Annotated in this window: 42 protein-coding genes, 1 pseudogene and 1 riboswitch; of the genes and pseudogenes, 24 read left to right on the top strand and 19 right to left on the bottom strand. The window is 69.1% G+C overall.

Annotated features, from left to right (window positions below):
- From ACXJKR_RS00870 to ACXJKR_RS00855, 4 genes are all read left to right on the top strand, one after another.
- Positions 1–325 (top strand): KdsC family phosphatase (locus ACXJKR_RS00870; RefSeq protein WP_457319948.1); only part of this gene is annotated, 325 nt, incomplete at its 5' end.
- 50 nt (positions 326–375) lie between these two features.
- The gene (gene lptC / locus ACXJKR_RS00865) at positions 376–981 is read left to right on the top strand and encodes an LPS export ABC transporter periplasmic protein LptC (protein ID WP_056192618.1); all 606 of its coding nucleotides are present in this window, start codon (positions 376–378) and stop codon (positions 979–981) included.
- Positions 978–1,751 (top strand): SDR family oxidoreductase, encoded by a 774-nt coding sequence (locus ACXJKR_RS00860; RefSeq protein WP_457319946.1) that lies wholly within the window; start codon positions 978–980, stop codon positions 1,749–1,751. The genes lptC and ACXJKR_RS00860 overlap by 4 nt, the downstream gene beginning before the upstream one ends.
- 223 nt (positions 1,752–1,974) lie before the next feature.
- Complete coding sequence (locus tag ACXJKR_RS00855) at positions 1,975–4,284, top strand: DUF5916 domain-containing protein (RefSeq protein ID WP_457319944.1); 2,310 nt, start codon at positions 1,975–1,977, stop codon at positions 4,282–4,284.
- 202 nt (positions 4,285–4,486) lie between these two features.
- Here the strand turns inward: ACXJKR_RS00855 and ACXJKR_RS00850 are convergent, their stop codons facing one another.
- The gene (locus ACXJKR_RS00850; RefSeq protein WP_457319942.1) at positions 4,487–5,029 is read right to left on the bottom strand and encodes an RNA recognition motif domain-containing protein; all 543 of its coding nucleotides are present in this window, start codon (positions 5,027–5,029) and stop codon (positions 4,487–4,489) included.
- A gap of 234 nt (positions 5,030–5,263) precedes the next feature.
- On the opposite strand from ACXJKR_RS00850, the gene ACXJKR_RS00845 reads away from it, so the two are divergent.
- From ACXJKR_RS00845 to ACXJKR_RS00810, 8 genes are all read left to right on the top strand, one after another.
- Positions 5,264–6,163 (top strand): hypothetical protein, encoded by a 900-nt coding sequence (locus tag ACXJKR_RS00845; protein ID WP_457319941.1) that lies wholly within the window; start codon positions 5,264–5,266, stop codon positions 6,161–6,163.
- Positions 6,160–6,939, top strand: coding sequence for a helical backbone metal receptor (locus ACXJKR_RS00840; RefSeq protein ID WP_457319940.1), 780 nt, complete (start codon positions 6,160–6,162; stop codon positions 6,937–6,939). Before ACXJKR_RS00845 ends, ACXJKR_RS00840 begins: the two co-directional genes overlap by 4 nt.
- 45 nt (positions 6,940–6,984) lie before the next feature.
- The gene (locus ACXJKR_RS00835; RefSeq protein WP_056191866.1) at positions 6,985–7,626 is read left to right on the top strand and encodes a MarC family protein; all 642 of its coding nucleotides are present in this window, start codon (positions 6,985–6,987) and stop codon (positions 7,624–7,626) included.
- Between the two features lie 4 nt (positions 7,627–7,630).
- Positions 7,631–8,656, top strand: coding sequence for a nitronate monooxygenase (locus ACXJKR_RS00830; RefSeq protein ID WP_457319938.1), 1,026 nt, complete (start codon positions 7,631–7,633; stop codon positions 8,654–8,656).
- Positions 8,644–9,312, top strand: a complete 669-nt coding sequence (gene creB, locus ACXJKR_RS00825; protein ID WP_056191863.1) for a two-component system response regulator CreB — start codon at positions 8,644–8,646, stop codon at positions 9,310–9,312. Before ACXJKR_RS00830 ends, creB begins: the two co-directional genes overlap by 13 nt.
- A 108-nt stretch (positions 9,313–9,420) precedes the next feature.
- Positions 9,421–10,842: a two-component system sensor histidine kinase CreC gene (gene creC / locus ACXJKR_RS00820; protein ID WP_457319936.1), complete on the top strand. Its 1,422-nt coding sequence runs from the start codon at positions 9,421–9,423 to the stop codon at positions 10,840–10,842.
- Between the two features lie 59 nt (positions 10,843–10,901).
- Positions 10,902–12,194: a cell envelope integrity protein CreD gene (gene creD / locus ACXJKR_RS00815; RefSeq protein WP_457319934.1), complete on the top strand. Its 1,293-nt coding sequence runs from the start codon at positions 10,902–10,904 to the stop codon at positions 12,192–12,194.
- A 45-nt stretch (positions 12,195–12,239) separates the two neighbouring features.
- Positions 12,240–13,889, top strand: coding sequence for a GMC family oxidoreductase (locus ACXJKR_RS00810; protein ID WP_457319932.1), 1,650 nt, complete (start codon positions 12,240–12,242; stop codon positions 13,887–13,889).
- 37 nt (positions 13,890–13,926) lie between these two features.
- Here the strand turns inward: ACXJKR_RS00810 and ACXJKR_RS00805 are convergent, their stop codons facing one another.
- Genes ACXJKR_RS00805 through ACXJKR_RS00795 form a run of 3 tightly spaced genes read right to left on the bottom strand, consistent with a single transcriptional unit; the run spans position 13,927 to position 19,144 of the window.
- Positions 13,927–15,339, bottom strand: a complete 1,413-nt coding sequence (locus ACXJKR_RS00805) for an ATP-binding protein (protein WP_457319930.1) — start codon at positions 15,337–15,339, stop codon at positions 13,927–13,929.
- Complete coding sequence (locus tag ACXJKR_RS00800) at positions 15,336–16,925, bottom strand: sensor histidine kinase (protein WP_457319928.1); 1,590 nt, start codon at positions 16,923–16,925, stop codon at positions 15,336–15,338. Before ACXJKR_RS00800 ends, ACXJKR_RS00805 begins: the two co-directional genes overlap by 4 nt.
- A gap of 59 nt (positions 16,926–16,984) precedes the next feature.
- On the bottom strand, positions 16,985–19,144 hold the full coding sequence (locus ACXJKR_RS00795) for a S8 family serine peptidase (protein ID WP_457319927.1): 2,160 nt from the start codon (positions 19,142–19,144) through the stop codon (positions 16,985–16,987).
- A 112-nt stretch (positions 19,145–19,256) separates the two neighbouring features.
- Positions 19,257–19,347: riboswitch (cyclic di-GMP riboswitch) on the bottom strand.
- A gap of 285 nt (positions 19,348–19,632) precedes the next feature.
- Here ACXJKR_RS00795 and ACXJKR_RS00790 point away from each other — a divergent pair.
- From ACXJKR_RS00790 to ACXJKR_RS00775, 4 genes are read left to right on the top strand one after another with little or no spacing between them, the layout of a single operon-like run.
- On the top strand, positions 19,633–21,543 hold the full coding sequence (locus ACXJKR_RS00790; RefSeq protein ID WP_457319926.1) for a B12-binding domain-containing radical SAM protein: 1,911 nt from the start codon (positions 19,633–19,635) through the stop codon (positions 21,541–21,543).
- The gene (locus tag ACXJKR_RS00785; protein ID WP_056191846.1) at positions 21,543–21,875 is read left to right on the top strand and encodes an antibiotic biosynthesis monooxygenase family protein; all 333 of its coding nucleotides are present in this window, start codon (positions 21,543–21,545) and stop codon (positions 21,873–21,875) included. Before ACXJKR_RS00790 ends, ACXJKR_RS00785 begins: the two co-directional genes overlap by 1 nt.
- Positions 21,876–21,920: 45 nt before the next feature.
- The gene (locus ACXJKR_RS00780) at positions 21,921–22,685 is read left to right on the top strand and encodes a ParA family protein (RefSeq protein ID WP_457319924.1); all 765 of its coding nucleotides are present in this window, start codon (positions 21,921–21,923) and stop codon (positions 22,683–22,685) included.
- 53 nt (positions 22,686–22,738) lie between these two features.
- On the top strand, positions 22,739–23,329 hold the full coding sequence (locus ACXJKR_RS00775) for a hypothetical protein (RefSeq protein WP_457319922.1): 591 nt from the start codon (positions 22,739–22,741) through the stop codon (positions 23,327–23,329).
- Here the strand turns inward: ACXJKR_RS00775 and ACXJKR_RS00770 are convergent.
- From ACXJKR_RS00770 to ACXJKR_RS00755, 4 genes are all read right to left on the bottom strand, one after another.
- Entirely contained in the window at positions 23,286–24,680 is a 1,395-nt protein-coding gene (locus ACXJKR_RS00770; RefSeq protein WP_457319920.1) for a sensor histidine kinase, read from the bottom strand. The genes ACXJKR_RS00775 and ACXJKR_RS00770 overlap by 44 nt on opposite strands.
- A gap of 2 nt (positions 24,681–24,682) precedes the next feature.
- Entirely contained in the window at positions 24,683–25,351 is a 669-nt protein-coding gene (locus ACXJKR_RS00765) for a response regulator (RefSeq protein WP_056191837.1), read from the bottom strand.
- A gap of 96 nt (positions 25,352–25,447) precedes the next feature.
- The gene (locus tag ACXJKR_RS00760) at positions 25,448–26,377 is read right to left on the bottom strand and encodes a hypothetical protein (protein ID WP_457319918.1); all 930 of its coding nucleotides are present in this window, start codon (positions 26,375–26,377) and stop codon (positions 25,448–25,450) included.
- Positions 26,361–26,585 (bottom strand): DUF1731 domain-containing protein, encoded by a 225-nt coding sequence (locus tag ACXJKR_RS00755; RefSeq protein WP_457319917.1) that lies wholly within the window; start codon positions 26,583–26,585, stop codon positions 26,361–26,363. Before ACXJKR_RS00755 ends, ACXJKR_RS00760 begins: the two co-directional genes overlap by 17 nt.
- Before the next feature lie 123 nt (positions 26,586–26,708).
- Between ACXJKR_RS00755 and ACXJKR_RS00750 the strand changes: the two genes are divergently transcribed.
- A complete protein-coding gene (locus ACXJKR_RS00750) occupies positions 26,709–27,581 on the top strand; it encodes a c-type heme family protein (RefSeq protein ID WP_057297935.1) in 873 nt (290 codons plus the stop codon).
- A 13-nt stretch (positions 27,582–27,594) separates the two neighbouring features.
- Positions 27,595–29,085: a serine/threonine-protein kinase gene (locus ACXJKR_RS00745; protein ID WP_457319915.1), complete on the top strand. Its 1,491-nt coding sequence runs from the start codon at positions 27,595–27,597 to the stop codon at positions 29,083–29,085.
- A gap of 12 nt (positions 29,086–29,097) precedes the next feature.
- Here the strand turns inward: ACXJKR_RS00745 and ACXJKR_RS00740 are convergent, their stop codons facing one another.
- Positions 29,098–30,006 carry a class I SAM-dependent methyltransferase gene (locus ACXJKR_RS00740; RefSeq protein ID WP_457319913.1) on the bottom strand — a complete coding sequence of 303 codons (909 nt, stop codon included), beginning with the start codon at positions 30,004–30,006 and terminating at the stop codon, positions 29,098–29,100.
- A gap of 25 nt (positions 30,007–30,031) precedes the next feature.
- On the opposite strand from ACXJKR_RS00740, the gene ACXJKR_RS00735 reads away from it, so the two are divergent.
- Positions 30,032–30,955: a glutaminase gene (locus tag ACXJKR_RS00735; RefSeq protein WP_457319949.1), complete on the top strand. Its 924-nt coding sequence runs from the start codon at positions 30,032–30,034 to the stop codon at positions 30,953–30,955.
- A 6-nt stretch (positions 30,956–30,961) separates the two neighbouring features.
- On the opposite strand, the gene ACXJKR_RS00730 is transcribed toward ACXJKR_RS00735, so the two are convergent.
- From ACXJKR_RS00730 to ACXJKR_RS00710, 5 genes are all read right to left on the bottom strand, one after another.
- Entirely contained in the window at positions 30,962–31,567 is a 606-nt protein-coding gene (locus ACXJKR_RS00730; protein ID WP_457319911.1) for a redoxin domain-containing protein, read from the bottom strand.
- Positions 31,564–33,669, bottom strand: coding sequence for a protein-disulfide reductase DsbD family protein (locus tag ACXJKR_RS00725; RefSeq protein WP_457319909.1), 2,106 nt, complete (start codon positions 33,667–33,669; stop codon positions 31,564–31,566). The genes ACXJKR_RS00730 and ACXJKR_RS00725 overlap by 4 nt, the downstream gene beginning before the upstream one ends.
- 9 nt (positions 33,670–33,678) lie before the next feature.
- Positions 33,679–34,233, bottom strand: coding sequence for a tRNA-uridine aminocarboxypropyltransferase (locus ACXJKR_RS00720; RefSeq protein ID WP_457319907.1), 555 nt, complete (start codon positions 34,231–34,233; stop codon positions 33,679–33,681).
- A gap of 10 nt (positions 34,234–34,243) precedes the next feature.
- A complete protein-coding gene (locus ACXJKR_RS00715) occupies positions 34,244–34,822 on the bottom strand; it encodes a hypothetical protein (RefSeq protein WP_457319905.1) in 579 nt (192 codons plus the stop codon).
- Between the two features lie 118 nt (positions 34,823–34,940).
- Positions 34,941–35,117, bottom strand: a complete 177-nt coding sequence (locus ACXJKR_RS00710) for a hypothetical protein (RefSeq protein WP_457319903.1) — start codon at positions 35,115–35,117, stop codon at positions 34,941–34,943.
- 169 nt (positions 35,118–35,286) lie between these two features.
- Between ACXJKR_RS00710 and ACXJKR_RS00705 the strand changes: the two genes are divergently transcribed.
- The gene (locus tag ACXJKR_RS00705; RefSeq protein ID WP_457319901.1) at positions 35,287–36,669 is read left to right on the top strand and encodes a leucyl aminopeptidase family protein; all 1,383 of its coding nucleotides are present in this window, start codon (positions 35,287–35,289) and stop codon (positions 36,667–36,669) included.
- Here ACXJKR_RS00705 and ACXJKR_RS00700 read toward each other — a convergent pair.
- The gene (locus tag ACXJKR_RS00700; RefSeq protein WP_457319899.1) at positions 36,654–37,562 is read right to left on the bottom strand and encodes a ProQ/FINO family protein; all 909 of its coding nucleotides are present in this window, start codon (positions 37,560–37,562) and stop codon (positions 36,654–36,656) included. The two genes, ACXJKR_RS00705 and ACXJKR_RS00700, sit on opposite strands and share 16 nt — an antisense overlap.
- Before the next feature lie 92 nt (positions 37,563–37,654).
- Between ACXJKR_RS00700 and ACXJKR_RS00695 the strand changes: the two genes are divergently transcribed.
- Complete coding sequence (locus ACXJKR_RS00695; RefSeq protein WP_457319897.1) at positions 37,655–38,140, top strand: GFA family protein; 486 nt, start codon at positions 37,655–37,657, stop codon at positions 38,138–38,140.
- Here ACXJKR_RS00695 and ACXJKR_RS00690 read toward each other — a convergent pair.
- The 4 genes from ACXJKR_RS00690 to ACXJKR_RS00675 form a co-directional block, all read right to left on the bottom strand.
- Positions 38,137–38,814, bottom strand: coding sequence for a DUF4197 domain-containing protein (locus ACXJKR_RS00690; protein WP_056191809.1), 678 nt, complete (start codon positions 38,812–38,814; stop codon positions 38,137–38,139). The genes ACXJKR_RS00695 and ACXJKR_RS00690 overlap by 4 nt on opposite strands.
- Positions 38,815–38,854: 40 nt before the next feature.
- Complete coding sequence (locus ACXJKR_RS00685; protein ID WP_056191807.1) at positions 38,855–39,859, bottom strand: sensor domain-containing diguanylate cyclase; 1,005 nt, start codon at positions 39,857–39,859, stop codon at positions 38,855–38,857.
- A gap of 203 nt (positions 39,860–40,062) precedes the next feature.
- On the bottom strand, positions 40,063–41,001 hold the full coding sequence (locus ACXJKR_RS00680; RefSeq protein ID WP_457319894.1) for a nucleoside hydrolase: 939 nt from the start codon (positions 40,999–41,001) through the stop codon (positions 40,063–40,065).
- The gene (locus tag ACXJKR_RS00675) at positions 40,998–41,780 is read right to left on the bottom strand and encodes a fumarylacetoacetate hydrolase family protein (protein WP_457319892.1); all 783 of its coding nucleotides are present in this window, start codon (positions 41,778–41,780) and stop codon (positions 40,998–41,000) included. Before ACXJKR_RS00675 ends, ACXJKR_RS00680 begins: the two co-directional genes overlap by 4 nt.
- Before the next feature lie 34 nt (positions 41,781–41,814).
- On the opposite strand from ACXJKR_RS00675, the gene ACXJKR_RS00670 reads away from it, so the two are divergent.
- From ACXJKR_RS00670 to ACXJKR_RS00660, 3 genes and pseudogenes are all read left to right on the top strand, one after another.
- Positions 41,815–42,711, top strand: a complete 897-nt coding sequence (locus tag ACXJKR_RS00670) for a hypothetical protein (RefSeq protein ID WP_457319890.1) — start codon at positions 41,815–41,817, stop codon at positions 42,709–42,711.
- 123 nt (positions 42,712–42,834) lie between these two features.
- Positions 42,835–43,116: a BTH_I0359 family protein gene (locus tag ACXJKR_RS00665; protein WP_056191800.1), complete on the top strand. Its 282-nt coding sequence runs from the start codon at positions 42,835–42,837 to the stop codon at positions 43,114–43,116.
- A gap of 94 nt (positions 43,117–43,210) precedes the next feature.
- Positions 43,211–43,639, top strand: a pseudogene (locus tag ACXJKR_RS00660) (ATPase); the annotation flags it as partial.

Below are 43,639 nucleotides of genomic sequence, written 5' to 3'. Positions count from 1 at the left end.
GGATCTGAAGCACGCTGTCTACGGTGCGCGCGACAAGCTCGCCGCCGCCGAGCCCCTATTGGCCCAGTTAGGCGCCAGTTGGGACGAGGTCGCCGTCATGGGCGACGACTGGCCTGACCTGCCCCTGATGACGCGGGCCGGCTTCGCTTGCGCGCCACCCGGCGCTCATGCCGAGGTACTGGCCATCGCCCACCATGTCACGCGCGCCGCCGGTGGCTACGGCGCGGCGCGCGAGTATTGCGATGTGCTGCTGATGGCCGCCGGCCATTACGAGCGTCTGCTCAACACTCATCACGACACGCTGGACGGGGGCAAGGCCTCGTGACACCGGTTGCATTGCCGGCACCGCTGCCGCGCCGCCAGAAGCCCAGGCCCATGCTGTGGCGGCTGCAGAGCCTGCTGTCCAACTACCTGCCACTGCTGCTGATGGCCGCGCTGGCCAGCGCAACCTGGTGGCTGGTGAAGAACACGCCGCTGATTGATGCACCTGGCGAGGTGGCGGCACCGCGCCATCTGCCCGACTACCGCATGGCCAATTTCGAGATCCAGCGCATCGGCGCCGATGGGCGGCTGCATGTGCAGATCGCCGGCGCCGAACTGCGCCACTACCCGGACACCGACACCGTCGAGATCGACGAGGTCCGCGTGCGTGCCATCGGGCCGGACGGCAGCCTGGCCATCGCCGACGCCAAGCGCGCCCTCAGCAATGGCGACGGCAGCGACATGCAGCTGCTCGGCAACGTCCACCTGCGCCGCCTGCCACCCGGCGCCGGCGAGAACGCGCCGGCCCAGCTCGAGGTGCGTGGCGAGTTCCTGCAGGCCCTGTCCAACAGCGAGATCCTGCGCTCGCACCTGCCGGTCACCATCCGCCAGGGCAGCTCGACGCTGCACGCGCAGAACTTCGAGTACCGTCACCTGACCGGCCAGGTCCACTTCACGGGCAGGGCGCAGGGGCAAATCGTCTCCAAGGCCCCGAAATGAGCGAGCTGGTCTTCATCACCGGCGCGTCCAGCGGCATCGGCCAGGCCCTGGCCCTGCGCTACTACCGCGACGGCGCACGCCTCGCACTGGTCGCGCGCCGCACCGCCGAGGTCGAACGCTGGGCGGCCGAGCAGAAGCTCGACGCGGCCCGCTTCAAGGTCTACGGCGCGGACGTTGCCGACCTGGACGCCATGGCCCGCATCGGCCGCGAGTGCATCGCCGCGCAAGGACTGCCGGATGTGGTCATCGCCAATGCCGGCATCAGCATCGGCATGGACACGGCCCACTTCGACGACCTCGAAGTGATGCGCCGCACCTTCGAGACCAACAACGTCGGCCTGGCCGCGACCTTCCATCCCTTCGTCGCCGCGATGAACGAGCGCCGCTCGGGCACGCTGGTCGGCGTCGCCAGCGTCGCGGCCATCCGCGGCCTGCCGGGGCATGGTGCCTACAGCGCCAGCAAGTCCGCCGTCGTCGCCTACTGCGAAAGCCTGCGCGGCGAATGCCGCCCCTTCGGGGTGAGCGTCGTCACCCTGCTGCCGGGCTATATCGACACACCGCTGACGCGCGGCAACCGCTACAGCATGCCCTTCCTGATGCAGGTCGACGACTTCGCCGACCAGGCCGTGCGCGCCATCCGCGCCCAGGTCAGCTACCGCGTCATTCCGTGGCAGATGGGTGTGCTGGCCAAGCTGCTGCGGATATTGCCCAACTGGCTCTACGACCGGGCACTGGGCAGCCGGCCGCGGAAGAAGCGGGCAAGCGAATAGGGCTGTTCACGGCCCGCGCGCCGTGGCTACACTGCGCGCCTTCGACCCGAGAGCTGCCGTTGCAGCCGAGGAGGACATCATGGCCAAGGTGCTTCACCCCTGCTAAGCCCGCGCGCTGAACATCGTTTCAGCGCCGCCCGCTCGCTGCTGCACGTCCACCGCTGACGTCGCCAGCCCATTGATTCCTGCGGCCCCGTTCGGCGGCCGACCTCGGACGAAATTCATGATTTTTCGCCTTCTCGGCTCGGGCATGGCCCTGGGCCTTTGCGCCCTGGCCCTGCCCGCCTGGGGCAACACCCCCGAACTTCAACACCCCACCGCCCTGCGCCTCGCAGCCGGCGAAGCCACGCCTGTCATTGACGGGCAGCTGGATGACGCGGCCTGGCTGCGCGCGCCCGTCTACGAACGCTTTGCGCAGTTCCTGCCCGCCGACAAGCAGGCCGCGCGCTGGCGCACCACGGTGCAGGTTCTCGTCACCGAGGACGCCCTCATCTTTGGCATCCGCGCCTGGGACCCCGAACCCAGCCGCATCCGCGCCCCGCTGGCCCGGCGCGATCAGGTCAAGGCCGACCAGGACTTCGTCTCCGTCTTCATCGACCCCGTCGGCCATCGCCGCACGGCTCAGTACGTGCGAGTCAGTGCAGCCGGCGGCGTCGAGGACGGCCTGTTCGCGGCCGAAGAGGACACCGAGGACTCGGCACCGGACTTCGACATCCATGCCGCCGCGACCCGCCTGCCCGACGGCTACAGCCTCGAGCTGCGCTGGCCCATCGCGGCGCTCAGGTTCCCGCACGACGGCGGCGCACCCTGGCGCATCATGGTCGCGCGCAACATCCCCCGCGAAGACCGCACGCTCAACGTCAGCTCGCCGGCCCTGAACAAGGACGCGCTGAGCTTCATCGCCGAGCTGCAGCCGCTCGACGGCCTGGGCGATCTGGTAGAACAGGTGCGCGAACGCAGCTTCATCGGCTTTCGGCCCGAGCTGACAGTGCGCTCGACGCGCGACAGCAGCGACGAGAGTGGCACCCGCCGCACGCGCAAGGCCTCGCTGGGCGCCGAGTTCAAGTGGCGACCGCGCGCCGACTGGGTGCTGGACGCAACGCTCAACCCCGATTTCTCCCAGGTCGAACTCGACGCACCCCAGCTCGCCGGCAACACGCGCTTTGCGCTCAGCGTGCCCGAGAAGCGCCCCTTCTTCCTGGAGAGCGCCGACGTCGTCGGCCCGACCCAGCCCGATGAGTCGGGCGAGAACCGCAGCCTCGCGGCCTTCTACACGCGCGCCATCACCGACCCCGACTGGGGCCTGCGCGCCACCTGGCGCGGCGCCGGCGCCGAGGCCACGGCCCTGAATCTGCGCGACGCCGGCGGCGGAACGGTGTTGCGCGCCGGTGCCTTTGCGACGCGCAGCGGCGTGCAGCCACGCGGCTCCCAGGCCAGCTTCGCGCGCGGCCGCACGCAACTTGGCGACCTCGGCCTGGCGGGCCTGGTGTCGCTGCGCGACTTTGGCAAGGGGCTGACGACCCAGGTCATCGGCAGCGACACTGTCTGGCGTGCCGGCGACAGCGACCAATGGCGCGGCCATCTGCTGCTGTCCGATACGACGCTGGGCCTGGACGCCGACGGCCAGGTACTGCGCGTGAGCCGCGAACGCGGCCACCGCGCCTGGGCGGCCTGGCGCCACCGGGATGCCGACTGGGCGGCCAACGTCAACGTCGAGGAGATCAGCCCTCGCTTTGCCAATGACAACGGCTTCGTCAACCAGAGCGGCATTCGCCGTGCGTCGGCCTTCGGCTATCTGCGCCTGGGGCCACGGGAGTTCGCCGGCATCGACATGCACGACCACGAGGTGCAGCTGAAAGTTCAGGAGACACGCACCCTGGCCGATCCGCTGCTCGGCGTCGCGGCAGGCCAGGTCGTCGACCGCCTCTTCCAGCCAGGCTTCTGGTTCGCCGCCGCACGCAACACCGGCGTCTGGGGCCATGTTGGCCTGGACAGCCATCGCGCCCGCAGCGGCGGCCGGCTGCACCCGACGCGCACGCTGCTGATCGGCATCGAGTCCAACCCGGGCGAACTGCTGAACTACGTGGATGCCGAGGTGGAATGGGGCCGACGCCTGGACGTCGATGCCGATCGCGTGGGCCTGGGCGCGCAAGCCCAGATCCAGGCCCAGATGCGCCTGCCGCTGCCCGCCGGGTTGTGGCTGGAGTTCGAGCAGCGCTTCGGACTGGCCTGGGTCGATGCACCCGATGGCCACCGCGCCTTCACCGACCGCAGCGCCCAGAGTCTGGTCGTCTTGCACCTGAGCCCGCGCGATTCCCTGCGGCTCATCCAGCAGCAGACCCGCTTCAACCGCCGTGACGACGCCAGCGCGAATCTGGCTGCGCAGAACAACCGGGGGCGGGTGCTGTCGTTGATGTTCCAGCACCGTGTCGGGCTGAGCCGCATCATCAGCCTGGGCCTGAACCGGGCTCGTGAACAGCCAGGTGCCGTGCGCGCCAGCGAGGTTTTCGCCAAGGCGACGCTGGGGTACTGAAACCCCTCGTCCAAGGACTACCTTGGCCGGTCTTGCAGAGCGCGCTTCGGCTTGCGCCGCAGCTCTTCGACAGGCACGGCGCGTCCACTGGACGCACCGTGTCCGGCCTCAGCCCCCGCGGGGACGAACTAGAGAAGTTCCACCAGAAAAGGCAAAGCGCCCGAAAGGGCGCTTTGCTCAGATCTCTTGCGAGGTTGTGGGATCAATAGCCGCCGGAACGGCCACCGCCGCCGTAGCCACCGCCGCCACCACCGTAGCCGCCGCCACCGCCGGAGCGGCCACCGCCGCCGCCGCCATAGCCGCCGCCACCGGAGCGGCCACCGCCGCCACCACCGTAGCCGCCACCACCACCGTAGCCGCCGCCACCGCCGCTGCTACCGCCGCCGCCGTAGCCGCCGGAACGGCCACCGCCGCCGCCGCCGCCGTAGCCGCCACCACCACCGAAGCCGCCACCGCCGGAACGGCCACCGCCGCCGCCGAAGCCGCCCGGACGCTCTTCACGAGGACGAGCCTCGTTGACGACGATGGCGCGGCCTTCGAGGGCCTGGCCGTTCATGCCGTTGATGGCTGCTTGCGCCTCAGCGTCCGAACCCATTTCGACGAAACCAAAACCCTTGGAACGGCCCGTCTCGCGGTCCATCATGACCTTCGCGGAGGTCACCGTACCAAATTGACCGAACGATTCTTGCAGCGATTCGTCACGCACGCTGTAGGCCAGATTGCCCACATAAAGCTTGTTTCCCATGGGGAAGCCCTTCTCTACTCAAAACCAAAAAACCATGTGGAGCTTCAACCCTACGTGAACCATTCAAGCGAAGGTGCGGCGTCCAGACACAGGCAATTGATTATGGTGGCGGGGTAAAGAGATTGCGGAACGCCACTCCGGCAAGTGTTGTTTTTCAGAGCTAGCACAAACCCTGGCGCCTGGGAGCCATCACGGTCCCGTCATCGATACCATCGCCCCGCCCCACCCGAATTCATGACAACCAGCCTGCTCGTTCCCCTCACCCGCGTGCTCGCCAGCGTCGACGCGCCGCGCAATCTGCGCGCCCTCTATGCACTGCTGGCCGGTTTTTGCGCCGCCGGCCTGCTGCTGGCCATGGCCCAGTCAGCCTTGGCGCGCGATCAAGGCCTCTTGAGCGCGCTCTGGGTGGGGCTGGCCTTGGCTGTCGCTTTTTTCAGCGTCAATGCGACGGGTCTGATGCTGATGGACCAGGCGCGCGGCCTGCCCGTGCGCGACCCCCAGGACGCGCTCTCGGACGCCCTGCGCAGCGGCCATCGCGTGCTGCTCGCCCTGTTGGCCTGCCTGGCCCTGGCCGGCGCGGCCGCCCTGGTGCTCGCCGGGCTGCTGTGGGCGACGCATTGGCCGGTCGTCGGCGCGCCTCTGCTGGCCGTCGTGCTGCCGGCTGGCGTGCTGGTGCTGGGCGGCATCAGCTTCGTCCTGGTCGTTCTCGTCGGACCTCTGGCGGGGCCAGCGGTGTGGGCGGGGCGGCGCAGCGCCGGCGTACTGTTTTTCTTGCGCGAGCGCCTGCATCACGGCCTGCCCGAAACGGCGCTGCTGATGGCCGCCGTCTACCTGATGACGGCGCTGGCCACGGCGGCCGTCAGCTTCGTCGTCGTCAGCGGCGGGCGGATGGTGGCCGGCCTGGCTATCCTCGGCGCGGGTGTGGAGCTGCCCGCCAACCAGTTGCTGGCCGGCGTCATGGGCTTGGGGCCGCGCGGCCTGGGCGCCAGTGGCGTGCCGCTGCAGGGCGGCGCGCTAGGCCTGGCTGCATTGATCGGCGGCGGCGTCGTGTTCGCCATCGCCCTGGTGCTGCCGACCCTGGTCTGGCTGCGCGGCTGCTGTGCCGTTTATCTGGCGGTGACCGAAGCGGAATGACGGCGCCCCGAATCGCGTCGCTCGTGCCAAGCGCGACGGAGACGCTGGTGGCCTTGGGGCTGGGCCATCGCTTGGTGGCCCGGACCGGTTTTTGCATCCACCCCGCCGAGGTGGTTGCCACCGTTGCCAAGGTGGGTGGCACCAAGGACGTGAACCTGGCCAAGCTGAGAAAGCTCGCACCCACCCATGTCATCGTCAACGTGGACGAGAACCGGCTGGAAACCGCCGAAGCGCTGCGAGGGTTCGTGCCCGAGGTCATCGTGACCCACCCGAGCCGGCCCGAGGACAACCTGGCGCTGTTCGAGCAGTTGCGCGCTGCCTTTGCCGATCAGCCGGGCGTCAACGAACGCGCCGCGGCGCTGTCGGCCGAGTTCCGAGCCGCGCTGGCCCGCTGCCGCGAGCAGGTCTGGCCGGGCGAGAACGTGCTCTACCTGATCTGGCGCGACCCATGGATGACGGTGGCGCGCGACACCTATGTCTCGACGCTGCTGGTTGAAGTCGGCTGGCGCACCTGGCCCGACGTGCTGGGCGGCGAGCACGGCGCCGGCCGCTACCCTGCGCTTGCGGGCGATGACGCCTGGCTTCGCGACATCGACCGCGTGCTGCTGAGCTCCGAGCCTTATCGCTTCGGTGCTGCGCATATCGCCGCGGCGCAGGCGCTGTGCCCGCAGGCACGCGTGCAGTTGGTCGACGGCGAACTGCTCAGCTGGTGGGGTTGCCGCGGCGCGGCAGGGCTGGACTATCTGCGCACCCTGCGCGAACACGCAGAGGCTTGAGTTTTTCGGCCTTGACAGCATCGGGGCCCGCCACAATCAGCCGTCATGGACATCTACAAGCCCCTCGTCGCGCTGTTGGCCATCGTGAATCCGGTCGGCGTGGTGCCCTTCTTCATCCACTTCACGTCCGCCTTTTCGCGCACGCAGCGGCGCAAGACCATCCTCGTCAGCGCCAGCACGGCCGGCATCGTCATCGCGCTGAGCGCGCTGTTCGGGCTGAAGATCATCGAGTTCTTCGGCATCTCGCTGGCCAGCTTCCAGGTGGGCGGCGGCTGCCTGCTGCTGATCAGCTCGCTGCAGATGCTCAACGCCCAGCCGGCCGAGGCGCGCAAGGAGGATGTGTCGGAGGGCAACACCAAGGCCGACGCCGGCGCCAGCATCGCCGTCGTGCCGCTGGCCATCCCGCTGCTGACCGGCCCGGCCACCATCTCCACCATGGTCATCTACGCCGACAAGACGCGCGTCTGGTGGGAGCTGGCCGTGCTTTGCGGCTATGGCGTTGTCGTCGCCCTCGTCACCTTCGTGGTCTTCTCCGCGTCCAGCAAGATCGCCAAGGTGCTGGGCCAGACCGGCATCAACATCATGACGCGGCTGATGGGCCTCATCCTCGCCGCGCTGGCGGTGGAGCTGCTGGCCGACGGCCTCATCAAGCTTTTCCCGGTGCTAGCCGCACGAACCGTGGGGTGACCACATGAGCCTGTTTGACCTGCCTCCCATCTGGATGGCGCCGATGGCCGGCGAGGCGTCCAGCGCCGCGCTGGTGGCCGCCGTGAGCGCAGGCGGCGGCTTCGGCCAGCTCGGCGCGGCCTACCTGACGCCGGCACGCATCACCGAGATTGCCGCCGACATCCGCGCGCGCACCGGCCAGCCCTTCGGCATCAACCTGTTCTGCCCGCAGCCCTGGCTGCGCGACGACAGCGCACTGGACGCCTACCTCGCCCGCCTGGCCGCCTGGCACACCGAACTGGGCCTGCCGGCGCCGGCGCGGCCGGAACGCTTCGAGGAGGACTTCGACACCCAGCTTGAGGCCACCATCGCCGCGCATCCCGCCGTCATCAGCTTCGCCATGGGCGACCCCGGCGTGGCGCGCGTGGCGGCATTGAAGGCGCAGGGCTTCACCGTGCTCGGCACGGCCACGCAGGTGGCGGAAGGCCTGCTGCTGCAGGCCAGCGGCGTGGATGCCGTCATCGCCCAGGGCTACGAAGGCGGAGGCCACCGCGGCGGCTTCCTGGGCAGCGCGGAAGGCGCGCTGATCGGCACGATGGCGCTGGTGCCCCAGCTCGTCGACGCGCTGGATGTCCCGGTCATCGCTGCCGGCGGCATCGCCGACGCACGCGGCGTTGCGGCGGCGCAGGCGCTGGGCGCCAGCGCAGTGACGGTCGGCACGGCGTTTCTGCTGGTCGACGAATGCCCACTGTCGCCGCCCTACCGCGCCGCCTTGCTGGCTGCGAGCGACGCCGATTCGACGCTGACGCGCGCCTTCTCCGGCCGCCTGGCGCGCGGCGTGGCCAACCGCGTCACGCGGGAGCTGGAGGGCATCGTCCTGCCCGCCTTCCCGCAGCCCAACGCGGCCAGCCGACCGATGCGCCAGGCGGCGGCCAGGGCCGGCCAGGCTGACTTCATCAGCCTCTGGGCCGGTCAGGCGCTGCCGGTCAACCGTGCGCCGGGTTCGGCTGCGCAGCTCGTCGCGAGCTTGGCCAAGGGTTGGCGCACTTGATCCTGCTGCTGGAAGACGACCCGGCGATTGCGGACACCGTCGCGTTCGCGCTGCGGCGCGAGGGCTTCGTCGTCGAGCACTGCGCCTGGCTGGCTGAGGCCCGCGAGCGCCTTCGCGCGGCACCGGCGCCCGAGCTGCTCATCCTCGACATCGGCCTGCCCGACGGCCATGGCCTGGACCTGTGCCGCGAGCTGCGCAATGGCCCGCTCTCCCGCCTGCCCGTCATCGTGCTGAGCGCGCGCAGCGAGGAGATGGATCGCGTGCTCGGCCTGGAGCTGGGCGCCGACGACTACCTCGCCAAGCCTTTCAGCCCGCGCGAGCTGGTCGCCCGCGTGCGCGCCCTGCTGCGCCGCGCCCAGGCCGCGCCAGCGCCAACGCTGGGCTTCACGGTCGACGGTACGCGAGTCAGCCTGGACGGCGTGCCGCTCAACCTCACCAAGCTGGAGCTCGGCCTGCTGACGCATCTGCTGCGCGCCCCGCAGCGCATCCACAGCCGCGACGCGTTGCTGGACGCCGTCTGGGGCAGCAGCGCCGAAAGCACAGACCGCACCGTGGACACCCACATCAAGACGCTGCGCGCCAAGCTGCGCGAGGCGGCACCGGCGCGCGACCCCATCAAGACGCATCGCGGGCTGGGCTATTCACTGGAACCATGAGCAGCCGCCAACCGCCCATGAACACAGCCACAGAGGCACAGAGACACAGAGGACAAGCCTGCTTCTCCGTGTCTCTGTGCCTCTGTGGCTTTGTTCGGAGTTCCTGACGTGCGGCTGGGGCTCAGAGTCTTCTTCGGCTTCTTCCTGATCGCCGGCCTCAGCGCAGTGCTACTGCTGAAAGTCTTCCTGGCCGAGGTCAAGCCCAGCGTGCGCGAGGTCATGGAAGACCTGATGGTGGACACCGCCCATCTGATGGCAGAGACCGCCGCCGATGAGATGGGCGCCAACGGCCTCAAGCCCGACAGCCCTCTGGCCGCGCGGCTGCAGCGCTATGTGAAACGCGAGGTCGACGTACCGATCTGGGGTTTGCGCAAGCAGAGCCTGGACCTGCGCATCTATGTGACCGACGCCCACGGCCGCGTCGTGCTCGACTCCGGCCAGCCCTCGGCCGTGGGCCAGGACTACTCGCAGTGGCGCGACGTGGCGCTGACGCTGCGCGGCGACTATGGCGCGCGCTCGACGCGCTATTCCGCGGACGACCGCAGCACCATCCTCGTCGTCGCGGCGCCCATCCTCAAGGACGGCCGCACGCTGGGCGTCGTCAGCGTCGCCAAGCCGGTGGCCAACGTGCAGCGCTTCATCGACCGCGCCGAGCGCCGCGTGTTCTGGGCTGGCGCCGCACTGCTGGCCGCCAGCCTCATCGTCGGGGTGACGGTGACGCTGTGGCTGGTCGCCTCGGTGCGGCGGCTGCGCCGCTATGCCCAGCAGGCCCAGGCTGGCCAGGCCATTGCGCCGCCGGCCATGCCAGGTGAATTGGGCGATCTCGCCCATGCCATGGACGACATGCGCCGCCGCCTCGAAGGCCGTGAGCAGCTCGAACACGACGTGCGCGCACTGACGCATGAACTGAAGAGCCCGCTGGCCGCGCTGCGCGCCAGCGGCGAGCTGCTGCAGGACGAGCTGCCCGCCGCCGACCGCCAGCGCTTCGCCGCCCAGGTGCTGGACCAGACCGCGCGGCTGCAGACGCTGGTGGAGCGCGTGCTGGCACTGTCGCAGCTGGAGGCCCAGGTCGGGCCGGGCGAGCGCCAGCGGATCACCTTGGCTGACTGGGCCGAAGGTCAACTTGAGCGGCAGGCGTCACGCCTGGCGCAGAAAGGCTTGAACGTCACCTGGACGGCGCGCGAGGAAGCGATCGTCGAAGTGGACACGGCGCTGCTGGAGCTGGCCCTGGGCAATCTGCTCATCAATGCCATCGACTTCGCACCGGACGGCTCCATGCTCGAACTGGCCGTCAGCACAACGGCGACGACCGCACGCCTGACGCTGCGCGACCGAGGCCCCGGCGTGCCAACGGCGGCGTTTGCCCAGTTGGGAAAACGCTTCTTCTCGACAGCCCGGCCCGGCAGCCTCGTCAAGGGCTCGGGCCTGGGCCTGGCCATCGCGCGCCGCGTGGCCGAGCTGCATGGCGGCTGGCTGGCTTTCGAGGCGGCGGAGCCCGGGCTGCGCGTCAGCTTGGTTCTTCCGCGCTGACTTCACGCTCGCTTCACACACTTCGTTGTCTGCTCACCACCGCTGGCGATGCTGTCGGCATGAACAAGCACCCTCTCTTCCTCAAGCTGGTCATCCTGGCCGTCATCACCCTGCTGCTGGTCGTCGTGCTCGGCGAGATCCGCGGTCTCGCGCATGAGCGCCAGGCCCGGCAGCACGAGGCCGAACAAAACGTCGAGCAGTCGCTCGCCGGCCCGCAGACGCTGCTGGGCCCCATCCTGCTGCGCCAATGCACCGAGACCTGGGCGCCTTACAAGGATGGCGTCCAGACCCGCAACTTCGCGCATCGGCTGCCCCCTGCCCAGCTGCAGGTCAGCGGGGATCTCGTGCCCGACCCACGCCATCGCGGCCTGTTCAAGGTCAACACCTATGCCGGCAAGCTGACCCTGCTGGCACGCTGGGAGGAAACCTCAGGTTTGACACCCAGGCCCGACAACGCCGGCGGCCGCGTCGAATGCGGCGACGTCATCGCGATGTTCTCAGCCAAGGACGCTCGCGGCCTGCGCAAGGTCACCCTGACACGCGACGGTCATGCGCTGACCGTCAGGCCCGGCACGCTGGACGCCGCCTATCCCTCGGGCCTGCATGCCATCGTTCAGACCCCGCCTCCCGGCGAGCGCCTCGAGCTGAAGCTGGTCGTGGACCTGGCCGGCACGCAGAGCCTGGCCCTCGTGCCCGCCGCCAGCGACACGACCATGACGCTGGAATCCAGCTGGCCGCACCCGAGCTTTGGCGGGCGCTTCCTGCCCACGGGCAGCGACGTCAGTGACGACGGGTTCAAGGCGCGTTGGCAGGTCACTGAACTGGCCAGCGGCGGCGTCGCCGACGTGATCGCCGGCAACGGCAACCTGGACACGCTGAGCGTTGACCTGATCGACCCCGTGAACCCTTACGTCATGAGCGACCGCGCCATCAAATACGGCCTGATGTTCATCGCGCTGACCTTCGTCACCGTCGGCCTCACGGAGCTGTTGACCGGCCGGCGCGTGCACCCGGTGCAATACCTGCTCGTCGGCCTGGCGCTGAGCCTGTTCTTCCTGCTGCTGCTCAGCCTGTCGGAGCATCTGCCCTTCCTGGTTGCCTACCTGATCGCGGCCGGCGCGGCGGCCCTGGTGCTGACGCAATACGCCGCGGCCATGCTGGGCGGCTGGCTGCGCGGCGCGGCCTTCGGCAGTGGCATCGCGTTGCTCTACGGCGCGCTGTACGTGCTGCTGAGCCGCGAGCAGGCGGCCCTGGCCATCGGCGCCATCCTGCTGTTCACCGTGCTCGCCACCGTGATGACGCTGACGCGCAAGCTGGACTGGTACCGCCTGGGGAGCGCCAACGCCGAGTGACGTACGCTTGGGGTTTCGCCCTTCGCATGCCCAGCTAGCGCCTCAATGTCCCGACAAGGTTTCGACTACATCATCGTGGGCGCCGGCACCGCCGGCTGCCTGCTCGCGAACCGGCTCAGCGCCAACCCGGAGAAGCGCATCCTGCTCATCGAGGCGGGCGGCAAGGACGACTACCACTGGATCCACATCCCCGTCGGCTACCTTTACTGCATCGGCAACCCGCGCACCGACTGGTGCTTCAACACCGAGGCCGAGGCCGGGCTGAACGGGCGCAGCCTGCGCTACCCGCGTGGCAAGGTGCTGGGCGGCAGCTCCAGCATCAACGGCATGATCTATATGCGTGGCCAGAGCCGCGACTATGAGCACTGGGCCGAGACGACAGGTGATGACACCTGGCGCTGGGAGCGCGTGCTGCGCGCCTTTCGCAAGCACGAGAACCACTGGCGGCTGGATACGCCCAAGACCGCACCCGAGGGTTTTGCCGCCGTGCACGGCCACAAGGGCGAGTGGCGGGTCGAGCAACAGCGCCTGCGCTGGCCCATCCTCGACGCCTTTGCCGCCGCCGCCGCCCAAGCCGGCATCCCGGCCACGAGCGACTTCAACGCCGGCAACAACGAGGGCGTGGGCTATTTCGAGGTCAACCAGAAGAAGGGCTGGCGCTGGAACACGGCCAAGGCTTTTCTGCGGCCGACCACCTTTGGGCGGCCCAACTTCGAGCTGTGGACGGGCGCCCAGGTACGCAAGCTGCGTCTGCTCAAGGACGACACGGGCCTGCGCTGCAGCGGCGTCGAGGTGCTGACACCTCATGGCGTCGAACAGCCCTGGCTCAACGTCGGCGGCGAGGTCATCCTGGCCGCGGGCGCCATCGGCTCGCCGCAGATCCTGCAGCTCAGCGGCCTCGGCCCGGCCGACCTGCTGCAGAGCCTGGGGCTTACGGTCGAGCAGCACCTGCCGGGAGTGGGCGCCAATCTGCAGGACCACCTGCAGATCCGCGCCGTCTACAAGGTGGACGGCGCGAAGACGCTGAACACGCGCTCGGCCTCGCTGCTCGGCAAGGCCATGATCGGCCTGGAGTACGCGCTGCGCCGCAGCGGGCCGATGAGCATGGCGCCCAGCCAGCTCGGCGCCTTCACGCGCAGCCACCCCGACAAGGTCTGGCCCGACCTGGAATACCACGTGCAGCCGCTGTCGCTGGATGCCTTTGGCGAACCGCTGCACGGCTTCAACGCCTTCACGGCCAGCGTCTGCAACCTCAACCCGACCAGCCGCGGCACGGTGCTCGCCACCTCGCCCGACGCGACGGTGGCGCCGGCCATCCGGCCCAACTACCTGTCCACCGAGGCGGACCGGCACGTCGCGGCCGAAAGCCTGAAGCTGACGCGCCGCATCGTGTCCCAGCCGGCGCTGGCCGGCTTCAAGCCCGAGGAATACAAGCCGGGCCCGCAGTTCCAGACCGACGAGGAACTGGCGCGGCTGGCCGGCGACATCGCGACGACCATCTTCCACCCCGTGGGCACCTGCCGCATGGGCCGCAAGGACGACCCCGGCGCGGTGGTCGACTCGCGGCTGCGCGTGCGCGGCGTGAGCGGCTTGCGCATCGCGGATGCCAGCGTGATGCCGACGATCACGAGCGGCAATACGAATTCGCCGACATTGATGATTGCGGAAAAGCTGGCGGGGTGGTTGGCGCAGTAGCCGTTCGGCGCACCGACCTGGGCCCCAGTCACCGCGCTCAGCCCGGCGTCGCCTCGGCGCGCCGCATCGGCAGCGTGACGCGGAACGTCGTGCCGCTGCCGACCTGGCTGTGCACGTCGATGCGCCCGGCGTGCTTTTGCACGATGCCGTAGGACAAGGACAGCCCGAGCCCTCTGCCCTGGCCGACCGGCTTGGTGGTGTAGAAGGGCTCGAAGATGCGCCCGAGCACTTCTTGCGGCATGCCGCAGCCCGTGTCGGCCACTTCCAGCCACACATGCGCGTCGCCTTCACAACCGGTTCGAAGCGTGATCGTGCCGCGCACCCCGCTATCGATCGCTTGGGCTGCGTTGACGACCAGGTTCAGTACCACCTGGTTGATCTGCGACGGCATGCAGTCGACGTCCGGCAACCGGCCGAACTCCCGCACCAGGTCGGCCTTGTGCTGCACTTCGCCGGCAACCAGGTTGAGCGTGGATTCGATGCCCGCGTGCAGGTCGACGCGCTGCCATTCCTGCCCGGCGTCGACGCGTGAGAAATCCTTCAGGTCCTGCACGATCTGGCGAACCCGCATCAGGCCCTCGCGCGACTCCTGGATCAGCGCCGGCATATCGTCGTGCAGGTAGTCCAGGCCCACCTGCTCCCGCTGTGCTGCAAGCGATGCGGCCAGGCTCGCGGGCAGCTGGTCCTCGGCCGCGCGGTAGGCGCCGAGCAGCCCGAACAACTGTTCCCGGTAGGTATCCAGCGTGCCGTGGTTCGCAAAGACATAGCCAATCGGGTTGTTGATCTCGTGCGCCACCCCGGCGGCGAGCTGCCCGATGGACGCCAGGCTCTGCGATTGCACCAGCTGGGTCTGCAGCTGCTTGCGCTCCGTGATTTCCGCCTGCAGCGCCGCGTTCGCCTGCGTCAGCTGGGTGGTACGCGCAGCCACCGCGGCTTCAAGTTGATCGATCTGCGCGGCAGCCTGCTGCGTGGCCTGCCATTTCGCAGCCAGCGCGTTGGCCAGCTGGCTCACCTCGATGTTGTCGAAGGGCTTCTTCAGGATGAGCAGCCGGCCGCGGGTGTCCAGGCGCTGCAGCACCTCCTCCCATGAGGCGTCGGAGTAGGCGGTGCAGAAGACCACCTGCAGCCTCGGGTCGGCTTGCCAAAGGCGCTCGACCGTCTCCACGCCATCCCACCCGGGCGGCATGCGCATGTCGACGAAGGCCACCGCATAGGGCCGGCCCTGCGCCAGCGCCTCGACCACGCGGGCCAGGCCTTCCTGGCCCTGGTAGGCCGAGTCGAGCTCGAAGGGCTGGGCAGCTGCGGTGATCTCGTCGCCGAACAATGCCGCCTTGGCGGCTTCCAGCGCCGACGCGGCGCCGAGTTCGGGCGCGAGGATCTTGCGGAAGTCCGCATGGATCGTCGGCATGTCGTCGACCAGCAGGACGCGACGGTTCTCGAAGGAGTTCATGCCTGGGTGTCCGTGGCAGCGGTCAGAGGTAGCTCAAGCGTGAAGGTGGCCCCGGTTCCGGGGCCGTCACTGTGGGCAGTCAGCGTACCGCCCATCTCCTGGGCTGCCAATACGCAACTATGAAGGCCAAAACCGTGGCCGTCCTGCTTGGTCGTGAACCCGTGCGCGAAGATGCGCGTGAGATTCTCCGGCGCGATGCCGCAACCGTTGTCGGCAACAGCCACCTGGAGGCGATCGCCTTCAACCGCCCGTACCCGCACCACGATGCATTGCCCGACGTCGGGCGGCGCCTGCAGCACCGCATGGCGCGCGTTGCCAATCAGGTTCACCAGGATCAGCAGCGTGCGGTGCTTGTCCAGCATCAACGCCGGCACCTCCTCGAACTCGCGCTCCACGCGCAGAGGACCGATGCCGCCGGTATCGATGCGCAGCGCATCTTCGATCAAGTCGGTGATGCGGGTCGATTCGACCATGCTGGACGCGCCGGCGTAGGACTGCTGCGTCGCCACGATTTCCTTGATGTGGCGCACGCTGCGCGTCAGCGCCGCCAGCTCGTCAAGGATCTGCTGGCGCTCCTCGGCCACCGCCACCGAGAGTTGCTTCAGATAGCCTGGCAGCAGCCGCCCGCGCGCGTCGCGGGTGAGGTAGTCGCCCAGGTCCTGCGCATGCGCGTCCAGCAGCGCCACCGCGCGGGCCAGCCCAGCCGCCTCCGAACCGCGGACCTTGCCACTGATCAACTCGGCCGACACATTGACGCTGTTGAGCACATTGCCCACGTTGTGCAGCACGTTGGTGGCGATCTCGGCCATGCCCGACTGGCGCGCGTTCTCCAGCGCCTGCTTCTGCGCCAATTGCTGCTCGCGCGCCTTGCGCACCGCTTCGGCCGCTTCCTCGCGGCGAAAGAAGAAGTGGCCGGTCGTCAGCAGGATCACGATGATCGGCGTGGCCGCGACGACGACGACGATGCCCGACTGCCGGAAGCTGAGGAACAGCAATGTCGCCACCGAGGCGTTGCCCGCGTAGGCGATGCCAAGCCAGCCGAATGCGTCGACGAATGCCCGGACCGACAGCGGCTCGTTGCGCTTGAGCCGTGGCACGGCCGTGGCCATCACGGTGTTCAGCACGAAGTAGGCGAGCGCAAACAGGATCGCGCCCAGCAGGATCAGGCTGTCGCTCTCCAGCTGATGGCTACGCAGTTCGCCCAGTGCCACGTGCAGCACCGTGCCGGCGCTGAACATGGCAATGGCCGCCATCGCGGGGCTGGCGATGCGGCTGGTCCAGCGCTTGGAGGTGCGCCAGGCGCCGACCAGCGCTTCCGCTGCCGACGCCACGGCCGCGGCCTCCGGCCCGTTCAGCAGCAGCAGCAGGAAGATGAAGATCTCGCCAGCGGTGAACGAGTTCGTTGAACGCGGAATCCGCACCGGCACCAGCCCGGCCAGCATCGCCAGCAGCGTGCCGCCCACCACGCGCAACCAGGCATCCGGCGAAAGGCTCACGACGTGGCGCAACGAGTGCGCGAGCACCACCACACCGATGCAGACCACCGCCCACCAATACACCGCCGCCTTGCGGTTGTAGTCCGGCATCAGTGCCTGATGGACGCGCCGAGGCCAGCTCACTCCGGGCTCGGCGCCTGCAGCAACCATCATCGTTCGCCGGTGCGGGCAACTTCGCTGAGCACGACACCCTCGCTGAGCACCACGCCCTCGCTCAGCACGACACCCTCGCTGAGCACCACGCCTTCGCTCAGCACCACGCCTTCGGTGAGGACGACCCCTTCGCTGAGGACCACACCCTCACTGAGGACGACGCCTTCGCTGAGCACCACACCGCTGCCCGATGCCAGCCAGCCGGAAAGCGTCGCGGTGGGGACGAAGACGCCCGTGCGACCCGGCAGCGAACTGCGGCCGACCAGCGAATTCAGCGTGATGACGCCGTCGGTCAGGAAGCGCTGCCCCGTCGGCACGGGAGACGCCGTGATCGTCGACAGCGCCGCGCCGGGGCGGATCTGGACAGTAACGCGCGTCGCGCTGCCGCCCACCCAGAACAGGCCCGGGTCGTACACCGGCTGGTAGCGGGTGAAAAGCGCGCTGCCGCTGTAGAGGTGGCGCCCGCCGGCGAAGATGATGCGACTCCAGGGCACCGACTGACCGCCGATGATCGACACCGGCGCGGGCATCACCTGGCCCGGCGCCAGCAGCGGCGCACCCGCCGCGATGCGGCCGCTGGCGATGACCGTGGCGAGATCGCTGCGCAGCGCACCGGCCAGCCGCACCGCGCCGTCGACGTTCAGCAGGCCCGCGCCCTGCTGCAGCAGGTTGGCGCCCGGCAGGGCCTGCGCGGTGTACTGCAGGATCGCCTTCACCAACGGGGGCGTCAGGCCGGGGTTGGCCTGCAACATCAGGGCCACGGTACCGGACACCACCGGCGCAGCGACCGAAGTGCCGCTCAGGTCCATCAGCTCGCGGCCCCGCGGCTGCGCCGTGCCGCCGTAGGGCGCCGACAGCGAGGGGAAGTCCGTGGCGAGCGTGCTGCCGGCCGCCATCGGGCCGACGATGCGATTGCCCGGAGCCACCAGGTCCGGCTTGAGCAGGTTGTCGGCGACGCGGCGCCCGTCGGGCAGGAACAGGCCGCCGCGGGTGGGCCCGCGGGAACTGAAATGGTTGACTGCGTCGTCGCTGCGCGAGGCAGTCGCCTGCGTGTTGGCCGATCCCACGGTGATGACCGAGGGCTCATTGCCCGGCGAGCTGATCGTGCCGTAGCGCTCCTGACCGGAGGCGTCCGTGCCGTAGTTGCCGGCGGCCACGACCACCACGAGGCCGGCTGCACTCGCGCCGCGCAGCGCGCCGCACAGCGGGTCGGTCCGATACGACTCGGTCGAATCGGCGGCAAGGCTCACGTTGAGCACGCGGATGTTTTGCTGCTTCGCATGCGCGATGACCCAGTCGATCCCGGCCAGCACATCGCTCAGCTCGCCTTCGCCGCGGCTGTCAAGCACCTTGACGTCGACCAGCGAGGCCTGGGTGGCGATGCCGCTCGACTCGGGCAGACGCGACGTCGAGCGGCCTGCGGCGACGCCCGCGACATGCGTGCCGTGGCCATACGGATCCGCCCCGCCCGCCGCTTGCTGGCGTTCGTCGAGCGCCGCGTCGGACCGGTCGACGCCGGGCTGCCAGGCGCGGCCCGCGCCGCCTTGCGTCACCTTCTCAAAGTCGACGGCGCGTGCGACCCGCGAACGCTGGCCATCGGTGAACGCGGTGTGGTTCCCAGCGATGCCCGAATCCAGCACGGCGATGGCGACGCCCGAGCCGTCCAGGCCCCGCGCCGCGCCGATCGTGGCGGCACGCACGTCGGCTGCGCCGGTGGAGGCCTCGGTCAGGCTGAACGTGCGGGCCGCGCGCCGGTTCGGCGAGATGCTCTGCACGTCCGGCCGCGCAGCGAGCGCGTCAACCTTGTCAACGGGCAAGGTCACGAAAAGCGCCGGCACCGACTGGTAGCGCCAGTAGACGGTGCCACCCGCCGCCACGACCGCGCGGCGGAGCTCGACCAGCTCGGCGTCCCGCCCGTCGCTGACGACCAGGGTGTGCACGTAGCGGCGACCAGCCAGTTCCTGTTGCCAGCGCTGGCGAGGCGCAGCGGCCGAATCGACGGCCTGGCGCAGATCGGCGGCAATCTTGTCGCGCGGTGCGGCCTGCGCCAGTGCAGGCCACAGCAATGCAGCCAGCGTCAGCAGCAGCGCAAGCGCCGCGTGCAGGCGCCACTCGATCAGAACTACGAATCGAAGAGGGAGCGTGGTGGACTTCATGGACAGCTTTCGTTGTTGCGCTGATTCCTACGCACACGCCCGGTCGGGCGTCGCGCCGCATCCCGGCGACGGAAGAGCTGCCATGTCGACGGCGACCTGCCGGCGGCTTGTCCTTGGCAACCCCGCTGTCGTAACCCGCCAGGCGGGCCTTAGACCGGAAGCTTTGCGACCCCGGCTTTCGCTCGGGTGTGCCTTTGTCATCAGTGAAAAAAATGTATCTGAAGTTGCGGCGTAACGCTGTGAACAAGTGGCGCTTCCGGGTCCGTTCGGCCACCGTTACACATCCATGATCCAGCCTCACAGCGACGCGTGAAACCGGTCAGTTAGGTTGTGAGGCATCGCCCATCCGATCACGCTCCAGCCGCATGGAAGAAGTCAACCTTTTCAAGAGGCCCACGGCGCAGAAGTCGCCGGCTGCCGGCGCCTCGCGCGATGCGAGGCGGTTTGCTCGCCGTGTCGCGCCACGCCACACCGCGACAATCCCGCCCATGCCTCGCCAGCCTCCCCGCGTCCTCTCCGTCATCCCGCCGATGACGCAGCTGAACACGCCCTACCCGTCCACCGCCTACCTGACGGGCTTCCTGCGCTCACGCGGCATCGATGCGCAGCAGGTGGACCTGGCGCTGGCCCTGGTGCTGGAGCTGTTCACACCCACCGGCCTGGCCCAGCTGCATGAAGCCGTGCTGGCCCTGCCCGAAGCCGAGCGCACGCCGCAAACGGCCTGGTTTGCCACCGAGTTCCCGGCAATAGCCGCCGCCACGCCACGCGTCCTCGGCTTCCTGCAGGGGCGCGACCCGACGCTGGCCCATCGCATCAACACCCGTGCCTTCCTGCCCGAAGGCGCACGCTTCGCTTCGCTGGACGCCTATGTCGACGAGGATGGCGGCGACCCGCTCGCCTGGGCGTTTGGCGCCCTCGGCTTGCAGGACCGCGCACGCCATCTCGCCACGCTGTTCCTGAACGACCTCGCCGACGTGCTGCGCGACGCGGTCGATGAACGCTTTGAGTTTGTCCGTTACGCCGAATCCCTCGCCGCGGCGCAGGCTCACTTCGATCCGCTGGCCACCGCCCTGGCCGCACCGCCCAATCTCGTCGACCGCACGCTGCACACCTTGACGCTGGCCGCGCTGGAGCAGCACCAACCCGAGGTCGTGCTGCTGTCCGTGCCTTTCCCTGGTTCGGTCTACGCCGCCCTGCGCATCGCGCAGAGCATCAAGGCCGCGCGGCCCGAGGTCATCTGCGTGCTGGGCGGCGGTTATGTGAACACCGAGCTGCGCGAGCTGGCCGAGCCGCGCGTCTTCGACTTTGTCGACTACGTGACGCTGGACGCCGGCGAGCGGCCACTGCTGGCGCTGCTGGAGCACGTCGCCGGCAAGCGCTCCAAGACGCGCCTGGTGCGTACCTTCTGGCGCGACGGCACGGAGGTCAGGTACACCAACTTCGTCGAGCCCGACATTCCCTTCGATGACGTCGGCACACCGACCTGGGACGGCCTGCCGCTGGACCGCTATCTGTCGCTGCTGGACATGCTCAACCCGATGAACCGGCTCTGGAGCGACGGCCGCTGGAACAAGCTGACCGTGGCGCATGGCTGCTACTGGAAGAAATGCAGCTTCTGCGACGTCAGCCTGGACTACATCTCGCGCTACGAGGCGGCCTCGGCCGAGGTGCTAGTGGACCGCATCGAGGCCATCGTCAAGGAGACGGGCCAGACAGGCTTCCACTTCGTCGACGAAGCCGCGCCGCCCAAGGCGCTCAAGGCCCTGGCCGAAGAGCTGATCCGCCGCGGCGTGGCCATCTCGTGGTGGGGCAATATTCGCTTTGAAAAGACCTTCACGCCCGAGCTCTGCCAGCTGCTGGCCGACAGCGGCTGCATCGCCATCTCGGGCGGGCTGGAGGTGGCATCGGACCGGCTGCTGAAGCTGATGAAGAAGGGCGTCAGCATCGAGCAGGTGGCGCGCGTGACCAAGGCCTTTGCCGACGCCGGCGTGCTGGTGCATGCCTACCTGATGTACGGCTTCCCCACGCAGACAACGCAGGACACCGTGGACGCGCTGGAATACGTGCGCCAGCTGTTCGAGAACGGCTGCATCCACAGCGGCTTCTTCCACCGCTTCGCCTGCACGGTGCATTCGCCCGTCGGACTGAACCCGGCGGAATACGGCGTCACGCTACAGCCCCTGCCCGCCGATGGCCGCTTTGCGAAGAACGACGTCGCCTTCATCGACCCCACGCCCACCGACCACGACGGCCTTGGCCAGGGGCTGAAGAAGGGCCTGTACAACTTCATGCACGGCATCGGCGTGGACAGCGATATCCGCAGTTGGTTCCCGCTGCGCGTACCCAAGACGACAGTGCCGCGCCGCTTCGTCGAGCGCGCCCTGGCGACAATCACCTGATGTACACCTCCACCTTCACCTTCGCCAAGGGCGACTACGACGCCGATTTCTTCGCGCTGGACGACCGCATCGCCGCCATCGCCCGCGCCATTCCCGGCTACCTCGGCGAGGAAGCCTGGGAGAACGCAGCGAACGGGCTGATCTCCAACGTCTACTACTGGGACTCGATGGAGGCCCTGCAGCAGCTGATGAGCCACCCCGCGCACCGCGAGGCCAAGCAGGCCCAGGCCAAATGGCTGAGGGGCTACCAGGTGGTCATCGCCGAGGTGGTGCGCACCTATGGCGACGGCGGCATCGCCCATCCGCTCGCCGAAACCACGCCGGCCCACTGACTTTTGTGCAGTGCACAATCGCCGCATCCAGCAACGGAGGCGGCGATGCGGCGTGTGGTGTTCAACCAGAAGGGTGGCGTGGGCAAGTCCACGATCACCAGCAATCTGGCGGCGATTGCCGCGGCAGCGGGCAAGCGGGTGCTGGTCATCGACCTGGACCGCCAGGGCAACACCAGCCGCTACCTGATGGGCGATGCGCTGGATGAAGGCGCACCGGGCTCGGCTGAATTCTTCGAGTCAACGCTGAAGTTCAGCGTGCGCGCACCTGGCGCGACCGAGTTCGTCGTCGAGACGCCGTGGGAGAACCTGCACCTGATGCCGGCCAGCGCCGAGCTCGACGAGCTGCACGGCAAGCTGGAGAGCCGCTACAAGATCTACAAGCTGCGCGACGCACTGCTGCCGCTGGCGGACGAATACGACGAGATCTGGATCGACACGCCACCGGCTTTGAACTTCTACACGCGCTCGGCGCTGATCGCATCCCAGGGCTGCCTCATCCCCTTCGACTGCGACGACTTCTCGCGCCGGGCGCTCTACGGCCTGCTGGAAGCCGTTGAAGAGATCCGCGCCGACCACGCACCCGAGCTGTCGGTCGAGGGCATCGTCGTCAACCAGTTCCAGGCCCGCGCCTCGCTGCCGCAGCGCGTCGTGCAGGAGTTGCTGGACGAGGGCCTGCCGGTGCTGCAGCCGTATCTGTCGAGCAGTGTGAAGGTCAAGGAGTCGCACGAGCTGAGCCGGCCCATGATCCATCTCGATGCGCGCCACAAGCTGACGCAGGAGATGCAGGCGCTGTACGAAGCGCTGGGCTGAACCGGGCGTTTTTCCGGCCTTGGCCCGCCAGCGCCGATGGCCAGAATGTCGGCATGAGCACTCCCGAATCCGTACGCATCGTCGGCGCCAGCGTCCAGACCGAACTGCCCGTCATCATTGCCGAGCTGGGCCCGATCGCGGACCGGCTGCAGCTGGCGCGCGAGGCCATCGACGAGCTGCGCATCAGCCACCCGCAGTCGCCCGAGTCCAACGTGAAGTCGGTGTACATGAGCCCGTGGAAAAGCCACATGCTCAATGCCAAGCTGCTGCCGCTGTGCGCCAGCGTCGTCGAGATCGCCAAGGCGGCCGCGCCCAAAGCCTGGTCGGGCGAGCTCGACTCGCTCGGGCTGGACCTGCTCGTCACCCACTGCTGGGGCGCCATCTACGAACAGGCCGACTACACGGCCCCGCACAACCACTGGCCGGCCGACCTGAGCTGCGTTGTCTACCTGGAAGCTGAAGCCGGTTGCGCGCCGCTGGTGTTCTCCAAGACCAGCGCCTACCAGCCGCGGCCCGGCACGTTGATCATGTTCCCGGGCATCACCATGCACGAGGTGCCGGCCACGCCGGGGCGGCGCGTCGTCGTCGCGATGAACCTCTTCAAGCAGCTGGGGCTGGGTCCGGAGGCAGCGGCGGCAGGCTGAGCCGCGCCCGCAGCCCCGGGCCGGCGTGGGCATCCAGCAGCTCCAGCCGGCCGCCGTGCCGGGCCGCGATGTCGGCCGCGATGGCCAGGCCCAGGCCGCTGCCGGTGCCCGTGGCGGCATCACCGCGGCGGAAACGCAGCATGGCGGCCGGGCGGTCGGCTGGCGCAATGCCGGGCCCGTTGTCCTCGACCTCCAGCCACGGTCCGGCCGCATCGCTGCCGCAACGCACCGTGATGCGGGCGCTTGCGCCGGCGTAGCTGACGGCGTTGTGGATGAGGTTCTCGAGCAGCTCGCGCAGCAGGAAGGCATGGCCCAGCGCCGGCGCTTCGGCCAGTTCGAAGCCGAGGTCGACACCCGCAGGCAGCGCGCGATGGGCCCAGTCCTGGCCGCTTTCGGTGGCGATGTCGCGCAGGTCGATGCGCTGCCCCACGTCGACGCTGCGGTCCTCCGCGCGGGCCAGCGACAGCAGCTGCTGGGCCAGGCGGGCGCTGCGCACGACACGCTGGCGCAGCCGCTCCAGCAGCGGGTCCACGCGCTGGTCGTGCGGCTCCAGCATGGCCAGCTCGATCTCGGTCTGCAGCGAGGTCAGCGGCGTGCGCAGCTGGTGGGCCGCGTCGGCCAGGAATTCGCGCTGGGCGCCGGCCGCGCGGGCCAGGCGCTCGAACAGGCGGTTGAAGGCGGCCTGCAGTGGCACCAGCTCGCGCGGCAGGCTGGCCGCCAGCGGTGTCAGCCGGTGCAGGTCGCGATGCTCCAGCTCGGCGCTCAGGCCCGTCAGCGGCGCCAGGCCCTGGCGGATGGCCCACCAGCCGGCCAGGGCCAGCAGCAAAGCCAGCGCCACGCCGTTCAACGCGACCGAGCTGCCGATCTCGCTCTGCAGCGCGTCGCGCTTGTGCAGGGTCTCGGCAACGAGGATCTGGCAGACACCGGTGCCGCAGTCATGGCCGAGTTGCACCAGGCGCAGCTCTCGGCCGCGCAGCCTGACGTCGCCGTAGGAGGAGTGGCCCGCCGCCTGCGGGGCCGGGCGGGGCTGCAACTCGGCCAGGCCGGCGTCGCCCTGCAGCACCTCGCCGCGCGGCGCCAACACCAGGTAGAAGACATCGTCCTGGCGGTCGAAGCGCAGGGCGCGGTCCATGGTGGCGCTGACATCGATGCGGGGCTCGCCGCTGCGCACGTCGATCTGGCCCGCCAGCGTCAGCGCGGTGTCCTCCAGGCCCTCGTCGAGCCAGCTCTGCGCGCTGTGCCTGACCTGCTCGTACAGCGCCGTGCCGAGCACGGGCAAGGCCAGCACCAGCGGCAGCATCAGCCAGCCGAACAGCCGCCGCTGCAGGCTGGAGCGTGAACCCTCAGCCAACGTCAGCCTATTTCCTCGAGCAGGTAGCCGAGGCCGCGCACAGTGCGAAGTTGCACGCCACCCGGCTCGATCTTGGCGCGCAGACGCGACAGGCAGACCTCGATGGCGTTGTCGCTGACGCCCTGGTCCCAGGCATTGCTGGCCAGCGCGATGTGCTCCTTGGGCACGACCTTGCCCGAGCGCGCCATCAAGAAGCCGAGCACGTCCCATTCGCGGGCGGACAGGGCCAGTGGCTCGTCGTCGATGTAGGCGCGGCGGGCTTCCTGGTCGATGCGCAGGCGCGCCAGCTGCAGCTGGTTGCTGGTGCGCGCCTGGCTGCGCCGCACCAGGGCGCGGGCGCGGGCGACCAGTTCGGTCAACGCAAAGGGCTTGACGAGGTAGTCGTCGGCGCCGCCTTCCAGGCCACGCACGCGGTCCTCGACGGCGTCGCGGGCGGTCAGGATCAGCACCGGCACGGCGATGCTCTCGGCGCGCACGCGGCGCAGCGTCTCGAAGCCGTCGATGCCCGCCAGGCCGATGTCCAGGATGAGGAGGTCGTAGGCGTCCTCCTTCAGCGAGCGCGGCACGGGCTCGCCGCGGGCGGTGCAGTCCACGACCCAGCCCTGGGAGCGCAGCGCGCGGGCGGTGGTTTCGACGAGTTGTTCGTCGTCTTCGACGAGCAGGATGCGCATGGTGGCAGCAGTATGGCGCGAGAGCGGCCGATGTGCTGACGCAGGGCTGTCACGCCGGGGCCATTCACATGCCAGCAATGCGCCGCGAAGCGAATGTCAGCGCGGCGCGCCCACCACTGCGCGTGTTGCCGCCTCGAAACATTCGCCGGCGATCTGCCACAACCGCGCGGCGTCCGCGTAGCGGTCGCTGGGCTCACCGTTGAAACGGTCGCCCGCCAGGTCGACACGCGGCTGGGCGTAGTGCAGCCAGAAGTCGGCGCCCATCTTCTGCGGCAGCAGCTCGGCGTTGAAGCTCAGGTAGTCACCCGGCCCGGCGCCGCGCACAAAGCCCTCGAAGCAGCGCTGCCACATCCAGCGGAAGTGGCTGAGGTAGTCGCCGGGGTCGTCGAGCCCGGTCTGGATGCATCCCGGGTTGCCGACGCGGGCATGCAGGAAGCGCACGCGCTCGAACACCGGCGCGAGCCGCTGCGCACGTTCGTGGAACTCGCCGCCATAGGTCAGCTCGTGGCCGGTGTACCAGTGCGACAGATCGGCGTTGAAGCGCAGCGCCGGCCAGCGTTCGACGAGATCCAGCGTGCGGCGGAGATCCTGGGTCATCGTGCCGCGGTGGGTCTCGACATAGAGCGGGTGGCCGTGCCGCGCCGAGGCTTCCAGCACGGCCGCGGCAAGGGCATCCATCTCGGCGTCGGTCTCGAAGCTGTTGCCCACGTGCAGCGTCGTGATCTCGCAGCCGAGGTCGCGCTGCTCACGCACGATGGCGGCCACCTCGGTTGGAACCAGTGCGCGGCAGATGCCGGTGACGGCCAGGCCGGCGTCGCGCGCGGCCCGGGCGGCCTCGCGCGTGGGCTGCCAGATCTGCACGGCTTCGTGGCCGTCGGCCTTCAAGAGGGCGAGTTGCTCGGCATGCGTCGCGCGCCAGCCGGTCGAGGCGCGCGGCAGCTCGGCCAGGGTGCCGAGGTTGATGTCGCGGCGCAGCCGCGGCGGGTTCGCACTGCCGTCGTTGCAGCGGTCAATGGGCGAGTTCATGGCCGGCATCATGCCGGGCCGCCAGGTCGGACAGCGCCGCCTGCAGCGTGGGGAAGCGGAAGCGATAGCCGGCGGCCCGCGCCGCGGCAGGAACGACGTTCTGGCCGTCCAGCAACAGCGTGGACATCTCGCCGGCCAGCCTGCGCAGCGGCCAGGCGGGCATGCGCAGCCAGGCACGGCGGCCGAAGGAGGCGGCCAGGGCCTGCATCGGTAGGCCCAATTTCGGTCCGGCGCCCTTTCTTCTGTGGATTTGCACCGGGAACCACGAGCAAGCACGAAGCCACTCAGCCATATCGGCGCACTACCATTGCCGGCCTCCGGGAAAAACACCATGAAACTGCTCGCCAAATTCAATCTGGTCTATCTGCTCGTGATGAGCCTGGGCATCGCCCTGAGCGGCTACATCGCGCGCAATCTGCTGCAGGACAACGCCAAGCAGGAAACCATCGCCACCGCGCAGATGCTGATGGAGAAGGCGCTGGCCGTGCGCAGCTACACCAACACGAAGATCAAGCCACTGCTGGTCTCGCAGATGACCGACAAGTTCCTGCCGGAGACGGTGCCGAGCTTTTCCGCCACGGAGGTGCTGGGGACGCTGCTGGCCAAGCACCCCGAGTTCGCCTACAAGGAAGCGACGCTGAACCCGACCAACCCGCGCGACCGTGCAACGAGCTGGGAGGTCGACATCGTCGGCCAGTTCCGCTCCTCGGCCGACCTGAAGGAAACCGTCGGCACGCGCGACACGCCCGCCGGCCCTTCGCTTTACATCGCCCGTCCGCTGCGCATCACCGACCCGGCCTGCCTGGCCTGCCACAGCAGCGTCGAGGCCGCGCCGGCCACCATGGTCGCCAAGTACGGCCCCGCTAACGGCTTCGGCTGGAACCTCAACGAAGTCATCGGCGCGCAGGTCGTTTCAGTCCCGCTGGGCGTGCCGCTGCAGCGCGCCGACCAGACCTTCAAGGTCTTCATCACGTCGCTGATCGGCGTCTTCGTCGCTGTCGGCGTCGTGCTGAACCTGATGGTCTGGATGCTGGTCGTGCGCCCCGTCACCCGCCTGTCGGCGCTGGCCGACCGCGTCAGTCAGGGCGACCTGGACGCGCCCGAGTTCCAGGCCACCAGCAAGGACGAGATCGCCACGCTGTCCCATTCCTTCTCTCGCATGCGGGCCAGCGTCGTGCAGGCCATGAAGTTGCTGGACACATGAGTCATTTCAGCGCATGAGCGACAAGAAGCACCCGACACAGCTCGGCAAATACCGCATCACCGAGGTTCTCGGTGAGGGCGCGATGGGTGTCGTCTACAAGGGCTTCGACCCCGACATCCAGCGCACCGTCGCGCTGAAGACCATCCGCACCCAGCTCGACGCCGACGACGACAGCCCCGGTGCACCGGCCTCGCGTTTCCGCAACGAGGCCCAGGCTGCCGGCCGGCTGCACCATCCGGGCATCGTCGCCGTCTACGACTTCGGCCGCGCCGAGAACGTGGCCTATATCGCGATGGAGTTTGTCGAGGGCCGCTCGCTCGCCAGCTACCTCGGCGCCAAGGTTCGCTTCACCGACACCGACATCCCCGGCATCATGAGCCAGCTGCTCGATGCCCTCGGCCATGCGCACGAGAAGGGCGTCTGGCACCGCGACATCAAACCCGCCAACATCATCATGACGACGGCCGGGGGGCGGCTCAAGGTGGCCGATTTCGGCATCGCCCGCATCGAGAGCACCAACCTCACGCAAACCCACTACATGGTGGGCACCCCCAGCCACATGGCGCCCGAGCAGTTCCTGGGCAAGCCCATGGACCGGCGCGTGGACATCTACGGCGCCGGCGTCGTGCTTTACCAGCTCCTCACCGGCCGCGCGCCCTTCGCCGGCACGACCGAGGCGCTGATGTACAAGGTCGTCAACGACATGCCGCAGCCGCCGTCGACCATCGAGGGTGTCGAGCGCCCGGGCTGGTTCGACGCCATCATTGCCCGCGCGTTGGCCAAGCGCCCCGAAGACCGTTATGCCACCGCCGAGGAATTCAAGCAGGCCATCACCGACGGCATCGGTCAAAGCATCGACGACACCGGCTGGGAAAAGACCGTGATGCTGGCGCCAGCGCGCGCGCGCCCCGCGCAGCCGCTGGCCACGCCCACTGTCGCACCGCCCTCGCTGTCAGGCACGTCGCTGCCCGGCTCCACGGCGGGCACGGCCAGCGCCCCGACGCCATCGCACTGGGACAAGGCCCAGCTCACCCAGGCCGAATTGACGCTGGCCAGGCATGTCGGCCCGCTGGCCAGCGTGCTGGTGCGCCGCGCCGCACGCGAATGCCAGGACATCAACGAGCTCTACAGCAAGCTGGCCGAGCAGGTCACCGACCCGCGTGCGCGCGACGCCTTCCTCGGCCAGGCCAGCCTGGTCACCGGCGGCCACCACCGCACGGCAGGCGGCGGCACGGCCGGTTCGCCGTCGGCCGGTGGCTCCAAGGGCGCCACGGCGGGCTCGGCGGGCAGCGGCACCCTCATCGGCGGGCCGCTGAACGAGGCCGTCATGGACAAGGCTCAGGTTCTGCTGGCGAAACATGTCGGGCCCATCGCCAAGGTGCTGATCAAACGGGCCGCAGCCGGCACGGACAGCCGGGCGGTGTTCTTCAACCGGCTGGCGGAGTCGGTCAACGATCCGGCAGCGCGGGCGAAGTTGCTGGCGGAGCTGGGGCGACTTTCCTGAGGCGCGGCAGGCTCAGGGCAGGCGATAGGCCAACACCTTGAGTCCTCGATCTGCCGAGACGTCCGCATACACCTCCGGATTCGCCACGCGTTCGACGAACGCCAGCTCCGGTGCGTGCTCGGCCATCACGCCGTGCAGGAAATCCAGGCCCAGCTTGGGCGTGTTCAGGCACAGCAATGCGTGGCCCCCGGGCGCCAGCAGCGCAGGCAGCCGCTTCGCCAGCCGCGCGTAGTCCTTGGTCGCGACGAAGCTGCCTTTCTGGAAGCTGGGGGGGTCGCAGATGACGAGGTCATAGGGTCCGCCGCGGGTCAGCTTGCCCCAGGAGTTGAAGATGTCATGGGCCAGGAACCTGGCGCCCGCCTTCACACCGTTGAGTTCATGGTTGGTGCGGCCGATGGCCAGCGCACCCGAGGCCATGTCGACATTGACGACCTCGGCTGCACCGGCCTGCAGCGCGACGACCGAGAAGGCGCAGGTGTAGGCGAACAGGTTGAGCACCTTGGCGCCCGGTTGCACCTGCTCGCGCACCCAGCGTCGCCCCTCGGCCATGTCGAGAAAGAGGCCATGGTTCTGGCCGCGCAGCAGGTGCACGAGGTAGCGTGTATCGGGTACTCCAGCCTCGCTGACAACGTGTGGCTCGGGCAGGGTGCCGGCCATCAGGCGCGTCTGAACGCGGCCGCCGTCCTGGCGGCATTGGAAGACCCAGGGCGCCTCAGGCCAGCGCGCCATGATCGCCGCACCGATGGCAGCCAGCGCCTCGTCGGCCAGCGGCTCAAAGCTGGTCAGCAGCAGCGCAGGCGGGTAGGCGTCCAGCGTCAGGTGCTCGCAGCCGGGATGCAGGCCGCCGCGGCCGTGGAAGAGGCGTTGAGCGCCCTGGGGAAGGGCCGCCGAGGCGGCGATGACGTCGAGCAGAGCTTGCATGGGTGAGGCATTGTCCCGGGCCAGAATGGCCGCCATGGACCTCCAGCTCATCCTCGACGAGATCAACGCCGAACTGCGCCCGCAACTCGCCACGGCCGGCGGCAAGGTCGCCAGCTACATCCCGGCGCTGGCGCGGGTGTCGCCGCTGCAGTTCGGCATCGCGCTGCGTACCTGTGCGGGCGAGACGGCGGCGGCCGGCGACAGCGCCGTGCCCTTCTCCATCCAGAGCATGTCCAAGATGTTCTCGCTGACCTTGGCCATCCGCGCGCTGGGCGAGGCCATGTGGGACCGCATCGGTCGCGAGCCCTCTGGCAGCCCGTTCAATTCGCTGGTGCAGTTGGAGACGGAGCGCGGCATTCCGCGCAACCCTTTCATCAACGCCGGCGCGATCGCGGTCGCGGATCGATTGGTCTCACAGGGTGACGCCAAGACCGAACTGCTGGCGCTGCTGGGCCGGCTGTGCGGCGAGGCCGTCCGCATCGACGCCGAAGTGGCGCGCTCGGAGGCCGACACCGGGTTTCGCAACACGGCGCTGGCCAATTTCATGAAGGCCTTTGGCACGCTGGACAACGACGTCGCCACGGTGCTGGACGTCTACTTCAATCAATGCGCCATCGCGATGAGCTGCGAACAGGTGGCCTGCGCCGCCGGCTATCTGTGCCGCGACGGCCGCCACCCGCTGGCCGGCACGCCCGTGCTCAGCACGGCGCAGACGCGCCGGGTCAATGCGCTGATGCTGACCTGTGGCACCTACGACGCCGCAGGCGAGTTCGCCTTCCGCATCGGCCTGCCCTGCAAGAGCGGCGTCGGCGGCGGCATCGTCGCCGTGGTGCCCGACCATCTCACGCTGTGCGTCTGGTCGCCAGCGCTGGACGACACCGGCAACTCCCTGCTGGGCCGCCGGGCGCTGGAACTGTTCGTCGCGAAGACGGGGCTGTCGGTCTTCTAGGCGAAATCAGCTGGCGTACTTGACGCTGCAGCCATAGGGCCGCGTCGACGCCTTCTCGACCTTGCGGCCCGCAGCCACCGCGGCCAGGGCCTCGGTGACGTAGGGCTCGGCCTTGGCGATGTCGGCCTTGTCGGGCGTGGCGAGGCTGTCGATGCCGCCCTTGTAGGCCAGCGTGCCATCGGCCTTGATGACGTACATGTGTGGTGTCGTCTGCGCGCCGTAGAGCTTGCCGAGCTCGCCCTTGGGGTCGAGCAGGGTCGCAGTGGGCGCTGCGCCGCGGTCGGCGTTGAGCTTTTGCGCGGTGGCGCCGTCAACATGGCCCTGCTGGCCAGGCGCGGAGGAGATCACCTGCAGCCAGACGACGCCCTGGGCGGCGGCGGCTTTCTGCTGGGTTTGCATATTGCCGGCGCCATAGTGCTTCCTGACATACGGGCAGTCGTGGTTGGTCCACTCCAGCACGACGGTCTTGCCTTTGTAGTCGGCCAGATTGACGGTCTTGCCGTCGGCCGTCGTGGCGGAGAAAGTCGGCGCGGGTGCGTCGACATTGGCCGTGGCATGGGCCAGTGCAGGAAGGATCAGGGCGGCGAGCAGGCTGCGGCGAAGCAAGGTCATGTCGAACTCCTGGAAGAGGCGGGGGGCACAGAGATGGCCTCGACGATGAGACCGGGGGTAAGGATCTGCGGCAGCACCTGGGCCTCGGCGGCGCCCGGTGCGTAATAGAGGTAGAGGGGCACGCCGGAGCGGCCATGGGCTTTCAACACGGCGGTGATGTTCGGGTCCTCACGCGTCCAGTCGCCCTTCAGATAGGCCACGCCGGCCTTGGCGAAGGCGTCCTTGACCTCGGGGCGCGACAGCGCGACGCGCTCGTTGACGAGGCAGGAGATGCACCAGGCCGCCGTCATGTTGACGAAGACCGGCTTGTTTTGAGCGCGCAGTTCGGCCAGGCGCTCGGCGCTGTAGGCCTCGATGGCCGATCCCGGGGCGGCAGCATGAGCGTCGGCAGGCACGGGCCTGATCCAGTGAATGACACTGAGCGCCAGCACGAAGCTGGCCACCACCGCCACGCCGCTGACGACGCCCCTCCCAGCGCGGTGCAGCCACAGCGCGAAGGCGATCAGCACCAGGCCGCCCAGCGCCATCGCGACGCCGTCCGGGCCGGCCTGCTGGGCCAGCACCCACAGCAGCCAGACGACGGCCGCATACATCGGGAAGGCGAGGAACTGCTTGAACTTGTCCATCCACGCGCCGGGCCGCGGCAACCAGCGCTGCGCCGCGGGCCAGAAAGCCAGCAGCAGGAAGGGCAGCGCCAGGCCCAGGCCCAGCGCGAGGAAGACAGCCAGCAGCACCGCCGCCGGCTGGGACAGCGCAAAGGCCAGCGCGGCCCCCATGAAAGGCGCCGTGCAGGGTGTGGCGACGACAGCCGCCAGCACGCCGGTGAAGAAGCTGCCCGCCAGGCCCTGACGCGCGGCCAGGTTGGAGCCCACACCGGTGAAGCTGCCGCCGAATTCGAAGAAGCCCGACAGGTTCAACCCGACCAAGAAGAGCAGATAGCTGACGATGAGGACGAACACCGGTGAATGGAACTGGAAGCCCCAGCCCACCTGCTGGCCGCCCGCGCGCAGCGCGATCAACACCGCCGCCAGCGCCGCGAAGCTGACGAGCACACCGGCCGTGTAGGCCAAGCCCTCCGCCTTATGGTTGCCTTCGCGCACCAGGGCCAGCGCCTTGATGGACAGCACCGGGAAGACGCAAGGCATCAGGTTCAGGATCAGCCCGCCAACCAGGGCCAGGGCCAGGGCGGGCAGCAGGCCGAGGTTGCTTTCCGGCGCGGGGGCGGGCGTGGCGGTTTCGGCCGCAGGGGCGTTGAGATCGGCCGGGCCGGGTCCCTTGCCGGCGCCTTCGGGCATGGGCACGGAGACGGTCCAGGCCTGCTCGCCGGCCGCAGTCGTCAGCACGATGACACCGGACAGAGGCTTGCCGGCAGGCACGGGCTCGTCACCGGCGGGGATGTCCAGCACCCAGCCGGCTCCCTCGGCTCGGAACACCTGGGGGGCGCTGTGAGCGACGGCGCCCCAGGTGTCGGCAAAGAAATAGGCCTTGCTGATGGGCAGATTCAGGCCAGCCGCTGGGCCGCTGAGGCGCACACCTTGCGGCGCGGGCTTGAGCTGCACGGCGAAATTTGCCGGTTTGGGAATGGCGCCACGCCATTCCTCGATCTGGGCTGCGTCGGGGCCGGCCTTGGCCTCGGCCGCCACCGGCAGGTCCAGCCCGAGCGACACCTGCTCGGGAATGCAGACATCCTTGCAGACCAGCCACTTCACCTCGGCTGCCGGCTTGAAGCGGCTGCCGGGCTTGGCGTCGGCCGGCACCGTCAAGTCGACGAGGAGGGCCGCGCGGCCTTCGTAGCCGTAGTTGACGATGGGGCCGATGGCCTGGATGGCCGGCGTGGGCCACTGGATGGGCCCGGCCTGGGCGCCACTCCAGTCGATCGTCGTCGCCTGGCCGGAGTCGCCCGGGTTGAGCCAGTAGGTGTGCCAGTGCGACTTGATGTTCTGCTCGAGTGCCACCGTGAAGCGCTGGCCCGGCGCCACCGCGGCCTGGCTGGAGACGAGGCGGGCCTGCACATGCTCCGTGGACGCTTCGGGCGGTGCGGCAAACGCCAGCAGCGGGGCGGCCAGCAGAGCCGGAAGGAGGGGGCGCAGGAACGAGAACATCCCGAAATCCTAGGCCATCCCGCTTTCACCCTGCCGTGACAGGCCTGCCTGAACAAATGCATCGAACGCGGCCCACAGCGGTGCGAAGCGTTCCGGCCCGCCTTCCAACAGGGCCAAGGCATGCAAACCGGCTTCCAGTGTTGACAGCTGGCCAGGGCGGTGAGCTCGGCGTATCGCATAGCGGCCGGGCTGCTCGGGCAAGCTCAGCCGCGGCAGCGCGGCCAGCCAGGGGTTGACTGCCAGCAGGCGGCGACTCTGGCGCCAATTGCCGTCCAGCAGGACGAGGCGATTGACGTCGGTCAACGTGGCCCCCTCGCCCTCGCCCGGGTAGAGCAGCGCCGTGCCGGGGCGGGCCAGTGCGGGGTCGAAAGCCTCGCCGCGCAGCAGGCACGCGGCTGGGCTCAGGCCGAGCGTCAGAAAGGCGGCGGTGTTCTTGGCATGGCCGGCCTCGGCCGGGTGCTGGAGGATGAGCAGTTCGGTGCGCACGGCCAGCGGCGCCGGCAGCGTGGCGCACAGGCAGGTGCAGGCCGGGCGCTCGCAGCGCGGGCAGACCGCGCGGGACATGCGCCTCGGCTCAGTTCGCCGGTGGCGACACGGAGTGCGGCGCGATGGTCGATACCGTGCTGTCGGCGCCGGCATCAGCGGCCGACTCCTCCTCGCCGTGGTGGCGGCGCGAGCGCGTGGTGGGCAAGCCGACCTGGCGCCTCTTGGCCAGCCGGCCGGCCAGCCAGACGCCGCCAACGACGCCGAAGATGTTGAAGGCACCGAACAGCGGCGCCGCACTGGACGACAGCAGCATGCTCTGCAGGGGCGCCGAGTAGGCGCGCGGCTTCAGCGCGAAGCTGAAGGCGCCGAAGATCAACCAGCCCGCCCAGGCCACGCCGACGCCGGACATCATCCACGCGACATAGGGGCGGTGCCGGCGGCGCTGCGGCCGCAGCGTCAGATAGCCCCAGATCAGCGCGGCAATGAAGAGCAGCAGCGCAATGGCGACGGCCTCGCCGAGCATGACCTGCAGGCTGTTGCGGCCACCCAGCTGGGCATAGACCTGGCGCGGCAGGCCGGTGCTGGCGTACTTCATGGCGGCGCCCGCGCCGAAGCAGTACAGCAGGAGGCCGGAAAAGAAGGCGATGGAGCGGCGGGCGGCTTTCATGGGGGCGCATTCTCGGCGCTGTCACGCCAGCAAATCCGGGAGGATTTCCCGTTCAGCCCAAAACAAAGCCCGCCGTCCGGTGCCGGGCGGCGGGCTGCGAAAGGAAGAGTCGCCGGTTTTAGCGCTTGCGGTCCAGGCGCATGGCGCGGGCGAGGCCGCGGCGTTCGCCGCTGTAGAAACCGGTGTCGAAGGCCTCGTGCTTGCGGCCCTTTTCGACGGATTCCTCTGCGCTCCAGGCCACCTCGGAGAGGGGCAGGCGGCGCGGCGGGTGTTCAGTGCGGGGCTGGATCTTCATCATGGCTGTCTGGCCTTTGGAGGGCCGTCTCACGCCGAGTGGGGCGCGATTGGGAGGCACAACGCGGGCTGGTTGGGGGTGGTTGACAGGCCAAACACACTTCTTTGCACTTGTGGCCTGCGGTCACCGGCTATGCAGACAATGCCGCTTTTGAATCCAGGACTCCGCGATGACCGTCCAGCTGAAAAAGACCCTCCCGGCCAAGGCCACTCCCATCACCGTCGTGGACCGCGCCGCCTTCCAGGCCCTGGCCCCCGGCCTGCCACCGGCCACCCGCGCCTGGTTGGCGACGGTCGGCTTTGTGGGTGCGCCGGACAGCCACGCCCTGATTCCCGGAGCCGATGGCCGCCTGGCCCAGGTCTTTGCCGGCGTGGCCCACAGCGCTCACCCCTTTTCGCTGAGCCATCTGCCGCTGACCCTGCCGGAAGGTGTCTACAAGCTGGATGACGCCGGCCTGGCCCTGCTGCCGGAGGGCGCGGCCATGTCCTGGGAGCTGGGCGGCTACCGCTTCGACCTCTACAAGCCAGCCAAGCGCGGGCCGGCCACATTGGTGCTGAAGGGCGGTGCTGACGCCGAACGCGGCCTGGCGCTGGCCGCGGCGATTTCGGCCACGCGCGATCTCGTCAACACGCCGGCCGAGCACATGGGCCCGGCCGAGCTGGCCGCCGCCGCCAAGGCCCTGGCCAAGCAATACGACGCGACCTATGCGGAAACCATCGGCGACGCCCTGCTGAAGAAGAACTTCCCCAGCATTCACGCCGTCGGCCGCGCGAGCACGCGCTCACCTCGCCTGATCGAGCTGAATTGGGGCAATCCCAAGCACCCCAAGCTGGCCCTGGTGGGCAAGGGCGTCTGCTTCGACACCGGCGGCCTCAACATCAAGCCCGGCGAAGGCATGCGCCAGATGAAGAAGGACATGGGCGGCGCGGCCAACGCGCTGGGCCTGGCCACCCTCATCATGGCCTTGAAGCTGCCGGTGCGTCTGCAGCTGCTGATCCCGGCGGTCGAGAACTCGATCTCGGGCAACGCCTACCGGCCCGGCGACGTCATCAAGACGCGCAAGGGCCTGCACATCGAGATCGGCAACACCGACGCCGAGGGCCGCGTCATCCTGTGCGACGCGCTGGCCTATGCCGCCGAGGGCAAGCCCGACCTCGTCATCGACCTGGCGACGCTGACGGGTGCCGCGCGCGTGGCCCTGGGCGCCCAGCTGCCGGCGCTGTTCGCCAAGCACATGGACACGGCCCGCGATCTGGTCGACCTGGGTTTGAAGCTCGACGACCCGCTCTGGCACATGCCGCTGTGGGCGCCGTATCACGCCGGCATCGAGAGCACGATCGGTGACATCGTCAACACGGGCAAGAGCCCGCTGGCCGGCGCCATCAACGCGGCGTTGTTCCTGGAAGACTTCCTGCCACCGCAGCAGGACTGGCTGCACGTCGACCTGTTCGCCTGGAACGACGCGCCTCGCGCCGGCCGGCCGGTGGGCGGCGAGGCGCAGACGATCCGCACCCTGCTCGCCTACCTGGAGCAGCGTTACTCGGGCGCCTGATCCTTGTCAGCCGGCTGCGGCTCCTGAACCGGGTTCGCCTTAGGAACCTGGGGCTTGGCCGCCTGGTCGCGACGCGGCTGATCGGGCTTCTTGCCCTGGCGCTGCGGCGGCCGGCCACCTTCGCGGCGGCCTTCTGCGCGACCCTCGGGGCGACCGCCGCCACCGGGGCGTCGGTCATCGCGGCGCGGCGGGGGCCCATCGCGGCGCACCTCCCGCGGCGGGGCAGGCGGCGCCTCGGCGCGCTCCTTGCGAGCGATCTCCAGCAGGCCCGGCAGCTCCTCAGCCACCACGCCCTTGAGCACGCAGAAGTTGGCCTCGGTCAGCGTCGTGCGCTCGAAGTCCCACAGCAGCTGGGCTCGGTTGCGGCGCTGCTGCGCCTCGAGCTGGTGGCGCTCCTGCTCCACCTGCTCACGCTCCTGCTTCAGGCCGCGGCGGCGGGTCAGCTCTTCCTTGGCGGCATTCAGATGCTCTTCCGTGATCTCACCGGCGGGGTTGCCGTCGAGGTCGAAGCGGCTCTTGGCCTGGGTCAGCGCGATCAGATAGCCGGTGCTGCCGGTGTGGCGGCGCAGGAAGGCGCTGAGCTGAGCCTTGCTGAACTTGCCCGGTGCGCGCTCCTGGATGTCGGCCTGCACGCGCAGCTTGACGGGCTTGGGCTTGCCGGTGAACAGGGCCGGGAACAGGGCCTTGAGCTCGGCAGTGGCGTCTACCGCCGGCGCAGCGGGCGAGCCAGCAGCAGCCGGCGCGGCGTCGGCGGAAACCTCGGACGCGCTCTCGATCTGGGGCGCGGCCTCGGGTGCGGCCGCCGGTGTGGCCTCAGGCGCAGGCACGGGTGCGGGCACAGCGGCTGCCGGTTCTTCGGACGGGGTGACGGGATCAGGAAGATCGGAATTCATCGCAAAGCCGTCGAAGCGGCAGCAAACAGGCAAGGGCCGGGATTGTCGGCCATCATGGGCTCCTGCACGCCATCCCATAGAAAGGCCAGCAAATGCACCTCGAAGGCTCATGCCATTGCGGCAGCGTGAAGTTCTCGGTCGAGGCCGACTCGCCCGTCCCTTTCATGCGCTGCTACTGCTCCATCTGCCGCAAGACGGCCGGCGCCGGCGGCTATGCGATCAACCTCGGCGCTCAGACGCACACGATGAAGGTCAAGGGCAAGCGGCATCTGCGCATCTACCGCGCCAAGCTGCCGAACAAGGAAAGCAAGGGCCGGCACAAGAGCAGCGGGCGGCGCTACTTCTGCATGAAGTGCGGCAGCGCGCTGTGGCTCTGGGACCCGACCTGGCCGGAGCTTGTGCACCCGCATGCCAGCGCCATCGACACGCCGTTGCCGACGCCACCCGAGCACGTGCATTGCATGGTGGGTTCCAAGGCGGATTGGGTCGAGGTGGAGGGCTCGCCGCGGGACCCACGCTTTGACGAGTACCCCGACATGTCACTGGCCGAGTGGCACAAGGCGCACTACAGGCCCTAGCCCAGCCCGCCGAAAACCTTTTTGAGGATGGCGCTGCCCGTACCAACCGGGTCCTGCCGGATCTTCTTCTCCTCCTCGCCAATGATGCGGTAGAGACCGTCCAGCGCCCTGGCCGTCACGTACTGCTGGATGTTGGCCTCGTCGCCCTTGACGAGGCCGAAGCCGCCGGCCTTCCTGGCGACGGCGTTGTACTTGTCGGCGAGAGACACCTTCTCGGTCGCCTTGGTCACGATGGGTAGGAACTGCTGGCCCAGCGGCTCGCGCGTCTTCACGGCGAAGAACTGCGTCACCGAGTCGTCACCACCCCTGAGGATCTTCAGCCCGTCCTCGACGCTCATGTCCTTCACCGCCTTGACGAGCAGCGGCTTGGCCGCCGGCACGGCGGCTTCGGCGGCGCGGTTCATCGCTGTGACGAGCTCGTCGAGCTTCCTGCCTTGCCCGGTGGCCTTCAGCAGCTTGGCGGCGTCCCTCAGATAACCCGGCAGCTCGATCTTGACGAGCGGGTTGCCGAGAAAGCCGTCGGGACGCCCCAGCAGCGACACCGCCGAATTGGCGCCGCGCTCCAGGGCCGCGCGGATGCCGGCGTTGGCATCACCCTCGCTGAGGTTCAGCGCCCAGGCCGGGCGCAGCAGGAACAGCGCGGGGGCACTGGCGATGACGAGGCGGCGTTGCATGGCGGGCTCCGGTGAGACGGAGCGCCATCTTGCCACCGGCTCAGGCGTGGGCGTGCTGCAGGCCGCGCTTGTGGCGGTACATGCGCTGGTCGGCCAGCTCGATGAGCCGGCCGAGATCCATCCCATCCTCGGGGAAGCAGGCCGTGCCCATGCTGGCACCGACCTGCAGCAGCCGACCTTCGAACTCGAAGCCGCCGTCGAGATGCGCCGCCAGCCGCTGCATCGTCGCCTCCAGGCCGCCGTCGGCCGCCAGCGGCCGCAGCAGCACGCCGAACTCGTCACCCCCAAGCCGCGCCGCCATGTCGGACTGGCGCAGGCCGCCAACCAGGCGGCGCGCGAACTCCAACAGCGCCGCGTCGCCGGCACGGTGACCGAAGCCGTCGTTGATCCGCTTGAGGCCGTTCATGTCCAGCATCATGACGGCCAGCGGCTGGCCGTCCCGCATGGCCTGGGCCAGCGAGGCATGCAGGCGATCCAGGAAGAGGGAGCGGTTGGGCAGGTCCGTCAGCCCGTCATGCGTCGCCTTGTGGAAGAGTTCGGCGGGCGCATAGCGGGTGGCGAAATACATGGCCGCGGCGACGAGCTGGGACACCAGCCCCAGCAGGGACAGATGCCGGTCAGCGAAATGACCCTCGCGTTTGGACATGGCCTTCAGCACGCCCACCGTCACGCCGTGATGACGCAGCGGCACGACGACCATGGCACGCAGGCCCAGGCGCTCGCAGGCGGCGCGGTCGCAGCGCGGATCGAGCAGTGCGTCGTCGCAGCGCAGCGCCCGCCCCTGGGCGACGCACAGGCCCGACAGGCTGTGACTGCGTTTGAGCCGCAGGCCCAGGCTGCCCTCCGCCATGCCGGCTGCCGCGCGGTAGACCATCTCGTCGCCCTCGGCCATCTCCAGGGCAGCGCCGTCCGCATCCACCAGGCTCAGGGTGCGTTTGACGACGCGGTCCAGCAGGCGCCCCAGGTCCAAGTCCAGGTCCAGCCCCAGTCCGGCCACCTCGGTCTGCAATGCGATGACCTCCAGCAGCTTGTCTCTGGTCGGCATCGATGTCTCCTCGACGCGCCGTCGCGCGACGATGCGCCTCTTCCACCCCGGGCGCTGCGGTGTCCCCCTCGAGTGGCCAGTGTCTCACCGGATATAAATGATGTCGACACCCGTTTGCACATCATCTATGCGTCAAGCGCGTACTAATGGAGTTCCGGATCCAGCCCTTGCCGGACCATCCCGGCTTTCGCTCAATGACGCACTCACTGCAGAGCCGACAGCCTCTCGGTCAGCAGCGCGAAGAAGCCGTCGGCATCGACATGGCGCAGCACCTGGGCGTTGGCAGCCAGGCCGGTGACGGCCCACCAGTCGATGACCGTCATGCCGCGCGTCAGCTCGCTCCGGGTCTCGACGCGCACATTGCAGTCCCGGCCGGTGAACAGCTCCGGCGCCAGCAGCCAGGCGATGACACAGGGGTCGTGCAGCGGGCCGCCGTCCTGGCCATATTTCTCCTCGTCAAAGCGCTCGAAGAATTCCATCCAGGCGGCCACCACGCCGCCAACGCGGTTGCCCAAGGCGCGGATGGCCTCGATGCGGGCCGCCGTCGTCAGCGCCTCGTGGGTGACGTCCAGCGGCGCCATCGTGATGGGCACGCCACTCGTGAACACCTCATGGGCCGCCTGCGGATCGACATAGATGTTGAACTCGGCGGCCGGCGTGACGTTGCCGCCCTCGAAGAAACCGCCGCCCATCAGCACGATGCGGCGGATGCGCGCCGCGATGTCGGGCGCCTGGCGCAGGGCCAGGGCGATATTCGTCAGTGGCCCCAGCGGGCACAGCGTCACGGTGCCGGCCTCGCGCTCGCGCAGGGTCTGGATGATGAAGTCGACCGCATGGCGCGGATCCAGCGCCAGCGTCGGCTCGGGCAGCTCGACGCCGTTCAGGCCGGTGTCGCCGTGCACATGCTCGGCGGTGACCAGGGGCACGTCCAGCGGCCTGTCGGCACCGGCGCAGATGGGCACGTCGCGCCGGCCGGCCAATTCCAAGACCTTGCGGGCGTTCAGTGTCGTCAGCGCCAGCGGCACATTGCCGGCTACCGTGGTCACGCCGAGCAGTTCCAGCTCCGGGCTGGCAGCGGCCAGCAGCAGGGCGATGGCGTCGTCCTGGCCCGGGTCGGTGTCAATGATGATGGCTTGGCTCATACGGATGCGGGTGGCGGTGCGAGATCGATGTCGATGGCGCCGAACAGGCTGTGCTGGCCGTCGGCGGACTTGAGGTCCAGGCGCAGACTGTCACCGGGCGCGAGCGGCAGCTCCAGCGCGCCCAGGGCCGAGCCGGCCAACTGCCCGGCGCGCAGCGCCCGCAAGCGGGCCAGACGCGCCAGTGCGTCACCGGGCAGGGCAGCCACGTCGCGCGGATCGAGCTTGGCGCCGTTGTGCAGGGCCACCAGGCGGGCCTGCAGACGGCCGGCGCCCCAGGCCTCGCCCAACTCATCAGGCGTGACGGCCAACGGCGCGCAGTGGGTGGCGATCAATTCGCCGTCCAGGCGCCAGTCCACGGCAAAAGTCAGCAGACGCATGGCATCAAGTGCCGAGGCGGCATCACTCGCTGCCGCCAGGTCGCCCGTGATGACGGCAAGGGCCGGCTCGCAGGCCGCCGGCGCCCTCAAAGGCTGATGCGCGCCATGGAACTGGCCAGCTTCGCGGCGCACGCCGCCTTCGGCGTCGACAACGGCCCAGCCATAAGCGCGTGGCAGAGGCGCGACACATTTCTCGGGTTCGAATGCGAAGGCGTGGCGCAGCTTGCCGTGGTTCAGCTGCACGGCCAGGTCTTCGAGCTGCGGCGACAGGAAGCCCCAGTCATCGAGGACCTGCTGCAAGCGCGTGGCGATGCCGGTGGCGTAATGCGCCTGGGTCTGGTCGCGCGACACGACGACGAGGTGGCCGTCGCGCGAGCCGTCGGCGTAGCTGGCGAGTTTCATGAGCGGGAGTTCAGGGTGATGGCAGCATTGTGCGATGCGCGCCGCCCTGCCCTTCCCCCGCGCCGCCACGGTTGCACTGGCGGCCAGCCTGCTCGCCCACGCGCTGCTGCTGGGCGGTGAGCGGGTGCGCGACGACAGCGCCGCTCGGCCGGCGCGGGCCGTCAGCATCGCGTTGTTGCAGCCGCCGACGCTGCCCATGGCCCTGCCCGAGCCCACCCCATCCACCCGGCCCTTGCCTCAGGCCCGCTCGCCTCGCGCCAGCGCCAGGCCACCGATGCCCGCCGTTGAAGCCCCCATCGCCGCCCCCGAGGCCCCGCCGCTGCGCCTGGCCGGCCCAGCCGCCTGGCACTACCGCCTTCGCCAAAGCGGCCAGGACGGCGAGGCGCTGCTGGACTGGCGCCCCGAAGCCGATGGCCGCTACAGCCTGCGCCTGACCCGGCGCGTTGGCGAGCGCGCGCTGCCGGCCCTGGAAAGCCTGGGCCATACCGGCAGTGCGGGCCTGGCCCCCGAACGCTTCGCGCTGCAGCGCGGCGGTCAGGACCGCCAGGCCATCAACTTCGATGCCGAAGGGCGGCGTGTCAGCTTCTCGGCCAACCCGGCCCAGCTCGAACTGCCCGAGGGCGCGCAGGACCGCCTGTCCTGGTGGCTGCAACTCGCCGCCTTGGTGCAGGCCGCCCCGACACCGGGTGGGCGCTGGCGTGTCTGGGTGGCCGGATTGCGCGGCGAACTGCGGGAATGGACCTTCGAGACCGTGGATGCGACGCCTGAAGACGCCGGCAGCCTGCATCTGCGACGCCTGCCGCTGGGTGAGCGAGACCCTGGCGTGGAGCTGTGGCTGGACCCCAACCGCGGCTACTGGCCGGTCCGCCTGCGCCAGGGCGACCCCGAAACGCGCGGTTTCGAGATCCGTCTGTCCGACGTGAACTCCTGACGCTTCCTACACGTTGTCAGCGCATGGGATGACCCGAACAGCAGGGCGTTCTGCCAGTATCTGAACCAAGCGGGGCTTGAAACACCAGGCCTCACCCGCAGCTGAAGCCCTGAGGAGAACTCCATGCACATGCTTTACAACTCCGACAGCTTCATCGTCGTCCAGTTCGACGTCCCACACGCCGAGCTCCAGGCGGTGGAGGCCGGCCCGCAGCTGAACCGAGGCGGTTTTGAGATCGTCGACAAGTTCGCCCGCAAGGAAATCTTCATCGAAGGCGCCCTGGCCGAATCCTTCCAGCAAGGCGTGCAGGCCCTCATCGACGATGGCGAGCCTTCCGAGGACGAACTGGACGCCTTCATCGAGCGCTATGCCGTGATGGGCCAGCAACCGGTCGTGATGCACTGAACGTTTAGGGGGCCGATCTGACGTTGCTCTGCCGCCAAGCCTGATACAAGATGGGTCCGCGCCGCCGCTGCAGGCTGCGCAAGGAGCCCATCGAATGGTGAAGCGAGTCGCCGCTGAGACAGCCGCCCGGGCATCTGCCCGCTTGCTGCCCTCGCCCGGCCTGGACAGCGCTCCGGTGCTGGACCGCATGTGCTCGCAGTTCGTGCTGACGCTGACCGTCAGGCACGCCGGCCGCTTCAACCTGCGGCGCGACTTCAACGGCCTGCTGTCCTTCACGGGCCGCCATCTCGTCTGGCCCACGCGTGTGCTGCAAAGGCTGCGCGGCTATCTGGGCCAGCGCTGCGCCGGCAACGAGTTGTGGCGCGGCCACGATGCGCTGAGTGACGAAGCCTTCCTCGACCGCTTCGGCCAATGGAGCGGCCCCTTCTCGGAAGCCACACTGTTCTTCTACCTAGACGAATACGTCAAGGATGCGCCCAAGGACATGATGGCCCTGCTGGCCACCACCTGCGAGTACCTGGAC

Source organism: Roseateles sp. P5_E11 (assembly GCF_054049355.1).
The sequence above is the reverse complement of the archived record's forward strand: the minus strand, read 5'-3'. Positions and strand labels throughout refer to the sequence as shown.

Bases quoted from the DNA above. Each gene is read 5' to 3' on its own strand.
- lptC (WP_056192618.1), top strand. From the start codon at position 376: ATGCTGTGGCGGCTGCAGAGCCTGCTGTCCAACTACCTGCCACTGCTG.
- ACXJKR_RS00860 (WP_457319946.1), top strand. From the start codon at position 978: ATGAGCGAGCTGGTCTTCATCACCGGCGCGTCCAGCGGCATCGGCCAG.
- ACXJKR_RS00855 (WP_457319944.1), top strand. From the start codon at position 1,975: ATGATTTTTCGCCTTCTCGGCTCGGGCATGGCCCTGGGCCTTTGCGCC.
- ACXJKR_RS00850 (WP_457319942.1), bottom strand. From the start codon at position 5,029: ATGGGAAACAAGCTTTATGTGGGCAATCTGGCCTACAGCGTGCGTGAC.
- ACXJKR_RS00845 (WP_457319941.1), top strand. From the start codon at position 5,264: ATGACAACCAGCCTGCTCGTTCCCCTCACCCGCGTGCTCGCCAGCGTC.
- ACXJKR_RS00840 (WP_457319940.1), top strand. From the start codon at position 6,160: ATGACGGCGCCCCGAATCGCGTCGCTCGTGCCAAGCGCGACGGAGACG.
- ACXJKR_RS00835 (WP_056191866.1), top strand. From the start codon at position 6,985: ATGGACATCTACAAGCCCCTCGTCGCGCTGTTGGCCATCGTGAATCCG.
- ACXJKR_RS00830 (WP_457319938.1), top strand. From the start codon at position 7,631: ATGAGCCTGTTTGACCTGCCTCCCATCTGGATGGCGCCGATGGCCGGC.
- creD (WP_457319934.1), top strand. From the start codon at position 10,902: ATGAACAAGCACCCTCTCTTCCTCAAGCTGGTCATCCTGGCCGTCATC.
- ACXJKR_RS00810 (WP_457319932.1), top strand. From the start codon at position 12,240: ATGTCCCGACAAGGTTTCGACTACATCATCGTGGGCGCCGGCACCGCC.
- ACXJKR_RS00805 (WP_457319930.1), bottom strand. From the start codon at position 15,339: ATGAACTCCTTCGAGAACCGTCGCGTCCTGCTGGTCGACGACATGCCG.
- ACXJKR_RS00800 (WP_457319928.1), bottom strand. From the start codon at position 16,925: ATGCCGGACTACAACCGCAAGGCGGCGGTGTATTGGTGGGCGGTGGTC.
- ACXJKR_RS00795 (WP_457319927.1), bottom strand. From the start codon at position 19,144: ATGAAGTCCACCACGCTCCCTCTTCGATTCGTAGTTCTGATCGAGTGG.
- ACXJKR_RS00790 (WP_457319926.1), top strand. From the start codon at position 19,633: ATGCCTCGCCAGCCTCCCCGCGTCCTCTCCGTCATCCCGCCGATGACG.
- ACXJKR_RS00785 (WP_056191846.1), top strand. From the start codon at position 21,543: ATGTACACCTCCACCTTCACCTTCGCCAAGGGCGACTACGACGCCGAT.
- ACXJKR_RS00780 (WP_457319924.1), top strand. From the start codon at position 21,921: ATGCGGCGTGTGGTGTTCAACCAGAAGGGTGGCGTGGGCAAGTCCACG.
- ACXJKR_RS00775 (WP_457319922.1), top strand. From the start codon at position 22,739: ATGAGCACTCCCGAATCCGTACGCATCGTCGGCGCCAGCGTCCAGACC.
- ACXJKR_RS00765 (WP_056191837.1), bottom strand. From the start codon at position 25,351: ATGCGCATCCTGCTCGTCGAAGACGACGAACAACTCGTCGAAACCACC.
- ACXJKR_RS00760 (WP_457319918.1), bottom strand. From the start codon at position 26,377: ATGAACTCGCCCATTGACCGCTGCAACGACGGCAGTGCGAACCCGCCG.
- ACXJKR_RS00755 (WP_457319917.1), bottom strand. From the start codon at position 26,585: ATGCAGGCCCTGGCCGCCTCCTTCGGCCGCCGTGCCTGGCTGCGCATG.
- ACXJKR_RS00750 (WP_057297935.1), top strand. From the start codon at position 26,709: ATGAAACTGCTCGCCAAATTCAATCTGGTCTATCTGCTCGTGATGAGC.
- ACXJKR_RS00745 (WP_457319915.1), top strand. From the start codon at position 27,595: ATGAGCGACAAGAAGCACCCGACACAGCTCGGCAAATACCGCATCACC.
- ACXJKR_RS00740 (WP_457319913.1), bottom strand. From the start codon at position 30,006: ATGCAAGCTCTGCTCGACGTCATCGCCGCCTCGGCGGCCCTTCCCCAG.
- ACXJKR_RS00735 (WP_457319949.1), top strand. From the start codon at position 30,032: ATGGCCGCCATGGACCTCCAGCTCATCCTCGACGAGATCAACGCCGAA.
- ACXJKR_RS00730 (WP_457319911.1), bottom strand. From the start codon at position 31,567: ATGACCTTGCTTCGCCGCAGCCTGCTCGCCGCCCTGATCCTTCCTGCA.
- ACXJKR_RS00725 (WP_457319909.1), bottom strand. From the start codon at position 33,669: ATGTTCTCGTTCCTGCGCCCCCTCCTTCCGGCTCTGCTGGCCGCCCCG.
- ACXJKR_RS00720 (WP_457319907.1), bottom strand. From the start codon at position 34,233: ATGTCCCGCGCGGTCTGCCCGCGCTGCGAGCGCCCGGCCTGCACCTGC.
- ACXJKR_RS00715 (WP_457319905.1), bottom strand. From the start codon at position 34,822: ATGAAAGCCGCCCGCCGCTCCATCGCCTTCTTTTCCGGCCTCCTGCTG.
- ACXJKR_RS00710 (WP_457319903.1), bottom strand. From the start codon at position 35,117: ATGAAGATCCAGCCCCGCACTGAACACCCGCCGCGCCGCCTGCCCCTC.
- ACXJKR_RS00705 (WP_457319901.1), top strand. From the start codon at position 35,287: ATGACCGTCCAGCTGAAAAAGACCCTCCCGGCCAAGGCCACTCCCATC.
- ACXJKR_RS00700 (WP_457319899.1), bottom strand. From the start codon at position 37,562: ATGAATTCCGATCTTCCTGATCCCGTCACCCCGTCCGAAGAACCGGCA.
- ACXJKR_RS00695 (WP_457319897.1), top strand. From the start codon at position 37,655: ATGCACCTCGAAGGCTCATGCCATTGCGGCAGCGTGAAGTTCTCGGTC.
- ACXJKR_RS00690 (WP_056191809.1), bottom strand. From the start codon at position 38,814: ATGCAACGCCGCCTCGTCATCGCCAGTGCCCCCGCGCTGTTCCTGCTG.
- ACXJKR_RS00685 (WP_056191807.1), bottom strand. From the start codon at position 39,859: ATGCCGACCAGAGACAAGCTGCTGGAGGTCATCGCATTGCAGACCGAG.
- ACXJKR_RS00680 (WP_457319894.1), bottom strand. From the start codon at position 41,001: ATGAGCCAAGCCATCATCATTGACACCGACCCGGGCCAGGACGACGCC.
- ACXJKR_RS00675 (WP_457319892.1), bottom strand. From the start codon at position 41,780: ATGAAACTCGCCAGCTACGCCGACGGCTCGCGCGACGGCCACCTCGTC.
- ACXJKR_RS00670 (WP_457319890.1), top strand. From the start codon at position 41,815: ATGCGCGCCGCCCTGCCCTTCCCCCGCGCCGCCACGGTTGCACTGGCG.
- ACXJKR_RS00665 (WP_056191800.1), top strand. From the start codon at position 42,835: ATGCACATGCTTTACAACTCCGACAGCTTCATCGTCGTCCAGTTCGAC.